The 56751-nt window shown below is 63.3% G+C and carries 56 protein-coding genes and 1 pseudogene (1 of these 57 only partly in view); 32 read left to right on the top strand and 25 right to left on the bottom strand.

The window, feature by feature from the left end:
• On the top strand, window positions 1-233 hold the 3' portion of the coding sequence (locus GVL04_RS15365) for a beta-galactosidase family protein (protein WP_159706122.1). Its footprint begins 1519 nt before the window's first position; only the last 233 of its 1752 coding nucleotides appear in the window; the start codon falls outside the window, past its left edge; it ends in the stop codon at window positions 231-233.
• Window positions 234-579: 346 nt separating this feature from the next.
• Here GVL04_RS15365 and GVL04_RS15360 read toward each other — a convergent pair whose 3' ends face one another.
• From GVL04_RS15360 to GVL04_RS15350, 3 genes are all read right to left on the bottom strand, one after another.
• Entirely contained in the window at window positions 580-945 is a 366-nt protein-coding gene (locus GVL04_RS15360) for a hypothetical protein (RefSeq protein WP_159706120.1), read from the bottom strand.
• Window positions 946-1046: 101 nt separating this feature from the next.
• On the bottom strand, window positions 1047-2765 hold the full coding sequence (locus GVL04_RS15355; protein ID WP_159706118.1) for an amidase: 1719 nt from the start codon (window positions 2763-2765) through the stop codon (window positions 1047-1049).
• On the bottom strand, window positions 2765-3823 hold the full coding sequence (locus GVL04_RS15350; protein WP_159706116.1) for an agmatine/peptidylarginine deiminase: 1059 nt from the start codon (window positions 3821-3823) through the stop codon (window positions 2765-2767). Before GVL04_RS15350 ends, GVL04_RS15355 begins: the two co-directional genes overlap by 1 nt.
• A gap of 82 nt (window positions 3824-3905) precedes the next feature.
• Between GVL04_RS15350 and GVL04_RS15345 the strand changes: the two genes are divergently transcribed.
• A complete protein-coding gene (locus GVL04_RS15345; protein ID WP_159706114.1) occupies window positions 3906-4541 on the top strand; it encodes a TetR/AcrR family transcriptional regulator in 636 nt (211 codons plus the stop codon).
• 17 nt (window positions 4542-4558) lie between these two features.
• Here GVL04_RS15345 and GVL04_RS15340 read toward each other — a convergent pair whose 3' ends face one another.
• On the bottom strand, window positions 4559-5545 hold the full coding sequence (locus GVL04_RS15340) for a LacI family DNA-binding transcriptional regulator (protein WP_159706112.1): 987 nt from the start codon (window positions 5543-5545) through the stop codon (window positions 4559-4561).
• A 165-nt stretch (window positions 5546-5710) separates the two neighbouring features.
• On the opposite strand from GVL04_RS15340, the gene GVL04_RS15335 reads away from it, so the two are divergent.
• The 5 genes from GVL04_RS15335 to GVL04_RS15315 all read left to right on the top strand — a co-directional run bounded on the left by GVL04_RS15335 (window position 5711) and on the right by GVL04_RS15315 (window position 10248).
• Window positions 5711-5926, top strand: coding sequence for a hypothetical protein (locus GVL04_RS15335; protein WP_159706110.1), 216 nt, complete (start codon window positions 5711-5713; stop codon window positions 5924-5926).
• The gene (locus GVL04_RS15330) at window positions 5923-7428 is read left to right on the top strand and encodes a sodium:solute symporter (RefSeq protein WP_159706108.1); all 1506 of its coding nucleotides are present in this window, start codon (window positions 5923-5925) and stop codon (window positions 7426-7428) included. Before GVL04_RS15335 ends, GVL04_RS15330 begins: the two co-directional genes overlap by 4 nt.
• Entirely contained in the window at window positions 7425-9029 is a 1605-nt protein-coding gene (locus GVL04_RS15325; RefSeq protein ID WP_159706106.1) for an amidohydrolase, read from the top strand. Before GVL04_RS15330 ends, GVL04_RS15325 begins: the two co-directional genes overlap by 4 nt.
• Window positions 9030-9085: 56 nt before the next feature.
• A complete protein-coding gene (locus tag GVL04_RS15320; protein WP_159706104.1) occupies window positions 9086-9736 on the top strand; it encodes a hypothetical protein in 651 nt (216 codons plus the stop codon).
• An 86-nt stretch (window positions 9737-9822) separates the two neighbouring features.
• Window positions 9823-10248: a hypothetical protein gene (locus tag GVL04_RS15315; protein ID WP_159706102.1), complete on the top strand. Its 426-nt coding sequence runs from the start codon at window positions 9823-9825 to the stop codon at window positions 10246-10248.
• A 53-nt stretch (window positions 10249-10301) separates the two neighbouring features.
• On the opposite strand, the gene GVL04_RS15310 is transcribed toward GVL04_RS15315, so the two are convergent.
• From GVL04_RS15310 to GVL04_RS15300, 3 genes are all read right to left on the bottom strand, one after another.
• Window positions 10302-10613 carry a DUF3040 domain-containing protein gene (locus GVL04_RS15310; RefSeq protein ID WP_235036312.1) on the bottom strand — a complete coding sequence of 104 codons (312 nt, stop codon included), beginning with the start codon at window positions 10611-10613 and terminating at the stop codon, window positions 10302-10304.
• 105 nt (window positions 10614-10718) lie between these two features.
• Window positions 10719-11486, bottom strand: a complete 768-nt coding sequence (locus GVL04_RS15305; protein ID WP_159706098.1) for a carboxymuconolactone decarboxylase family protein — start codon at window positions 11484-11486, stop codon at window positions 10719-10721.
• Between the two features lie 24 nt (window positions 11487-11510).
• Window positions 11511-12911, bottom strand: coding sequence for an MFS transporter (locus tag GVL04_RS15300; RefSeq protein ID WP_235036311.1), 1401 nt, complete (start codon window positions 12909-12911; stop codon window positions 11511-11513).
• A gap of 200 nt (window positions 12912-13111) precedes the next feature.
• On the opposite strand from GVL04_RS15300, the gene GVL04_RS15295 reads away from it, so the two are divergent.
• On the top strand, window positions 13112-13513 hold the full coding sequence (locus GVL04_RS15295; protein WP_200846867.1) for a hypothetical protein: 402 nt from the start codon (window positions 13112-13114) through the stop codon (window positions 13511-13513).
• Between the two features lie 9 nt (window positions 13514-13522).
• Here the strand turns inward: GVL04_RS15295 and GVL04_RS15290 are convergent, their stop codons facing one another.
• The 4 genes from GVL04_RS15290 to dnaK all read right to left on the bottom strand — a co-directional run bounded on the left by GVL04_RS15290 (window position 13523) and on the right by dnaK (window position 17616).
• Window positions 13523-13942: a heat shock protein transcriptional repressor HspR gene (locus GVL04_RS15290; RefSeq protein WP_159706096.1), complete on the bottom strand. Its 420-nt coding sequence runs from the start codon at window positions 13940-13942 to the stop codon at window positions 13523-13525.
• A gap of 10 nt (window positions 13943-13952) precedes the next feature.
• On the bottom strand, window positions 13953-14936 hold the full coding sequence (locus GVL04_RS15285; RefSeq protein WP_159706094.1) for a DnaJ C-terminal domain-containing protein: 984 nt from the start codon (window positions 14934-14936) through the stop codon (window positions 13953-13955).
• A 152-nt stretch (window positions 14937-15088) separates the two neighbouring features.
• On the bottom strand, window positions 15089-15748 hold the full coding sequence (locus tag GVL04_RS15280; RefSeq protein ID WP_026543425.1) for a nucleotide exchange factor GrpE: 660 nt from the start codon (window positions 15746-15748) through the stop codon (window positions 15089-15091).
• 2 nt (window positions 15749-15750) lie between these two features.
• Window positions 15751-17616: a molecular chaperone DnaK gene (gene dnaK / locus GVL04_RS15275; RefSeq protein WP_159706092.1), complete on the bottom strand. Its 1866-nt coding sequence runs from the start codon at window positions 17614-17616 to the stop codon at window positions 15751-15753.
• 231 nt (window positions 17617-17847) lie between these two features.
• Here dnaK and GVL04_RS15270 point away from each other — a divergent pair, with 231 nt between their 5' ends.
• Complete coding sequence (locus GVL04_RS15270) at window positions 17848-18213, top strand: hypothetical protein (RefSeq protein ID WP_235036310.1); 366 nt, start codon at window positions 17848-17850, stop codon at window positions 18211-18213.
• Here the strand turns inward: GVL04_RS15270 and GVL04_RS15265 are convergent.
• The 3 genes and pseudogenes from GVL04_RS15265 to GVL04_RS15255 all read right to left on the bottom strand — a co-directional run bounded on the left by GVL04_RS15265 (window position 18188) and on the right by GVL04_RS15255 (window position 20619).
• Complete coding sequence (locus GVL04_RS15265) at window positions 18188-19081, bottom strand: DUF817 domain-containing protein (protein WP_159706090.1); 894 nt, start codon at window positions 19079-19081, stop codon at window positions 18188-18190. The genes GVL04_RS15270 and GVL04_RS15265 overlap by 26 nt on opposite strands.
• Window positions 19074-19864 (bottom strand): annotated as a pseudogene (locus tag GVL04_RS15260) (oxygenase MpaB family protein). Before GVL04_RS15260 ends, GVL04_RS15265 begins: the two are co-directional and overlap by 8 nt.
• A gap of 17 nt (window positions 19865-19881) precedes the next feature.
• A complete protein-coding gene (locus tag GVL04_RS15255; protein ID WP_159706088.1) occupies window positions 19882-20619 on the bottom strand; it encodes a TetR/AcrR family transcriptional regulator in 738 nt (245 codons plus the stop codon).
• 145 nt (window positions 20620-20764) lie between these two features.
• Between GVL04_RS15255 and GVL04_RS15250 the strand changes: the two genes are divergently transcribed.
• Window positions 20765-21703, top strand: coding sequence for an NAD-dependent epimerase/dehydratase family protein (locus GVL04_RS15250; protein WP_159706086.1), 939 nt, complete (start codon window positions 20765-20767; stop codon window positions 21701-21703).
• Window positions 21704-21828: 125 nt separating this feature from the next.
• Window positions 21829-22680: a CPBP family intramembrane glutamic endopeptidase gene (locus GVL04_RS15245; RefSeq protein ID WP_159706084.1), complete on the top strand. Its 852-nt coding sequence runs from the start codon at window positions 21829-21831 to the stop codon at window positions 22678-22680.
• A 19-nt stretch (window positions 22681-22699) separates the two neighbouring features.
• Here GVL04_RS15245 and GVL04_RS15240 read toward each other — a convergent pair whose 3' ends face one another.
• Window positions 22700-23551, bottom strand: a complete 852-nt coding sequence (locus tag GVL04_RS15240) for a phytanoyl-CoA dioxygenase family protein (RefSeq protein ID WP_159706082.1) — start codon at window positions 23549-23551, stop codon at window positions 22700-22702.
• Window positions 23552-23662: 111 nt separating this feature from the next.
• Between GVL04_RS15240 and GVL04_RS15235 the strand changes: the two genes are divergently transcribed.
• On the top strand, window positions 23663-24499 hold the full coding sequence (locus tag GVL04_RS15235; RefSeq protein ID WP_159706080.1) for an AraC family transcriptional regulator: 837 nt from the start codon (window positions 23663-23665) through the stop codon (window positions 24497-24499).
• Window positions 24500-24667: 168 nt separating this feature from the next.
• The gene (locus tag GVL04_RS15230; RefSeq protein ID WP_235036309.1) at window positions 24668-26731 is read left to right on the top strand and encodes a hypothetical protein; all 2064 of its coding nucleotides are present in this window, start codon (window positions 24668-24670) and stop codon (window positions 26729-26731) included.
• Window positions 26732-26794: 63 nt separating this feature from the next.
• Here the strand turns inward: GVL04_RS15230 and GVL04_RS15225 are convergent, their stop codons facing one another.
• Window positions 26795-27931, bottom strand: a complete 1137-nt coding sequence (locus tag GVL04_RS15225; RefSeq protein ID WP_159706078.1) for an ROK family protein — start codon at window positions 27929-27931, stop codon at window positions 26795-26797.
• A gap of 134 nt (window positions 27932-28065) precedes the next feature.
• On the opposite strand from GVL04_RS15225, the gene GVL04_RS15220 reads away from it, so the two are divergent.
• The 8 genes from GVL04_RS15220 to GVL04_RS15185 all read left to right on the top strand — a co-directional run bounded on the left by GVL04_RS15220 (window position 28066) and on the right by GVL04_RS15185 (window position 36384).
• Entirely contained in the window at window positions 28066-29112 is a 1047-nt protein-coding gene (locus GVL04_RS15220) for a hydroxyacid dehydrogenase (RefSeq protein WP_159706076.1), read from the top strand.
• A 2-nt stretch (window positions 29113-29114) separates the two neighbouring features.
• On the top strand, window positions 29115-30461 hold the full coding sequence (locus GVL04_RS15215; RefSeq protein ID WP_159706074.1) for a sulfatase: 1347 nt from the start codon (window positions 29115-29117) through the stop codon (window positions 30459-30461).
• 5 nt (window positions 30462-30466) lie between these two features.
• A complete protein-coding gene (locus GVL04_RS15210; RefSeq protein WP_159706072.1) occupies window positions 30467-31753 on the top strand; it encodes an extracellular solute-binding protein in 1287 nt (428 codons plus the stop codon).
• Window positions 31754-31782: 29 nt separating this feature from the next.
• Window positions 31783-32739 carry a carbohydrate ABC transporter permease gene (locus GVL04_RS15205; protein ID WP_159706070.1) on the top strand — a complete coding sequence of 319 codons (957 nt, stop codon included), beginning with the start codon at window positions 31783-31785 and terminating at the stop codon, window positions 32737-32739.
• On the top strand, window positions 32736-33602 hold the full coding sequence (locus GVL04_RS15200; RefSeq protein WP_235036308.1) for a carbohydrate ABC transporter permease: 867 nt from the start codon (window positions 32736-32738) through the stop codon (window positions 33600-33602). The genes GVL04_RS15205 and GVL04_RS15200 overlap by 4 nt, the downstream gene beginning before the upstream one ends.
• Entirely contained in the window at window positions 33599-34510 is a 912-nt protein-coding gene (locus tag GVL04_RS15195) for a Gfo/Idh/MocA family protein (protein WP_159706068.1), read from the top strand. Before GVL04_RS15200 ends, GVL04_RS15195 begins: the two co-directional genes overlap by 4 nt.
• A 79-nt stretch (window positions 34511-34589) precedes the next feature.
• Window positions 34590-35558, top strand: a complete 969-nt coding sequence (locus GVL04_RS15190; protein WP_159706066.1) for an ROK family protein — start codon at window positions 34590-34592, stop codon at window positions 35556-35558.
• A 34-nt stretch (window positions 35559-35592) separates the two neighbouring features.
• A complete protein-coding gene (locus tag GVL04_RS15185) occupies window positions 35593-36384 on the top strand; it encodes a glucosamine-6-phosphate deaminase (protein WP_159706064.1) in 792 nt (263 codons plus the stop codon).
• 77 nt (window positions 36385-36461) lie between these two features.
• Here GVL04_RS15185 and GVL04_RS15180 read toward each other — a convergent pair whose 3' ends face one another.
• From GVL04_RS15180 to GVL04_RS15165, 4 genes are all read right to left on the bottom strand, one after another.
• Window positions 36462-37070, bottom strand: a complete 609-nt coding sequence (locus GVL04_RS15180; protein ID WP_159706062.1) for a dihydrofolate reductase family protein — start codon at window positions 37068-37070, stop codon at window positions 36462-36464.
• A 240-nt stretch (window positions 37071-37310) separates the two neighbouring features.
• Window positions 37311-38567, bottom strand: a complete 1257-nt coding sequence (locus GVL04_RS15175) for an AGE family epimerase/isomerase (RefSeq protein ID WP_159706060.1) — start codon at window positions 38565-38567, stop codon at window positions 37311-37313.
• Window positions 38568-38747: 180 nt separating this feature from the next.
• Window positions 38748-39530, bottom strand: a complete 783-nt coding sequence (locus tag GVL04_RS15170) for a DeoR/GlpR family DNA-binding transcription regulator (RefSeq protein ID WP_159706058.1) — start codon at window positions 39528-39530, stop codon at window positions 38748-38750.
• A gap of 74 nt (window positions 39531-39604) precedes the next feature.
• Entirely contained in the window at window positions 39605-40747 is a 1143-nt protein-coding gene (locus GVL04_RS15165) for a Gfo/Idh/MocA family protein (protein WP_159706056.1), read from the bottom strand.
• A gap of 136 nt (window positions 40748-40883) precedes the next feature.
• Between GVL04_RS15165 and GVL04_RS15160 the strand changes: the two genes are divergently transcribed.
• From GVL04_RS15160 to GVL04_RS15115, 10 genes are all read left to right on the top strand, one after another.
• The gene (locus tag GVL04_RS15160) at window positions 40884-41783 is read left to right on the top strand and encodes a carbohydrate kinase family protein (protein ID WP_159706054.1); all 900 of its coding nucleotides are present in this window, start codon (window positions 40884-40886) and stop codon (window positions 41781-41783) included.
• A 16-nt stretch (window positions 41784-41799) separates the two neighbouring features.
• Window positions 41800-42684, top strand: a complete 885-nt coding sequence (locus GVL04_RS15155) for an aldolase (protein ID WP_159706052.1) — start codon at window positions 41800-41802, stop codon at window positions 42682-42684.
• Window positions 42685-42754: 70 nt separating this feature from the next.
• Window positions 42755-44044: an ABC transporter substrate-binding protein gene (locus tag GVL04_RS15150; protein ID WP_159706050.1), complete on the top strand. Its 1290-nt coding sequence runs from the start codon at window positions 42755-42757 to the stop codon at window positions 44042-44044.
• Entirely contained in the window at window positions 44041-44997 is a 957-nt protein-coding gene (locus GVL04_RS15145; RefSeq protein ID WP_159706048.1) for a carbohydrate ABC transporter permease, read from the top strand. The genes GVL04_RS15150 and GVL04_RS15145 overlap by 4 nt, the downstream gene beginning before the upstream one ends.
• A gap of 4 nt (window positions 44998-45001) precedes the next feature.
• Window positions 45002-45817, top strand: a complete 816-nt coding sequence (locus tag GVL04_RS15140; RefSeq protein WP_159706046.1) for a carbohydrate ABC transporter permease — start codon at window positions 45002-45004, stop codon at window positions 45815-45817.
• Between the two features lie 58 nt (window positions 45818-45875).
• Window positions 45876-47315, top strand: coding sequence for an NAD-dependent succinate-semialdehyde dehydrogenase (locus GVL04_RS15135; RefSeq protein ID WP_159706044.1), 1440 nt, complete (start codon window positions 45876-45878; stop codon window positions 47313-47315).
• Complete coding sequence (locus GVL04_RS15130) at window positions 47316-48059, top strand: sulfite exporter TauE/SafE family protein (protein ID WP_159706042.1); 744 nt, start codon at window positions 47316-47318, stop codon at window positions 48057-48059.
• A gap of 48 nt (window positions 48060-48107) precedes the next feature.
• Window positions 48108-48296, top strand: a complete 189-nt coding sequence (locus GVL04_RS15125) for a hypothetical protein (protein WP_159706040.1) — start codon at window positions 48108-48110, stop codon at window positions 48294-48296.
• 91 nt (window positions 48297-48387) lie between these two features.
• A complete protein-coding gene (locus GVL04_RS15120) occupies window positions 48388-49782 on the top strand; it encodes a phosphomannomutase/phosphoglucomutase (protein ID WP_159706038.1) in 1395 nt (464 codons plus the stop codon).
• A gap of 117 nt (window positions 49783-49899) precedes the next feature.
• Window positions 49900-50406, top strand: a complete 507-nt coding sequence (locus tag GVL04_RS15115; protein ID WP_159706036.1) for an isoprenylcysteine carboxylmethyltransferase family protein — start codon at window positions 49900-49902, stop codon at window positions 50404-50406.
• Between the two features lie 76 nt (window positions 50407-50482).
• On the opposite strand, the gene GVL04_RS15110 is transcribed toward GVL04_RS15115, so the two are convergent.
• From GVL04_RS15110 to GVL04_RS15090, 5 genes are all read right to left on the bottom strand, one after another.
• Window positions 50483-51679: an amidohydrolase gene (locus GVL04_RS15110; protein ID WP_159706034.1), complete on the bottom strand. Its 1197-nt coding sequence runs from the start codon at window positions 51677-51679 to the stop codon at window positions 50483-50485.
• 23 nt (window positions 51680-51702) lie between these two features.
• Window positions 51703-52455 (bottom strand): amino acid ABC transporter ATP-binding protein, encoded by a 753-nt coding sequence (locus tag GVL04_RS15105; protein WP_159706032.1) that lies wholly within the window; start codon window positions 52453-52455, stop codon window positions 51703-51705.
• Between the two features lie 26 nt (window positions 52456-52481).
• Window positions 52482-53447 carry an amino acid ABC transporter permease gene (locus GVL04_RS15100; RefSeq protein ID WP_159706030.1) on the bottom strand — a complete coding sequence of 322 codons (966 nt, stop codon included), beginning with the start codon at window positions 53445-53447 and terminating at the stop codon, window positions 52482-52484.
• Window positions 53448-53449: 2 nt separating this feature from the next.
• On the bottom strand, window positions 53450-54385 hold the full coding sequence (locus GVL04_RS15095) for an ABC transporter substrate-binding protein (protein WP_159706028.1): 936 nt from the start codon (window positions 54383-54385) through the stop codon (window positions 53450-53452).
• An 86-nt stretch (window positions 54386-54471) separates the two neighbouring features.
• Window positions 54472-55665 carry an amidohydrolase gene (locus GVL04_RS15090; RefSeq protein WP_159706026.1) on the bottom strand — a complete coding sequence of 398 codons (1194 nt, stop codon included), beginning with the start codon at window positions 55663-55665 and terminating at the stop codon, window positions 54472-54474.
• Window positions 55666-56087: 422 nt separating this feature from the next.
• On the opposite strand from GVL04_RS15090, the gene GVL04_RS15085 reads away from it, so the two are divergent.
• Window positions 56088-56751: ornithine cyclodeaminase family protein (locus GVL04_RS15085; protein WP_159706024.1), on the top strand; the 664-nt coding region annotated here is incomplete at its 3' end.

The raw sequence follows: 56751 nt of genomic DNA, 5'->3' as shown, positions 1-56751 counted from the left end.
ACGGACCTGGGGATCGTTTCCTTCGCCTTGACGGCTGGATCAAGGGCAATGCCTTCATCAACGGCTTCAACCTGGGCCGTTACTGGAGCCGCGGACCGCAGCGCACGCTGTACGTTCCCGGTCCCCTGATCCGCGAAGGTGCCAACGAGCTCGCCATCCTGGAACTGCACGGAAGCGCGACGCGCGAGGTAAGTTTCGCCGTCGGGCCCGACCTGGGCCCCGACGAAAAGTAACCCTCTCTCACCTACCGCGCCCATTTCCCCAACGCTCTCTCACCTCCCACCCGGCTTTCGCCAACGCTCTCTCACCTCCCACCCGGCTTTCGCCAACGCTCTCTCACCTCCCACCCGGCTTTCGCCAACGCTCTCTCACTTGCTTGAAAGAAGCGAGAGAGCGTTGGCCAAAAGGGATATGACATGAGAGAGCGTCCGGTTTTAGGGGCCATTTGATGAGAGACGGTCCGCGCCAAAGGGCCATTAGGTGAGAGAGGGTCGATGGGGGGATGCGGGAAGGGACCGGTTCAGTTGAACCGGTCCCTCTCGTGTGTTCAGCGACTGTGCGTTCAGCGCGCGGGCGTCATTAGCCGCGGCAGAGCTCGCCGTACTTGGTGCCGGCTTCCTGGTAAGCGGCGCCGAGCTCAGCCAGTTTTGCCTCTCGTTCGCTCTTCTGCGCAGCGTCCTTCGGCTCTTCCTTGGCCTGCTCGTCCAGGAACTCGAGGATCGCGGTGACAACCGGCTTCATGTCATTGGAAGCCACTGACTCGATGGGCCGGATGGCGTTGGCAACACGAATGGTGGCGGTCTGGCTCGCGTTTTGGGGAATGCCGGCTGCGGCGACGCCAACGCGGTCGCAGGTCTCCGCAGTGGTCAGCTGCTGCTGGGCGGAACAGGCGGATGCCGAGGCGATGAGCCCGGCAGCGATCAGGACAGTGGTGAGTTTCTTCATGATTCCCTCAGTGGTCGACGTCCCTTTGATTGTAATCAGAGCCGGGGCCCAGCAACGCATTAGGTCCGGCTTGCCCGCCATCGAATTCGCCGTCGAATCCTTTACAGCGTCGGCGTCCGGGGCGGAGCCGTGCGGCGCGAACCCGTTGCTTCGAAGGCGGCAGCCAGCGTCAGCAGAGCCGTGTCATCGTAGGCTCGGCCCGCGAAGGTGAGGCCCACGGGCATGCCGATATCTGTCATCGTCCCCATCGGCACGGTAACCGTGGGAATGCCCAAGTGCCTCGGGACGAGGTTGCCGTTGGCCACCCACACGCCGTTGCGCCAGCCGAGGTCTGCAGAGGCCGGGTTGACGTCCATGTCGGCAGGTCCGACGTCGGCCACTGCCGGGAACAGGACGGCATCCAGGTTCAGCCCGTCCATCCAGTCCTCCAGATCAATGCGCCGGGTCTCCTCCAAGCCGCGCACCCCGCCTTCCAGTTCGGGGATCTCGGTGAAGCGGGAGACGCCGTACTCGCGGACCTGCCGGGGATAACCGGAGATGTGGTCGTCGAATCCGGTGTAGCGGTCCGCGAGGGCGCCTTTCGGGTGGGGGAAGATCGCTGCGCCGTCCACATCCGCAAGCCTGTTGAGGGCGGGATCGCCGTTGGCCTGCAGGAAGTCGTCCCACGCCCAGGCCGAGAGGTCCTCGATCTCACGTTTGAGGTATTCGGAGCTGACAAGGCCTCGGGTGGCGATGGTGGGCGCGCCGGGTCGGTCGCCTTCATAGTTGGAGACCACAGGGAAGTCCACCAGCACAACTTCAGCCCCGGCAGCTTCGAGGTCGCGCTTCGCGGCCTCCCACAGGGCTATCACGGATGCCCGCGTCTGAATGCGTTGCCCGGTGGGCCCGCCGATTCCCGGCTGCTTGCTGGGCCCGGCGTCCGGGTCTGCGTTGATATACATGAGCGGCACACCGAAGCGCTTGCCCCGCAAAGCCGGCAGTCCGCCGTCGACCTTTTCCGGTGACAGCGCAACATACGACTCGGGCCGGACCTCGGAAGACTTGGGGAGCTGAACCCAAGGCTGCGCCCGCCAGAAGTCACCGCGCGTCTCGGCGTCGTCGGCCACGATCACGTCCAGCAGTTCCAGCATGTCGGCCATAGTGCGGGTGTGCGGCACCACGACGTCCATGGTGGGAACCAGCGGCCAGTTTCCGCGCACCGAGATGACGCCGCGCGAGGGCGTGTAAGCGCACAAAGCATTGTTCGACGCCGGTGCGCGGCCACTTGACCAGGTCTCCTCACCAAGGCCGAAGGCCCCGAAACTGGCTGCAGTCGCCGTGCCGGAACCGTTGGAGGAACCGGAACCGAACGCGGCTGTCAGGAAGTCTGCGTTGTAAGGGCTTTCGGCGCGTCCGTACACGCCACGCTGCATGCCACCGTTGGCCATGGGCGGCATGTTGGTCAGGCCAATCAGCACCGCACCGGCATCCCTGAGCCGTTCGATGGTGAAAGCATCCCGCTGCGCCACCAGATTCTCAAAGGCGGGCGAACCTGCCGCGGCAGTGAGTCCCTTGGCCAGGTAGCTGTCCTTGGCCGTGTACGGGATGCCGTCCAACGACCCCCGTAGCGTGCCCTGTGCCCGGCGTTCGTCCGAAGCCCGGGCATCCGCCAATGCAGCGGGGTTCATGACCACCATGGCGTTGAGCCTGATGCCGTTGCGATCATAGGCCTCGATGCGGTCAAGGTACGCCTGGGTCAGTTCCTCGCTGGTCGCCTCCCCTGATTCCAAGGCCTCGCGCAGTTGCGCAATGGAGGCTTCAACGACGTCGAAGCGGGCCATTACGCTGCTCCTCCGGCGAGCGGTGATCCACTGAGACGCGGCTGCTGCTGGGTGATGCAGTGGATGCCGCCGCCGCGGGCCAGGATAGGCCGGGCGTCCACGGTGACCACGCGGCGGCCAGGGTAAGCCTCAGCCAAAATTTCTGCCGCAAGGGCGTCAGCACGTTCTTCGCCATAACCGCAGGCGATCACGCCGCCGTTGACCACCAAGTGGTTGACGTAGCTCCAGTCCACAAAGCCGTCGTCGTCGCGCAGCGTTTCCGGAGCCGGCAGCGGCACAATCTCGAACGGCTTGCCGGCAGCGTCTGCCTGCGTTTCCAGGAATGCCTGGAGCGTGCGGCTGACCTCGTAGTCCGGGTGTTCCGGGTTGGTCTGGGAGTGCAGCAGGATGCGGCCGGGAGTGGGGAGGGTTGCCACCATGTCGATGTGACCGCGCGTGCCCAGGTCCTCATAGTCGCGGGTCAGTCCCCGGGGTACCCAAATGACTTTGGTGGCTCCGATGGTGCGGGCCAGTTCAGCTTCGACAGCTGCCTTGTCGGCATAGGGATTCCGGCCCGGATCCAGCTGGACCGTTTCGGTGATCAGCACGGTTCCCTCGCCGTCCACGTGGATGGCGCCGCCCTCGTTGACCAACAGCGAGCTGACCAGTTCGGCGCCGGACTGGTCAGCGACGAAGCGGGCCATTCCGGCGCTCTTCTGCCATTCGGACCACGCCGGCGCACCCCAGCCGTTGAAGATCCAGTCCACGGCGCCAAGCACGCCGGGACGTTCGTCGTCCAGCACAAAGGTGGGTCCGACGTCGCGCATCCAGAACTCATCCAGCGGCGCCTCGACCTGCTCGATGCCGCTGCCCAGCATCCGCGCGGCGCGCTGGCGCTCGCTCGGGTCCACCACCATGGTGACAGATTCGAATTCTGCCACGGCATGGGCGACGGCGGTCCAGGCCGCGTAGGCCTCTTCGGCCGAGGCGGCGTCGTCGCCAAGGGTCAGGCCGGTGCGGGGAAACGCCATCCAGGTGCGTTCATGCGGTGCGGTTTCGGCCGGCATTCTCCAAGCCATGGGTGACTCCTTCGTCTTCTGACAATTCTCTTGTTGATCGCACGATCAACAATGGTGAAAAGGTAATCTAGACTGGTCATTGATGTCAAGCACTCCACAGAAGCGCGCGGTCCGGAAGTCACCGGCAGAACGCGCCGCAGAAATCACTGAAGCCGCCCGCGAGATCGCACTCGAGACGGGCCTCACAGCCCTGACGCTGCGCAATGTGGCCGCCCGGGTGGGGGTCGCTTCAGGCTTGGTGGCGCACTATCAGCCCAACATGGAAGCGCTCGTCTCCAGCACGTTCGCCACCATCGTTGCCGCGGAAACACAGGAAATCGCAGGCTTGCTTAGTCAGCTCCCCACCCCCTCCGAGCGGCTCAGCTTGCTGGTGGACACGCTCCTGGACAACAGCAGGCTCGACGTCACTGCCATCTGGGTTGAAGCTTGGACACTGGGACGCCGCAACGAAGCCCTGGCCGCGTCCGTCCGCGAGCAAATGGACGCCTGGCAGAAAGTCTTCCAAGGAGTCGTGGAAGATGGCAACGCGACAGGAGCGTTCAACGTTTCCGACGCCGCCGCCGTCGCCTGGCAGATCCTCGGCATGGTGGACGGCCTGAACGCGCAGGCCCTGGTCCGCTGGGACGGCGTCAACGACCGCGGCAGCCACCTTGCCCGGGCGGTGGAGGGAATGGTCGGGGCAGCCCCCGGATCGCTCGTTGCCAAACCCGCCCAGTAAGCGCCGCCGAGCCCCGCTCAGCGCACCAAATGCACGCTGGCGCCCTCAAACCAACGGTGCACAGGCAGGGCGTCAGGCTCCTGGATGATGGAGTCCAACAATTCCGTGGCAGCCTTCCCATAAGCACGCGGCGCCAGGTCAATTGAGCTGATCAGCGGATTGCCGGTCTCCAACGCGGCAGCACCGGCAAAGGAAACCACATCCAAGTCCTTGCCCAGCGCCAGGCCGCGGCTTTCCAGGACAATCTGGCTTTGTGCAGCCTGCCCCTGGGCGCCGCAGACCAATGCATCCGCTCCCCCGATATCCACGGCCTGGGTGATGGCAGCCACCAGGTCCCGCGGGCTGGCGTTGGCTCCGACCTCATGGACGCGGGGCTCCAGGCCATTCCGGATGCACCAGTCGGTGTAAGTCCGGCGGGTATCGACGGCCCAGGATGATCCAATGGCGTCGTCAATGGCGAGCAGCGCCGGACGCCGCCGGCCACGGGCCAGCAGGTGGTCCAGCACCTGGGTCTGCAATTCGGCATGGTGGGCCTCAAGGGTTCCTTGCACCCGCTCCTCACCAGGACCGCCATAACGGCCAACACTCACCGTCGGGATGCCACTGGCAAGGAGCGCCGCCACCAGGGGCTCCCCGGGGGCGGGGTCGATGGCTATCACCCCATCCACCTGGAAAGCCATACGTGGCGTGAGTTCGCGCGCAAAAAGGGTGACGTCGTAGTCAGCGGCAGCGGCGCCTTCCGTGACGCCAAAGGCGAAGTCCATGTAAAACGCGAGGCTGCGGGCCACCGGAGGAATGTGGAGCCCGATGGTGCCGATCCTGTTGACGCGCAGGCTGCGGGCAGCTCGATTGGTGACGTATCCGAGGCGGTCAGCGGTTTCCTGGATGAGCTCGCGCTTCTCATCGGAGATGCGGCCGGTGCCGCCCAATGCGCTGGACACGGTGGTCTTGGACAGGCCGAGCTCCCGCGCGATGTCCATGATGGTTGCCCGGGTTCTCGCCATGACCTCATCCTAGGCGGCGCCCGGGCGATGGCGCTTCCCGGATGTTCGGGGAGCCCTTGACATCAACCCTGTGACGTCCCACACTTTTATTTGCGGGAACGTTCCCGCAAATCGTCTCCTTCGCTTACATCCGGCCAACGACGCCCGGAGGAATGGATCCCCCCAATGTCCCAAGCTGTCCTGACTTCGGACCGCCGAAGCCACATACGCAGGACGATCTTCGTGGTCGATATCCTGCTCCTGCTTGCCCCACCCGTGCACTGGTTGTTCAGCGATGGCCAAGCCACCATCTGGTACTTCCTGGTAGCCAACGCCCTGGTGACCTTGTCCCTCTTCGGCCTGTGGATGACGCGGGATGCTGACGAGGAGGCAACGCCATGAATATGCTGATCGGTTACGGCGCCATCCTTCTGTTCACGGTGCTGGTGGTGGTTGTCATGAGCCGCGGCCGGCGCGTGGACAAATCCATGAGCGAATACGCCACCGGTGGCCGCTCCTTCAGTTCCTGGTACGGCACCATGGCGTTCCTCAACACCTGGCTTGCCGGCACGATGTTCATTTCCTTCGCCGGCTTGACTGCCAGCGCCGGTGCCATCGGCTTCTACTCCTTGTCCTATTCACTGCTCAGCGTGGTCCTGATGTTCTTCCTCGGCACACCCGTGAACAAGTGGGGCCGCATCCACGATCTGCGGACCCAGGCAGACCTGCTTGGCCTGCGGTACAACTCGCGCTCGGTACGGGTCATTGCAGCGCTCATCGGCGTCCTGGCATCCATACCGTGGGTCGTCCTGGGCATGCAGTCCCTTGGCCTCGTCTTCTCCACTCTCTCCTTCGGGCAGGTCTCCCCTTACGTCGCTGTGGTGATCGGTGTGCTCTTCATCGCCGCACGGCAGATCTGGACCGTCAAGCTTGGCACCCGCGGGCTCATCATCAGCGACATGGTTCAAGGGATCTTTGCCTACGGCGTCGGATTCCTGGTGATCCTCGGACTCATGGTCTGGCTCATCACCAACGGTCACGGGTTCAACGAGGTTTCGCCCAGCTTGCTCCAACTTCCCGGTCCCGGCAGCGCAGCGGGCCCGTTCTACCTGTTCTCCCTGATTTTTACGGGAATGATGGGCGCCTGGTGCTGGCCGGACCTCTTTGTCCGGATGTTCAGCGTCAAAACCCCGAAGACGGTCCAGAAGTCCGCCGTCCAGGCAGCACCGATCATGTTCCTCTTCTCCGCCGCGCTCACCACGGTGTGCCTGCTGGCCACCAGCATCCCGAGCGTTTCCGATGCCCCCGACACCGTGTGGTTCATCCTGGCCGGAATCGGCGGAGTGGGCATGGTTGCCATTGCCGGCGTGTGTGTTGTGGCCGCCACCATGGGCAACGTCGGAGCCAATCTGCAGGCCGTGGGCACGCAGCTGGCCAACGACGTGATCGGCGTTCACAAACATGAGCGCATCGAGTCCGCGAAGGGTGCGAAGATCGCCGTCGCTGCCATCACGCTCATCTCGGCCGGCGCCGCGCTACTGATGGCAAACCAGGTCTCCGGCCTGATCGTGGTGGCCTTCGTGTCCTACCAGGCCATCTGCCAGCTGGCGCCTACGCTCCTGCTCGGCATCTTCTGGCGTCGCGGAACGGCTGCCGCCGCCAACGCCGCCATGGTCTCGGGAATCCTGGTGGCAGCCGTTCTGGAACTCATGTACCCAAGCCCCCTGTCGATTCCGTGGCTGGGTGGGCTGACTTCCGGAGTGGCCGGTTTGATCGTCAACCTGGCCGTCTACTTGGTGGTCTCCGTCGTCAAGCCTGCCCCCGCTGCAGAACAGGCGCGCGTGGACGCGCTCTTCGCGGGACTGAAGAAGAAGGAAACCATCAGCGAAGGAGCACTGACGTGACGGTCGCAGACACCATCGTTCTAGCACGCCGAATCCACACCCTGGACCCGGACACGCCAACCGCCACCGCCCTTGCGATCAAAGACGGCCTGATTGCCGCCGTCGGGAGTCCTGCGGACGTTGAGCCCTTCCGTGGAACCGGCACCGTGATCTGCGACTACGGCGACGCCACAATAGTCCCCGGCCTGAACGACAGCCATACACATGTGGTTTTTGGCCTGGACCTGGCCCGCGGCTTGCAGTTGACGGACCTCGGGCCCCTCGCGGAGGTGCAAGGGATCATCGGAGACGCCGCCGCGGTTGCCGGCCCGGGTGAGTGGGTGATCGGTTGGGGCCTGGACCCTAATCTCTTCACAGGCATCGGCTTCAGCGGCCGCCTTTTCGACCAAGCCACCGGTTCCGTGCCGATGTTCCTGCGAATGCGCGACGGCCACTCGGCGATCGTCAATTCGGCGGCCTTGGCCACGGCAGGGATCACGGGACCGGTCGACTTTCCGGATGAGTCACTGATAGACGTCGACGACGACGACACCCCCACCGGCTACCTCGTCGAGTTCAGTGCCATGGACCTGGTGACGAAAGTCCTCCCGCAGGAGAGTTTCGAAATCCGCGCCGAAAGGCTGGGCGAACTGCTGAACGGGATGGCCGCCGTCGGAATCACCTCCACGCATGTCATGGACTACGCCGAAGGGTCGGGAGAACTTGCCTCCCATCTTGAGGCCACCGGCGAGCTCCCGATCCGGTTGCGCTTCTCCCCCATGGTCAATGCCGGCGCATCGCTGCACGAACTGCAGGAAGCTGCCGCGCTGCAGGGCACGGGCGGCAGGAGATGGCGAGTGGAGGGCGTGAAGTTCTTCATCGACGGCACCATCGACAACGGCTCGGCATGGCTGGAACAGCCTGATGCCTACGGCGAGAACCATGAATCCGTGTGGACCGACCCTGAGGACTTCCAGAAGGCACTGAGGTTCTTCGTGGAACGCGGCATTCCGACGGCCACGCATGCCATCGGGGACCAAGGGGTTAGGTACGTTCTCGAAGGGCTGGAGGCTGCCGGGGACGCGCGGTATTTGGCCGCTCACAGGATCGAGCACATCGAGACCATCCCCGACGATCTGGTGGCCCGGTTCGCCGAACTCAGCGTCGCGGCCAGCATGCAGCCGGTCCATGGGACGCACCATACCCGGGCCGACCGCACGGACAACTGGTCTGTACGCCTGGGTGGTGAGCGGTCCGCCCGCGGCTGGCGCTGCCGGGATCTGCGGGAGGCCGGAGTGACTGTGGCCCTCGGCTCCGACTGGCCCATCACGCCCTACGATCCTCGGGCCATGATGGCTGATTCCATCCTGCGCCGGCCGGTTGAACGGCCGGACGTTGAGCCGGTCCAACCGGAGCAGGCCCTCACGGCGCTGATGGCCTTGGAAGGTTACACCAGCCATGCCGCAGCCGCCGCCGGCCTGGCTGCGGAGATGGGCACCATCAGCGTCGGGAAGCTGGCCGACCTCACGGTTTTCGAGCAGGATCCGTTGCTGGTCACGCCGGAAGAGCTGGCCAGGACCTCCGTTGTGGCGACTTTCGTGGAGGGGGTACCTTCACGCTAGCTGTTGGCAGGGTGCCCGTCTTCGGGACCGCGGCACCCTGCCCTAGGCTGGAGACCATGGCGATCATTCACAAGGCAACCCTGTCCCCGTCCAAGCTCGAACTCATCGCTGACTACTTGCCGAAGCAGCCCTGGTTCATCCAGGACGGCACCCCGGAACTCATCGGCGCCTACCGTTTTGACGATCCCGCCGGAGAAGTGGGTATCGAGACCCATGTTGTCACCGCAGGCGAGCGCATCTACCAGGTTCCCCTCAGCTACCGCGGCTTCGAGCTGGCCGGCGCCGAGGAATGGCTCATCGGCACCATGGATCACTCGGTCCTGGGCAAGCGCTACGTCTACGACGCCTGCGCCGACCCCATCTACGTCAAAGCCCTCGCTACAGCCATCTTGACCGGCCAGAACGAGGCGGAACTGATCGTCGACGGCGAGCCGGAACCCCGGCCCAGCACGGTCACGGTGAAAGGCAGCGGAAAGCTCGACGGCGGTGTCCCCACCTTGAGCGCATCGGCGCCGGTATCGGGCAGCGGCGTGACGATCATCGACGCGGGCGATCTTCGATTGAAAGTGGCGCGGGTCCTGGATGTAGCCGCGGACGCTTCTGCCAGCACCGCGGCAGCACCTGAGCTCCACAGCGGGCTGACCCTCAACGGCCAGTGGGCCGGACTGGAGAACCCTGTGGAGTTGGCGGCAGTGGTCCGCGACTGACCCTCCGACGCCGGGGCGCCCTGTTGGTCGCAGGGGCTCCGGCGTAGGCTGGCAAACGGGGCCATCTACTCCGATAGGGGTGCACCATGTACAAACCGCAGAACATCATTCCCGCCGTGCAGGATCTTGCCCGGGAGTGGGTGACGCACGCGGCAGACGGCACATCGTCCCAGGCTGATGCGGTGGTGAAGTGGGCGTTGACCCGCATCGATCATGCCGATGTCCCGTCCGTGGTACACGGTGTCATGCTCACGCTGACCGGCAACAAAAAGGCTGCCAAGGATGCCCAACGGACTGCAGCCAACGCCGTCAAGAGGACGACGCAGGCCTTGAAGCGGACGAGCCCACAGCGTGCTCCACGCCTGTCAGGGTGGGTTGTCGGCCTCCTCGTTGGGGCTGTGGTTGGCGCGGGCGCAGTCCTGGCGTGGCGCATGATGATGCCCCCGGGCGAGCCGGAACCCGTGAAGCAGCCGGAAGCGCCGGTCCAGCCTCCCGTTCCTCCGGTTCCTTAAGAAACGTCCGTCTCACCGGCGTCGGGGGGTAGCGCCCAAGGTGCCGTACCTCATTACGGTGCCGGTTCGCCGTCGTGCCGTCCGATCCGCCGCCGGAGCGAAGACCCGGCAAGAAGCCAGTAGGCCCCGGCGCTGGCAAGCAGGAAACCCACCACCCCCAGCACGACGAGCTGGGTGATAATCCCGGCGATCACCATGACGAAGCCGGACAGAACAGCCAGGCTGCCAAGAATTGTGCGGGCTGCTGCTCCGCGTGGGCGGCCAGACTTCAGCTCAGAGGCGAGCCCGGGATCCGTCGACGCGAGTTCCCGCTCCAGCTCTTCCAAGCTCCTGCGTTCTTCTTCCGACAACGACACCGGAATCATCCTCACGATGCTCAGGTCATCAGCACGAGCGCTGCTTGCCGTGCCATGCCTTCATTATCTGCCCGTTTCACCCATCTAGCCACAGGTAGAACCGGCACTGGACGGCTAAACGGTTTCGGCGGCCGGAACCACTTCGTTGAGTACCCGGAGCGCGTTCAGCGTCCGCGGATACCCAATGTAGGGCAGCAATGCCGTGATCACCTCAAGCATCCGTGCGCGGTTATTGCCGACGTTGAGGTTGCCTTGGACGTGCCCCTTCACTTGAGGTTCGCAGCCGCCCAAGGAGACCAGCATGGACAGCGTGAGGAGCTCGCGGGTTGCGATGTCGAGGCCACCGCGGGTGAGGTAATCACCAAAGCAGTTTCCGGCCAAATAGTCCTGGAAGTGCCTTTCGTCTTCGGCCGCAGCGGCACGCATGGCGTCCACCCTCTCGACGCCGGCGATGATTTCCTGGACCGCCAGGCCCTTTTCTGCGCGGTCAGCCGGCGTAGTGCTGGACTGTCCTTCCAAGGGAAGTTCCACTCCATGATCGGTGAGGATCTGGTTGGTGGCAGTCAGGAAGTCAGAGACCTTGGCCATGCCAACATAGGGCACCGCCTGATAGACGATTTCCTTGACCTGAACCGGGGTCACCCCAATGGTGAGGGCCGCACCCAGCATGGTCTTGTACTCGCCCAGGCCCTGGCACGCGATGAGCGATGCGAGCTGGACCATGAGCCGGGTCTTGGTGTCCAAATTTCCATAGCGACGGGTCTCGTCAAGGGCGAAGTTGTTGACTATCTCCACGAGTTCGGGATCCGTGACCGCAAGGGTTGGGAGCTTTCCCGGGAAAAGTTGGTCGTGGTTCCGGCGTGCGGTCTCCGTGGGTGCCATGGGAGGTCTCCTTTGATGAGTGGTTTAGTTGTGGATCCGGCGAATGAAAAGGCTCGCGACCGCCGTCGCGAGAAGCAATAGGGCTGCGATCAGCAGGCTCGCCTGCAAACCGGGCACGAACCCTGCAGGGCCGGCCAGCAGCGCACCGAAGACAGCAACGCCAACGGCCCCGCCGAGCTGGCGGAAGGTGTTGAAGACCGCGCTTGCGGTGCCTGACCTATGCGCGGGGACGCTGTCCAGGACGTGCGCCGTGATGGGTGGCATGGCCAGTGCGCCACCGACACCGATGGGGATCAGCAGCAGCGCGACAGCTACCAGCGATCCGGCGGGCGCCGCCAACAGCATGCCCAGCAATCCCACCACCATCAACAACTGGCCAACGACAGCCGGAACGCGGGGGCCGAATTTAGCGGCCATTCTGCCGGCCACCACGTTGCTGACTGCAATGAGAACGGAGGCAGGCAGGAAAGCCAGGCCAGCCAGCAACGGGGACAGGCCGAGGTGCTGCTGCAGGAAGAGGCTGATCACAAACACCATCCCGTACCAACCAACCATGAAACTGAACCCCACCGACAGCGCGATTCGAAGCCCACCGGATTGGAACAGATCAAGAGGCATCATCGGGTTCTGTCCATGGGCCTGTGCCCTGAGGAACACGGCGATCGCCAGGACAGCACCAGCCAGTGCGAGCAGGACCTGCGGCGCCCCGAACCCCAGTACCCCTCCCTCAATGAGCCCGAAGATGAGAGCCCCTACGCCGATGAGGGCCGCGATCTGGCCCAGCCAATCGAACGTCGCCGGCCGCTCCGGGGAGGCCGGGACCTTCAGGAGCAATGCCACTGCCACTGCACCCACGGGTACGTTGATGAGGAAGACCAAGCGCCAGTCAACAGTGGTCAGCAATCCGCCGAGCGCCGGTCCGGCTGCGGCCGCCACGGCCCCGCCGAGCGCCCACAAACCAATGGCTTTGGAACGTTGGATCGCGTCCGGGAAGGCTTCGCGGATCAGGGCCATCGACGGCGGCAGCATCAGCGAGGCCGCGGCGCCCTGCACGAACCTGGCGAGGATCAGGACCCACAGAACAGGGGCTAACGCACAGGCGGCCGATGCCAGAACAAACAACACCAGCCCGAAGGTGAACGCGCGCTTGGCTCCGATGCGGTCCGACAGATTCCCGGCGAACAACAGCAAGGACGCGAACATGAGCGTGTAGCCGTCCACGATCCACTGCTGGCCTGCCGTGCCACCGCCGAGTTGGGCGCCGATGGTTGCCAACGCAACGTTGACGATCAGGGCGTCCAGCGTGATGACGAAGAAACCGAGCGTGGAGACGGCCAGGGCGACGCGGCCGGCTGCCCCGGGTGCGGGGGTCACCGGCTGGTCAGGCGAGACAGCGGGATTCGAGGAAGTGCTGGTGGAGGTCACCTATCCATGACAACCCGGTTGTGAGAGATGTGGGAGAGTCCCTTGTTACAGGTAGCGGGAGTACCTCCCTCGTCCATTCCGTAGCCACCTCAGCGTGCGCCCGGCTTACCAAGGGTTCTAAGGATGCTTACGATGGAGGGGCGGGTTACGGCCCGCAGATGCACGGACTACCGAACGCCGACTGGAAAGTTGAACTCCCCATGGCACGACGAAACTCCAAAAAGGCAGCAAACCTGATCGGAACCAGTTCCAAACGGCGCGGACCAGGACGCGCCATCTGGCTCATCGCAGCGGGTTTGGCGGCTGGCATAGCCGGCGGCGCGTTTGCCTTCCGGATGCTGGCGCCGCAGGCTTCCCCGACGCCGGAACCCGCACCGACCGAACAGCCCGACGAGATTCTTGTCCGGGAGGAACCAGTTGAGATTTCCACGAGGATGCGTCCCGGCGAGTGGACCGAAGAGTCGCTGCAAGAGCACATCGGGAATTACAAGCAGCAGATCCGGGACATGGGTGCAACGGACTCGCAGATCGTGGTCAACGTGGAGCGCACCGAGGGGGGAGCTGCCCGCGTGGTGGTGAGTTGGGACCGCAGCCGGGCTTAGCTCACGGAACTAATCCCCTCGAGGCCTCCACACGACAACAGCCTGCGACCGCGCACGGGGACGCTGGCCACGGGCCAGGCTGACGACGTCGCCAGCTGCACCTGCAGCAAAGATGCGCGCATCCACGGGCGTCCGGCGGCGGGTCAGTTCTTCTGTCAGCTCAGCCACGCGGTATTGGAGCGCGGCGACCTGGTTTTCGAGGTCGAGGATTCGCTTGATGCCCTCAAGGGAGACGCCTGACTGCGAGAGGCGCTGGACCTCCCGCAGCTTGTTGACGTCGTTCTGCGAGTAGCGGCGGGACTTGCCGGGCGCACGACTGGGCGAGACGATGCCCAACCGGTCGTACTGGCGCAACGTCTGCGGATGCATGTCGGCAAGCTCCGCAGCAACGGAGATGACAAAGATCGGCTGGTTGACGTCGATGCCCATGACCGCCTCCTTACAACCGGGCCTTCGTGGCCAGGTCGTGACGCGGGTTGGCGTCAGTGGTGGCAGCAGCGAAAGCCTTCACGGCTTCTTCCGCTTCCTTGTTCAGGTTCTGGGGAACCGCGACGTCGATAGTCACCAACAGGTCGCCGGTCGCCTTGGACGTCTTCACGCCGCGGCCCTTGACCCGGAGGGTACGACCCGATGGTGTTCCGGCCGGGACGCGCACCTTGACGGTGTCGCCGTCGAGCGTTGGAACCTCAATAGTGGCGCCAAGCGCCGCTTCCGCGAACGTGACCGGCACGTGGATACGGATGTTGTCGCCGTCGCGGTGGAAGAAATCATGCGGCTTCACGCTCACAGTGATGATGAGGTCGCCGTTGCCGGCCGGGCCAACGTTGCCCTTGCCGCGCTGACGTACTTTCTGCCCGTCCTTGATGCCGGCGGGGATCTTGACGTCGATGACGTTGCCATTGCTTTCACGCAGGCTCACAGTGGTGCCCTTGATGGAACCGGCAAACGATATGGACGTCGTAGCTGTCCGGTCAGAACCCTTCTGCGGAGCCCTTTGGAACCCGGTCTGGTTGCCGCCGCCAAAGCCGCCACCAAACAGGTCAGCGAACTCAGGCGGAATACCGCCGCCGCCTGCAGGCTGACGGGCACCCGGCCCGCCACCGAACAAGCCACCGAACAGGTCCTCGAACCCACCGTTGGCTCCAGCACCACCACGTCCAGCGCCAGCACCCGGAGCAAACCGGGCACCACCCATGGCACGGATGGCGTCATACTGCTGCCGGTCCTCGGCACTCGACAACACCGAGTAAGCCTCGGAAATGTCCTTGAACTTCTTCTCCGCAGCAGCATCCCCAGCATTGGTATCCGGGTGGTACTGCCGGGCCAGCTTGCGGTAAGCCTTCTTAATATCCGCGTCGGACGCGTCCTTGGCGATACCAAGGATCGCGTAAAAATCCTTTTCAACCCAGTCCTGGCTGGCCAAGAGCGTTTCCTTTCAAATCAATAAAGCGTACGGCCGCAGTCAGCTCACCTCAGGCGAGCTTACAGCGGGCGCGGAACCGGATATGGGGCGGCGGTGTGGAGGGCACCGCGAAGCGGGCACCGCCCCATATCCGGTGTAGCGACAAGGCGAGACTACGCCGGGACAGCCACGATGACCTGGGCCGCACGCAGGACCCGCTCCCCTGAGCGGTATCCGGAGCGCAGCACCTGGCTGACCGTGTCAACCTCGATGTCTTCGCCGGGCTGCTGGATGAGTGCCTCGTGGATGGTGGGGTCGAATTCGACGCCCGTATCCGCGATGCGTTCCAGTCCGTACGTCTTCAGCGCGTTCTCCAGCTTGGTGGCGATGGCGGCGAAGGGGCCGTCTTCGAGGTCACCGTGCTGGCGTGCGGCGTCGACGTCGTCCAACACCGGGAGCAGGGAGTTCAGGACGCCGATGACGGCCATCTCTCCTGCTACGGCGCGGTCGCGTTCGACGCGCTTGCGGTAGTTGACGTACTCAGCCTGGAGGCGGAGGAGGTCGTTGCGGAGCTCCGCTGCCTGGGCTTCAGCCGCGGCACCGGAGGCTACCGACTCTTCAGCCGGCACCTCTACCCCGTTGAGGATTTCCTCAGCTTGGGAGAGGGCGTCGCCGTCCGTGGGAGCGGCGTTGCCTTCGGTGGGAGCCGCAGCTTCGCTGTCAGGCTGACGGGCTGCGCCGGTCTCCGGGTCAACCTTGCGGTTGTCCCGGATAACTGGCTTGCGCGGTTCGTTGCCTTCAGAGTGCTCTGCTTCGTTGCCGTGGTGAGGCATGACTACTTCTTCGCTTCGTCTTCGTCGATGATTTCGGCGTCAACGATGTCTTCATCGTCTGCAGCCTTGTCACCGGCGGGAGCGCCTTCAGCACCGGCACCCGGAGCGTCAGCTGCGGAGGCCTGCGAGTAGATGGCTTCGCCGAGCTTCGTCTGGGAAGCCTGGAGCTTCTCGAACGCGGTCTTCACAGCGGCGTCGTCGGTGCCTTCCAGCGCGGACTTGAGGGCGTCGACGTCGGCCTTGACCTCGGTCTTGACTTCCTCGGGCAGCTTGTCGTCGTTGTCGGCGATCAGCTTCTCGACGGAGTAGGCGAGCTGCTCAGCGGAGTTACGCGTGTCCGTAGCTTCGCGGCGGGCCTTGTCCTCAGCGGCGTGCTCTTCGGCTTCACGGACCATGCGGTCAATGTCGTCCTTGGACAGTGCCGTGCCACCGGTGATGGTCATGGACTGTTCCGTACCGGTGCCCTTGTCCTTGGCGGATACGTGGACGATGCCGTTGGCGTCGATGTCGAAGGTGACCTCGACCTGCGGAACACCACGCGGTGCCGGTGCGATGCCGGTCAGTTCGAACGTGCCCAGCGGCTTGTTGTCGCGGGTGAATTCACGCTCGCCCTGGAAGACCTGGATGGCCACGGACGGCTGGTTGTCGTCAGCGGTGGTGAAGGTCTCGGAACGCTTGGTGGGGATAGCGGTGTTGCGCTCGATGAGGTGCGTCATGACGCCACCCTTGGTTTCGATGCCGAGGGACAGCGGGGTGACGTCGATGAGGAGGACGTCTTTGCGCTCGCCCTTCAGGACGCCGGCCTGCAGTGCAGCACCAACGGCCACAACTTCGTCCGGGTTGACGCCCTTGTTGGGCTCCTTGCCACCGGCGAGTTCCTTGACGAGTTCGGAGACAGCAGGCATACGGGTGGAGCCACCGACGAGGACGATGTGGTCGATGTCGGAAACCTTGATGCCGGCTTCTGCGATGACGTCCTGGAACGGCTTCTTGGTACGGTCCAGCAGGTCCTTGGTGAGGTCCTGGAACTTGGCACGGGTCAGCTGCTCATCCAGGTGGACCGGGCCGTCGGGGGTGACGGACAGGTACTGGAGGGAGATGTTGGTGCTGGTGGAGGAGGACAGTTCCTTCTTGGCCTGCTCTGCAGCTTCACGGAGACGCTGGAGGGCGATCTTGTCCTTGGAGAGGTCGATGCCCTTGATCTTGAGCTGGCTCAGGAGCCACTCGACGACGCGGTTGTCCCAGTCGTCGCCACCGAGGCGGTTGTCACCGGCGGTTGCGCGGACCTGGATGGTGGAGAAGTTGTCTTCGTCCTTGCCAACTTCGAGGAGGGAGACGTCGAAGGTTCCGCCACCGAGGTCGAAGACCAGGATGAGTTCGTCTTCTTTACCCTTGTCCAGACCGTAAGCCAGCGCAGCCGCGGTGGGCTCGTTGACAATGCGGAGGACGTTGAGGCCCGCGATTTCGCCGGCTTCCTTGGTGGACTGGCGCTCGGCGTCGTTGAAGTAGGCCGGAACGGTGATCACAGCGTCGGTGACCTTTTCACCCAGGTAGCTCTCGGCGTCGTTCTTGAGCTTCATGAGGATACGCGCGGAGATTTCCTGCGGCGTGTACTTCTTGTCATCGATGGCGACGTTCCAGTCGGTGCCCATGTGGCGCTTGACGGAAGCGATGGTGCGATCGATGTTGTTGACGGCCTGGCGCTTGGCGATTTCGCCGACCAGGACTTCGCCGGACTTGGAGAACGCAACGACCGACGGCGTGGTGCGGCCGCCTTCTGCGTTGGCGATGACGGTGGGCTCGCCACCTTCGAGAACAGAGACCACGGAGTTGGTGGTTCCGAGGTCGATACCTACTGCACGTGACATATCTTGTTTTCCTTTCAATGGCCGATGTTGGAGATCGCAATCGACAGCCATCCGCTGGGCGGTTACTTGCCGGGAGCCTGCTCAACAATCGGCTAGTTGAGCGTTCTGCACTCAACTGTACTCAGCCTCAGAATTAAGTCAATCCAAAGTTGAGTCGAGTACGCTCAACTTTGCTTCTGGCGGCCTGGAAACCCCCTGAATCACGGGCCTCAGGGACTGGTTTCGCCCACGGTGAACTGGCAAACTGGCGCGATGGAGTACGCGGGATACCTGCCGCCGGACGAGTTCTGGGCGATGGACGACCGGATGGATCAGGAGATCCGGACCGGTGCACTTCAGCGGCAGAACGCGGCGTTCAGCGCCCTCACCAGTAGGCGCATAACGATCACGGTGGACGGCGCCGCCATAGACTTCACCCTCTGGCGCGGAACAAACTCATGGCTCGCTGCCGGCATGACCGGCACCTTCGGCATCGTCATTGACGCTCAACGCAACCCGCCGCAACCGCAAGCCGTGAGCCTGACCCGGGTGACCGACGTCGAGCCCCTGCTTCACGCGCGCCGCGCGGCCCTCAAGGCGCTACGCGGCGAAGCCTAGGGACCTCGGCGGCGCCAGGGGCGTCAAGCGGCTCAGGTTTGTACACCCACGCCACCAGCACCACCGAGATGATCATCAGCAGGAACCACGCCAGCAGCTTGTCGATCGAGACGGCCTGCCAGCCATTCAACTGATTCGGATACAGCCAAGCACGCGACCACGTTCCGATGTTCTCTGCAAACCAAATGAACAGCGCCACCAGCAGAAACGAGACCAGGATGGGCATACGGAAGCGACGCCGGAACACCCGGAAGTGCATCACGCACCGTCCGTAGACAAGCACGACGGCGGCCAGCAGCACCCAGCGCGCGTCGAAGATGTAGTGGTGCGAGAAGAAGTTCACGTAGATCGCGCCGGCAACCAAGGCGGTGATCCAACGGCGCGGGTACCTGTCGAAGCGGAGGTCGAACAGCCGGAAAACGCGCACCATATAGGACCCCACGGCCGCGTACATGAACCCGCTGAACAACGGGACCGCCCCGATCCGAAGGAATCCCTCAGCCTCGTACGCCCAGGATCCGACGTCCGTCTTGAACAACTCCATCACCGTCCCCACGACGTGGAAGAGCAGGATGACCCGCAATTCCCGCAGCGTCTCCAGTTTGAAGCTGATCATCAGTATCTGGATGACGACGGCGGCAAGGGTCAGGAAATCGTTACGGGCGAGCGGCACGTTATCCGGATACCAGAGGCGGGCGGCGATGATCACCGCGAGCAACGCTGCACCGAACACACAAGCCCACGCCTGCTTCAGCCCGAAGACCACGAACTCCGTGAGCCCGGCCTGCAGGCGGCCTCCCCGGAACCGGTCCAGATAGCGGTGGGCCAGGGCATCGATGGACTCTTCCACGGAGGTGGAGTTACGCATGCGGCACCTTGGTTTCCACCGCAAGCCGGCCCAGGTAGTGATCGCGGGGCCAGTGCCGGATCCGCTGCGGCAGGCGTGGATAGACCCGCCCCATGGCCCGCATGGTCCGTTCGAAGCGGCGGGCATGGCCCGGGCTCCACTCAAACCAAAGCCGTCACGCAGGTGGTCGGGCAGCAGGCCGGCGGTGAGGAACCGCGCCAGCGGCATGGCCAGGCGCAAAAGCTGCGGTCCACCAGCCGGATACAGCAAGTCCCGGGCAACCCTCAGCGCCTTCTCGTCCGGCTGGAGTCCTTGCACGTGGGCGTCCCAATAGGCGGCGAAAGCGTCTCGGTCGGCCGGCCACCTGTCCGCCGGAAGCTGCAGGGCTGTCCCGATCCGCGCGTACTCACGGTAAATACGGTCGGCAGTCTCGTCGTCGAGCGTTCCATGTACTTGCTGATACACCGTGACGGCAGTGTCGTAGAGGGTCGCAACCACCCAGAGCTGGGATTCGGCGTCGAAGGCGCTGTAGCCCTTGGAGGCGCCGTCAGGTCCGCGGCGGACTGGCGCATGGGCACGGTTGACGGCGCGGCGGACGGCCTTGAGCTGCTCCTCGGAGCCGTAAACCACCGCATATACGTACGTCATGGTGGCGCGGAGTCGGTCCATGGGGCGCTCCGCGAAATTGCTGTGCTCTGCTACGCCGTGGCCCACCTTGGGGTCAGCGATCTGCAGGAGGATTGCTCGGCCCGCACCGGCGAGCAGGACGCCCTCCGCACCGATGTCTGCAAGCCCTCGAACCATCTGAATACTTTAGCGCCCTAGCCTTGGAGCCCCACGACGCCCTGAAGCACGCGGAGCTGATGCGCGAACAGTTCGTCGCGGGCGGCGAAGGTGTCGGCGCCATACTGCCCAAAAACCTCGAAGCTGATGGCCCCGAACACCGACGTCCACACCAGGACACCCCGGGCCAGGGACGGGTCGGGAGCCGCGAGATTCAACTCGGCGCGAATGGCCTCCAGGTCTGCGGCCAAGGCCGGAGGAATCACGACGGCGGGAGTCACCTCGGCGTTGAGCGCACCTGCACGGTAGGCGGCGTCGAAGATACCGACCAGGCGAACGATGACCCGGGTTCCCGGGACGGTAGTGCGCTCCCCCGGCGCTTGATACCCGGGGACGGGGCTGCCGAACAACAGGGCGTAGCTGGCCGGCTCGCGGACAGCCCACGCCCGGACGGCATTGCCGAGGGCCCTGAACTGCCCTGCGAAATCCTTTTCCGGGACCGCTTCGACGGCTGCATCCACGTGATCGCCGAGCTCGTTGTAGGCGTCGATGAGCAGGAGCGTGAGGAGTTCGTCGCGGTTCTCGACGTAGCGGTATACGGCCGAGGATACAACGCCGAGATCCCTCGCCACGGCGCGCAGGGACAGGGCCGCGGCGCCGTGGAGCGCAAGGTGCTCGCGACCCAGGCGGATGATGTCCGCGATTGTTTGGGCGCGTGCCCGCTCCCGCGGGGTTGTTGCCTTGGGTTTGGCTGCGCTGGATTCGGCGGACGTCATGCACACCAGCTTGCCACAATAGAGAGCGCCGTCAACAAACGAGAGCACCGCTCTTGACATTGCTGTAAGTGCCCGTCATTCTGGATTTAGAGAGCACTGCTCTTGTTTTGATTCTTCCGAGTGAACACTGAAAGAAGGGCACGCCATGTACGTCGTCACAGGAGCAGGACCCGTTGGCTACACCGTCGCGGAACAACTGGCCGAGCAAGGCCACCAGGTACGGGTTTTGACGCGGTCCGGCAGCGGCCCGGAGCACCCCCTGGTTGAACGAATCCGCACCGACGTCTCCGATTCGGCACAGCTGGATCAGGCGCTGGAGGGTGCAACCGCCGTTTTCCATTGCATCCACGGATCCGCGTACCGGGCCTCCGCATGGGCTGCCGAACTCCCCCAAGCCGAGCAAGTGGTGATGGATGCAGCGGCAGCCGTGGGCGCCGTCGTCGTCTTCCCCGAAAGCCTCTACTCGTACAGCCAGCCAGACAAGGTCATGGGCGAAACCGGCCCCCGGGCGGCGACCGGCGGAAAGCGTGGCATCCGGACCGCGCTGCTGACGGCGCGGCAGACGCATGAGGCCAATACGGTGAGCGTTGTTGCCGGCGACTTTTTCGGACCACGCGTGAAAATGGCACATGCCGGAGAGCGGATGGTGACGCCCATCCTGGCAGGCAAGGCAGTGCAGTTCATCGGAAGCAAACGCCAGCCGCACTCGTTCACCTATGTTCCGGACCTCGCGGCCGCCATGATTGCGGCAGCGCAGAAGCCCGAGCTTTGGAACACCGTGGTGCACGCCCCCACCGGTCCGGCCGTCACCCAGGGAGACATGGCTGCAGCACATGCAGAGGCCGCCGGAGTGGCCGCACCCAAGGTGAGCGCCGTGCCTGGATGGGTGCTGCGGGTGGCGGGCATTTTCTCCACGGACATGCGCGAGCTTGCCGAATTGCTGTACCAGTTCGAGCGCCCGTTCGTGATGGATTCCTCGGAGAGCCAGCGACTCCTGGGGCTGGAACCCACTCCCCTGCCGGAAGCGGCAACAGCAACAATGACATGGTGGCGGGAAGCTGCGCGGATGCCACAGGGTTTCTGAAACAGCAGCCACATCCATCCCGCGCGGCGAAACCGCCGCGGTCCGCCTTCCACACACTGGCATCACCTAGGCTTATCAGGATGGCCCCGGCCTAAAGGGGGGAACTAAGCAGGAAGGTGCTGGGCATGCATGAAAGTGACTCTGGATGGATCCGCTTTTGGAACCGCGGGACGTGGTGGAAAGCACTTCTGTTCGTTGCCGTCTACTGGGGCGTCTATGAACTGATCGGCCTGGGTATCGGCACCCTGTTCGGGGGCTTCATCAACCTGAAAAACCCGTTGGCTGATCCGCTCACCGCGTTCCTTATGCTGGCGCTACCCATCCTGATCGCCGGAATATTGCTGTTCCTCTTTGCACGCTCGCTCGGCTGGGTCAAGGAGATTTTCGGCCCCCAGCCCCTCCGGGGGCAGGCTTGGATGTGGGTTGCGATCCCCCTCCTCATCATCCCTATCTTCCTGCGGCTGGTAGCGACCAACTGGTCCGCGTACTCAGTGGGACTTGTTCTGGTCATGGCCTTCTTCGGCCTCTGCGTGGGATTCACCGAAGAACTCGCCACACGAGGAATCGTTGTTAACATGCTCCGTAACGGTGGCTACGGTGAACGGCTCGTCTTCGTTTTGTCTTGCGCGTATTTCGCCTTGCTGCACAGTGGAAACATTCTCACAATGGAGCCACTGGTTGTCGCCGTGACCGTGGTCTACACCTTCGGATTTGGTGCCATGATGTATCTCTCCATGCGGGTCACAGGCAGCATCACCTGGGCAATCCTGCTGCACGCCGCCACGGATCCAACCACGTTCCTGGCCACAGGTGGCATCGATGGTGCCACCGAATCAGCTGGAGCGGCGGGCCTGATTTCCCTCGCCGGGATCTTCAACTGGGTCTACATCCTTTTGGCGTTGCTGGCCATCTTCTTCGTGAAGGGACATGCCACGAGAAAGAAGCTCGGCTCCCCCACTTCCATCGACGTGGCTTGATCACAGGAGCTGCGGCGGGTTAGAGGCCGTCGTCGTAATTCCAGTGCTCCTGCCAGCGCCAATCAATTGGTTCGCTGAGACGCTGGTAGCGGATGTCCGTGGACAGGCGCATGGTGCCGTTACGGTCGGTGTTGTCCAGGGCCGCGTGCACAATATGCGCCGAATGGACCACCACATCGCCCACCTCATAGTCGGTCACGAGCCAGCGGGCAGCGCGTTCGTCCGCCAGCCCCGGAAGGTCGGCGGTGATGGACGCCGCGGGCATTTTCAGGGTTCCCTCACGCTCCTCGGCCATCACCCAGTGGTGGCTGCCCTCCAGGTAGGCCAGGCCTCCCCGCTCGCGTGGGCAATCACCTAGCGGAATCCACATGGAAAGCACGCGATCGCTGCCTTCGCGCAGATACACCAGATCGTAGTGGGCCTGTGTGGCTGTGCCGATCCCGCTTTCGCCGGGCTTGGTGTGGCGAATGATCTTCCGGCGGTGCAAATGGACATCGTCTTCCAGGAACCAGGAGAACCAGCCGGCAATGCCTTCCGCAGTGCACAGCGCCTGGTACTCCGGCCCGGGAACGATGTGGTCGAAGAGGCCCCGCCGCAACGCAGCACGGTCCACGTCGCCGGGCGCCGCAATGCCGTCCCGAGGATCCGTACCATCCGCGTACACATTGGCTTCCCGCAGGGAAGCAAAGTAGAACTCCCTGAAATCCAGCAGCTGCGCGGGATTGAGCTGCCCCTTCAGGTAGAGGTATCCATCGCGGCGGAGTCTTGCCCACAGCGCGTCACGATCCCGGCGCTCGGAACGGGGTACAGGCTCCAGCTCCGCGAGTCGGGATTCCGATTCATCCAGGACGTAGCCATTCGAGGTCAACATAGTCCCCACTTTGTCAGTGGGGGGCAGCCACGTGAATGGACTCCGACTCCGGAAAACTTGGACTTTTGTTCGGCTTGTTTCGGCGTGCGTGTGAAGGCAGCATTGAGCTTCATGGACGATTGGTCAACATACCGCCATCCCGCGTCTCCCCTCCGCGATCTTGGCTTGGCGTGCCTGGGCGCCGGTGAGCAAAGCGGTGTTTTGCCTTCCTTTTCGGGACGGACCCTCAGCAGCCACGCCATGGTGCTGGTATCCGCAGGCTCCGGGCATTTCTCTGTGGACGGAAGGCGGTTCAAGATCCAAGCTCCGGCGATCATCTGGCTCTTCCCCGGGGTAAGCCACGGGTACGGGCCTGGACCGGCGGGGTGGCAGGAACATTGGTTGTTGTTCACCGGACCTACAGCGAGGGCATTGGAGGAACTGGGGTGCTACGCCCGCGACCGCCCGCTGGTGCAGCTTGATGATTCGTCGGCAGCTGGCCTCGCGGAAGCACTTGGACTTTTCCCAGCCCTTCGGACAACACTCGCGATAGGCGGTCCCCGCGGTGATGCAGAGGCTTCCGTACTGTGCCAACGGGTGCTCGTCGGGGCCGGCACCCGCGGAGGCGCGAGCACCGACGAATCCCAAGGAGAGCTGCTCGGCGGACTCCAGGAGATGGCCCATCTCCCACTCAGCTTGCCGCAACTGGCCGCTTCCTTGAAGGTTTCCGTTCCCGAACTCCGGCATTCGGTCCAGGCCGCCACAGGCGTGGGTCCCAAAGAACTCATCATCCAACTCCGGATGTCACGTGCCCAGTCACTCCTGGCCGACACAGCCCTGCCCGTGCAAAGGATCGCTTCACTGACCGGCTATGACGATCCCGCCTACTTCAGCCGACTCTTCACCAGGAAAACCGGTTATTCGCCGAGCCAGTTCCGGCGCGAGCATCAAAGGGAGACTCCGCACTGACCGAACGGCCTCCCACACATCGAATGTCTGAAAATGTTCGAATCATGGATTTCCCTGCCCCTGGCTGAAACCCTGAATGAAGTGCACAGGACGTATCCGGAACGCCCCTGACGGCACCAACAACCCCACCATAAAGGCCCCACGGGATACTCAATGAGGAGATCTTCCATGTCCACATTCGCCATCAATCGTCGTCAATTGCTGCAGACCGGGGGCATCGGCGGACTTGCCGTAGCACTGTCAGCAATGTCCTGCGGCGCCGCCCAGGCTGCACCGAAGAAGCAAAGCGCAGGCGTCCCGCAGATCACCGACCTTGGACCCGCCGTCGTTCAGTTTTCCCTGATGAGTTCGCTGCTGGTGGGAGACACCGTCTACATCGGTTCCCGGAACCTCAACCCCGTGCGGATCATCGGGTTCCATCTCCCCACCGGCACCATCACTTCGCGGACAGACCTCGGTTCCGGGTACAGCATCCAGGCACTGGCCGCTGACTCCACCGGCCGCTACCTGTACGCAGGCGTATTGCGCGACGGAATTGACGGGAAGCCAAACCTCTACCGCTGGGACCTCAGCACACCCAACGTTCCTGCGGTCGGCGTCGGCGAAACGGGCGACCGCGATATCCGGGCCCTGGCCGTGGCCCCCGATGGAAAGGTCTATCTTGCCGGTGGCGGGTTGACCACCAATGCACCTTCCCTGTGGGAATACGACCCCGCCACGAATGCCATGACCAGTTGGGGCATCCCTGACGCCGGAGCCACCATTGCACAGGCCGTGGCTGCCACTGCCAGCCACGTGTACTTCGGCACGGGCAGCACGCTGGGTGGCGGCAACGGATCAAGTCCCGGCCGCCTGTTTGCTTTCGACCGGACCACCAAAACCTCCACCAACATCCTCCCGGCAGAAGTAGCCGCCGGCGTCTCTGTCACTTCGCTCAGCGTGCTGAACGGGCAGCTGGGAGTGGGGGTCAAGGGCCCAGGCAAGTCCGTGCTGATCAACCTTGCCAACCACGCCCAGTACACCATCATCGCCAAGACCGGCGTGATGTTCAGGCAACTGGGCAACGACGTCTTCTTCGTCAAGGAACCGGGCGTGTGGTCCTACAACTTGGTCACCAAGAAGATCACCCAGATCCTCACCGAAGATGTCGGCGCCATGTGGGGCCTTGATGTCTATGGCAACAAAGCACTCACCGTCTCCTCTTACGACGTCATTGAGATTGACCCCGTAGCGAAGACCGCCGTCAAACATGACCTCACGCAGGCCGGGGCGCCGGGCGGACCGCAGCTGTGCATGGGCCTCGCTGCCGGCGCGGGCGACGTCTACGTGGGTGGCACCGGAACAATCGCCCGTCACCAACTCGCCACGGAACAGGTGTCCTATCTCCGGGCAACGGGTGAGGCCAAGGACGCCGTGATTGTGGGCGGCATCCTCTACACAGGCCAGTACAACTCCAGGGGGATCTACGCCTACGATCCCGCCACCGGGCAACTTCCGTACCAGGTGGCCGCACTGCCGGCAGGGCAGAACCGCCCCTTGGACGTCTGCTGGGACGCTGTCAACGGCATGGTCATTGCAGGTGCGCAGAACGACACCGGCGGAGGCGGGTGCTTTGCCGCCTACAAGCCCTCCACCACCCAGGTCATCACCACGGTCAACCCGATCGATGCCCTCCAAATGGTCCGGGCCGTGGCCACCAAGGACGGCGTGGCCTACCTCGGAGGAGACAACATCTACCCCACCGGCCCCCGGAGCACCGTAGTTGCCTGGGACCCAGTGGCTAACCAGGAGCTGTGGCGCCTGGACCCTGGACAGACCCAAGGCATCGCAGCAATGGCAATCCATGGCAACTACCTCTTTGGCATGTCCAGGAAAGCGGCGGGCCTGTTCGTTGTGGACCTCACTACCCGCCAAGTGGTCCACACCGGAGACCTGAGCGCGGTGTGCACCGATTTCGGAGCCCTGGTGGCCACCGAGGAGAAGGTCTACGGCGTCTCTGACACCACGGTCTTCAGCATCGACCCCACCACGTTCGAGGTCACTGTGGTGGCCCCGGCAATCAATGGCGGCTGGTACAGCGGCCCGCACATCACAGCGGACGAAGACGGCCTGCTCTACACCTTGCAGGGCCCCAACCTCGTCCGGATTGATGACCTGTCCCCCGAGGGGAAGCTGAAGAAAGAGAAGAAGGACAAAGAAAAGAAAGACAAGAAGCCCAAGAAAGAAAAGTAGGCCCTTCAAGCCCATGTAAGTAGCAGCAGATGCCGTTCTGAGCCCTCAAAACGGCATCTGCTGCTACCCAGTTGGGCTGGCCGTAAACAGTCCCGCCAGCACCGAGCATGCAGCACCCCGGGCGAGGGCTACGGGATCTGCAATGGCTGCATCAAATGACGGAGACGGAGTATTCGCGTGGCTGTACTGATTCAAAAACGCGCGCTTGGTCTGCTCGGCGAAGGTCCCCAGATCGGCCTCCGGCGCAAAGCCCACCACTACTTGTTCGGGGCCCATGACCTTGGCCATGTTCGCCATTCCGATGCCCAGGTGCATGGCGGCGTCGGCAATCAGGCTGGAATCGACGTCGGGGTCTATCCCCCGGTCCTGGCCGCTCCGCTCCAGCTCACGCTGCATCCCCCACAAGCTGCCGCGGGTCTCAAAGCAATCGTCCGCGCCGCAGTGACAGGGCCTGGCCGGACCTGGTCCGGTGATCGCCCGCGAATGGGCGAAGCCCCCGGCCGCACCGTTGAAGCCGCGCTGGATGCGGCCTTCAATCACGACGGCGGCACCCAGGCTGGTTCCGACGCTGAAGATCAGCATCTCCCGGCCTTTGAAAACGTCATCGAACAGCAGCCCCCGCGCGTAGGCATTGACGTAACTGTCAACGATGACCGGTTGCCCGGAAACTTCTTCAAGGAGCACTTGGAACTTGATGTCAGCCCAGCCCATCGCCCCGCTGTGCCGCACCAGGCCACTGGCTTGATCAACCACGCCGGAAACGGCAACACCCGCCCCAATGAGCCTGGACTCCACCGAGCCGGCCGCCGCGCGCACGGCCCGAGCCACGGCCGCTGCCGCTTCGTCGGGCCCGGTCGACGCCAACGGCTCGCTGTGGGTGGCCACCACGTCACCGCGCAAATCGACGACGACGGCGTGGGCCTCCGTAGCGGACAGCCTCACCCCCGCCGCGAAAACACCTTCGCGTCCGAGCTCAAGCAGTCGTGCGGGCCTGCCACCCGTGCTGGGCGCAATCTCGGTTTCAACCAGCAATCCGGAATGGATGAGCTTTCCGGTAATCCCTGTGACGCTGGCTGCGCTCAACCCGGTTTGGACCGTGATTTTGGCGCGGGACACCGGCGCCTGTGTCCGGACGATGTCCAGCACCAAGGCCTCATTGATCTCGCGGATCAGGGCCTTGCTGCCTGCGCGTGGCTTCATTGCTGGTGGCTCCTGTTGTCGCGTCGCATGGGATCTCCCCCATTCTGGCATCCGCAGTCCGGATGCCTTCACACTCTCCATTGTACTTACTTTAGTCATTGACAAAAGATATTGAAACTGGCAATCTCGGTCCCATGAACAACAACAAAGGCGTTGCATCGACATCCTCGCCACCCACAGCAACCCGGCTGCAGATCCTGCTGAGCATCCCGGAGGCGGAACGGGCGGCCTTCATCTCCCCCGAAACCCGTGCTGCCCTGGACGGACTCGGTGAGGTCACCGAAGCCGCCCCCGCCGAACTCCAGTCATTGGGTGCCTTCTCCGCCGCTGCCGCAGACAAGGATGTGTTCATCACCGCCTGGGGATTCCCCCGTCTCGATGCCGGACACTTGGCAGCGGCACCGAACCTCAAGTGCGTCGTCCACGCCGCGTCATCGCTGCACGCCCTGGTCAGTGAAGACTTCTGGGCCGCCGGCATCCCCATCTCCCAGGCGGGCGCAGCCATGGCACCGGCGGTCGCGGAACTCTCGCTCACCTTCACGCTTAACCTGCTGCGCCGCGTTCACCAGCTCGATCACGGCCTCCGCTCCGGCGCCAACTGGGACGACGCCCGCAACGTCCCACGGGCCCGCGAAATCTCCGGTGCCCGCATTGGAGTAGTTGGGGCGTCACGGACGGGCCGCCGCTACATCGAGGCCTGCCGGGCACTCGGCGCGAAAGTGTGCGTCTACGATCCATACCTTCTCAAGGGGGATCCCCTCGCAGCCAGCTCCGCCACCCTGCATGATCTGTTGGCGAACAGCGACGTCGTCGCTGTCCACGCTCCGGCCACCCCGGAAACCGCGGGGCTCATCGGTGCTGCCGAACTCGCCTTGCTCCCGGACGGGGCCGCGTTCGTGAACACGGCCCGCTCCACCATCGTGGACATGGAAGCCCTCTACAAAGAGGTGCACTCGGGCCGGATTGATGCTGCGTTGGACGTCTTCGACGAAGAACCCCTGCCGGTGGATGATCCCTGGCGTTCCCTGCCAAACGCCCTCCTTACTCCCCACCTCGGCGGAGCCACCGTCGACTCGCGGCGCAGGGCCGGCGGGATCGTGCTTGATGAACTCCGCCGCTTCATCGGCGGCCAGCCCATGGAACACGCCCTCACCCGCACCGACCTCGAACGGATGGGCTGACCGTGCAGAACATTCTCCTGATCCACTGCCACGACCTCGGCCGCTTCCTGGGCACCTACGGAGTGGCAACCGTCTCCACCCCCAACCTGGATGCCTTGGCCGATGAATCAGCACTCTTCGAGCAGGCTTTCGCAACTGCTCCCCACTGCAGCCCGGCCCGGGCCTCACTCTTCACGGGCACCTATCCCCAGACCAACGGTGTCCTCGGGCTGACGCACGAGCCCTTCAGCTGGGATCTCAAAGAACCGACAGACCACATCGCCCACAGACTGAAGTCCGTCGGCTATCAAACCGAGCTGGTGGGCGTGCACCACGAATCGCGTGTTTTGGCGGACGACGTTGTGGCCGGCAGGCTCGGTTTCGACCACGCCCGTACGGGAGGTGCCCGCGACGTCGTCGTGGATCGCGCCACTGACGCCTTGCGTCGCATGTCCGGCAGCGACCGGCCCTTCTACCTGCAGGTCGGCTTCACGGAGCCGCACCGGGTGCCCTCCGAAAGGGACCGTCCGGGGGTGATGGGTTTCCTTGCCGACGGCGTGGAACCGGACGTCTCCCTGGGCCACACCGTTCCAGCCCACTTGGTGGACGACATCGGTGCCCGAGAGGAGATCGCCGAACTGCAGGGCGCCGTGAAACATATGGACGAAGGCGTCGGGAGCATCCTGGCGGAACTCGATTCGCTGGGCCTCCGCGAGCAGACGCTGGTGCTGTTCACCACTGACCACGGGCTCGCGCTGCCCCGCGCCAAATGCACCCTGTACGACGCCGGACTGGGCGTTGCGCTGATGCTCCGCCATCCGGGCAACCCGGCGTGGTCCGGGCGACGCGTGGGGGACATCGTCAGTCACGTGGATGTCCTGCCCACCTTGCTGGACCTGGCAGGACTACCGATTCCGGACGGCCTCGCCGGGACCACCCTGCGGCCGGCCGTGGAAGCAGGAGATGCTCCGCGAAGCCACTGTTTCAGCCAATTGAGCCACCACACGTATTACGACCCCAAGCGATCAGTGCGGACATCCACGCACAAGCTGATCGTCAACTTCTCCAACGCACCCCGCGCCATGGATCCCACACAATCCTGGATTCACCGCAGCCTGCCTGCAGACCTTGGCGGGCCAACGATCGGAACCAGTCCTGCGCTGGAACTCTACGACCTCACGATGGATCCAGAGGAACTGGACAACATCGCCGGCCATCCGGAGCAATCGGAGATCCTCAGGGATCTCTCCGCAACCCTCTTCGACTGGATGCGCGAATGCGGCGATCCCCTCCTCACCGCACCCGTAGCTGCCAGCCGCCACGAGCTCGCGCTCAGCGCAATCCAAGAAGCCACCCTCACCCGAAAGTAGCCACCATGTTCATTCGAAAGATGCACCGCACCGCTTTGGCAACTGCCGCCGTCGTCACCGCCGCTTTGACGCTCACCGCCTGCGGTTCCCCCGGTTCTACAACGTCCGACGGCGGCCCGGCCACCGGCAAGGTAACGCTCTGGATGTATCCGGTCATCAAGGACGAGACCGCCAGCAAGAAGTTCTGGCAGGACACCGAGGCCAGCTTCGAGAAGGCGAACCCTGGAATTGACCTGTCCATCGAACTCCAGACGTTCGACAAGCGGGACGCCCAGATCTCGGCGGCGCTGGCCGCAGGCTCGGGACCCGACGTCGTACTCATTACGCCCGACCAGGCAGCCACCTACCGCAACGTGCGCGGGCTGCTGCCCGTGGACAAGGCCGTTGATCAGGACAAGGACAGCTTCTATCCCGGCACCCTGGAAGCGGCCACGTTCGACGACGAAGTGTTCGGCGTTCCCCTGTTCCAGAACATCAACACCACGGCCTACAACACCAAAATCTTCGCGGATGCCGGGATTCCACTGCCCAAGACCTGGGACGACCTCCGCAGTGCTGCGCCGGTCTTGGCGGAGAAAGGCATCGCGGTGATGGACTACGCCGGCAGCCCTGAACAGACCTTGAATCTGTCGTTCTATCCCCTGCTGTGGCAGGCAGGCGGAACGGTTTTCACCGATGACGCCAAGGACATCGCGTTCGACTCCGAAGCTGGTGTCTCGGCGCTGCAGCTGCTGATGGACCTCAAGAAGCTCGGCGGACTTCCCGCGGATGCCGCCACAGACGGCCCCAAGGTTGAAGGTGCGCCGATCGCCACCGGCAAGGCAGCAATGCGGGCCACCACCTCGCTGCCGGAGCTGAAGCAGATGCGTGCCGCCCTGGGTGCCGACAACGTTGCCTTGGGCGCTCCGTTGCAGGGCAAGGTCCAGGCAACCTACGGCAACCCCGGATTGCTCGCACTGACCTCCATCAACAAGAAGGAAAACCGCGAAGCTGCCTACAAGGTGATGAGCTACCTGAGCTCCGCTGAGTCCCAGAAGGCCCTCAACGCCGCTGCCGGCAACTTACCTACACGCAAAGACGCCGCAGCCCTTGGCACGGACGCCGACTCCATCGCCATGGCAGAGGCCTTGAAGTCAGCCAACCCCGGCGAACCGTCCCCCGCTGCACGCCAGGTCATGGGCGCCCTCGCGCCGAACATCCAGGCGGCCCTCCGCGGCGACGTCAGCGCCAAGGAAGCCCTTGACCGTGCTGCCACAGAAGCCCGCGGCATCCTGCAGCGCTCGGCATCCTGAGTCCAGCCCAACCACCGATTGGTCACCCCATGTCTGTAAACACCCGCACCAGAACCACGCTGGCCGGCCGACATCCCGAGCTGACGGCGCCACCGCTCAAGCCTTTCGGGGCCAGTAAAGCCCGTAGCCGCGAGGCGCTGGCCGGCATCCTTTTCGTCCTGCCCACGCTGGTCATTTTCGGTCTGTTCAAATTCCTCCCCATCTTCGGGGCCGGTGCCATGAGCATGACCGAGTACAGCCTCAACGGCGACTTCGAATTCCTGGGCGCAGAGAACTACACACGCTTGGCTGCTGACCCCAACTTCTGGCAAAGCCTCAAGGTGACATTCCTGTACGTGGCGATCTTTGTCCCGTTCATCATCGCCGTGTCGCTGGCCGGCGCTGTCCTCCTGGACAAGCTGGTCCGCTTTACCGGGACTTTCCGGGCGTTGCTGTTCATTCCGTACCTCAGCTCGTTCGTCATGGCCGGCATCATCTGGACCTGGATCTTCTCCACGGATGGTCCGCTGAATGCGGCATTGGGCAGCCTGGGCATGGGCCCCGTACCCTTCACCTCCGGACCCCAACTGCTGGTCTTGCTGTCCCTTGCCGTGGTGTCAGTGTGGAAAGGCTTTGGCTACTCCATGCTGATCTTCCTGGCCGGGCTCAAGGCACAACCGGCCGAAGTCCACGAGGCTGCCCGCATCGACGGGGCCGGCGCCTGGAAATCGTTCTGGTACGTCACGTTGCCGCTGCTGAAGCCCGTGGTGTTCTTTGTCCTGGTCATCGAGACGATCGTCGGATTCCAGGTCTTCGACACCATCTACGTCATGACTGGAGGCGGACCCGCCCGGGCCAGCCACAGCCTCATCTACTTCCTGTTCGATGAAGGATTCAAGTTCTTCGACTTCGGCTATGCCTCGGCCATTGGCGTGGTGCTGTTCGTCATCGTGCTCATCCTCTCGCTCATCCAGCAGCGCTTCTTCGAAGGTAAGGACTCCAAGTGACTGCCACCGTTTCCAGCCCAACTGTGGGCCTGCTCCCCACTCCCCGGCGCAGCACCGAGAAACGCCGCCAGCGCACCCTGACCTGGGTGTTGGCAGTGATCTCACTGTTCACGGTGGCGCCCCTGATTGCCGTCGCCGTGCTGGCCCTCTCCCCCGCGGATGCACCCACGCTGCCCTACGCGTTGCCGTCGTCGCTGACGTTGGACAACATCATCCGCATCTTCAACGTGGGCGAATTCCCGCTCTGGCTGTGGAACTCATTCCTGTACTCAGCGGTTTCCGTGGTGGTTGTCCTGCTCACGGCATCCATGGCAGCCTACGCATTGGCCCGCAAACGCTTCCCGGGACGGAACGCGCTGCTGTGGGCCATCATCGCCACCATGATGGTGCCCGTCCAGGCCACCCTCATTCCTACGTTCATCCTCATCTCCAAGATGGGCGGGGTGAACACATTGTGGGGCCTGATCCTGCCCACACTGGCCAATGCCCAGGCGATCTTCCTCATCCGGCAGTTCGTGCGGGACATGCCGGAGGAACTGTTCGACGCCGCCCGCATCGACGGCGCCGGCGAATGGCGGACGTTCTGGCAGATCGTGCTTCCGCTGATCCGTCCCGTCCTGGCAACCCTGGCGATCTTCGTCTTCCTGTGGCATTGGAACGACCTCCTCTGGCCGTTGGTAGTGGGCCAGTCGGACGCCGCACGGACACTCACCGTGGGCTTGGCGACACTGAACACCGAGACCGCCTCCACGTCCAATGTCATGGCAGCAACGCTGGTCAGTTTCATCCCCTGCCTGGTGATTTTCGCCCTCCTGCAGAAGCACATCGTCGCCAGCATCACGCACAGCGGGGTGAAGGGATGACGCCCATCCGTTTCGGCCTCATTGGCGTCGACTCCCCGCACGCGCCGTCGTTTACCCGGCTCTTCGGGAATGGTGTCGACGGCGTGGTCCCCGGCGGCACGGTGACGCACGCGTGGAAGGGGGAAGCGGCGTCGGACTTTCCTTTGAGCCGCGACCGGATCGATGACTTCGCCGAAGAAGTGAGCGGGCTGGGCGTCGTCATGTGCGATTCACCCGAGGCCGTGGCCGAGGCCTGCGACGCGCTGCTCATCGTGTCTTCCGATGCACGGACGCACCCGCGCTACTTCCAGCGCGTGGTGCGGTTCGGCAAGCCAATCTATGTGGACACGCGCTTCGCCCCCACCTTGGCTGAGGCCCGGACCATGCTCGCCCAGGCGCAAGCCTCCGGCGCTTTGGTCCTGGCCGGGTCCCCCAAGCGGTTCACGCCGGAATTCCAAGCGGCCCTGGCTGGAGGGCCGCGTCAGTCCGTTTCCTTGGACGGGCCCCTGCCTACCCAGCCTGGCCACCCGGGCCTGGCCTGGTATGGCGTGCACCTGGTTGACCTCGCAGTGGCCGCGCTCGGTGCCGGCCCGGGGGCAGTAACGGTCGACGCCGGGAAGCCAGGTTCCGACGGCGACACCACAACGGTGACGGTGCGGTGGGGTGACGGACGGGTGGTCGCCATGAAGGGCGAAGCGGACTGGAGTCCGTTCACTACTGGGCGTATCGAATCCGAAGGCGGCTGTTCGGAGTTCTCGATCGAAGCCGGCCCTCCCATGCTGGTTGGCCTCTTGGAGGGGATCGTGAAATCCATCCGCAGCGGGACACCGAACGTACCCCTGCGGGAGATCCTCAGCATCGTCGCCATCGTGGAAGCCGCCAACCGAAGCCTCGAAGCCGGACTCCCCGTCCCCCTCTCACCCAACTAAGTAGCAGCAGATGCCCTTTTGAGCACCCAAAACGGCATCTGCTGCGACCTACTTGGGTGCCAACCCCGAAAGATCACTGATGACACTGAGCTCCACTCCCGTTTTGCCTGCCCCGCGCACATCCGGCCCCTCCGCCACCCGAACCGTGAGGATCGGCGTCGATATCGGCGGCACCAAGATTGAGGCTGTCGCCGTGGACCAGGATTGCAACGTCCTGCACACGGTCCGCCGCCCCACAGGTTTCGGAAACGATGCCCTGCTCAGCTCCCTCTTCGGCGTCCTCGAAGAGCTGCGCGACGCGGAAAACCTGGCGGAGTGCGCTTTGTCCGGACTGGGCATCGGAATCCCCGGAACAGTGAATACGGAGTCCGGATACGTCGCCAATGCCGTCAATGTTGGTGTTGCCGGTTTGGACCTCGGCAGCCTGGTGGAGGCTGAGCAGGGACTGCCGGTCGCGGTGGAGAACGATGTCAATGCCGCCGCCATCGGAGCCCACTATTTGCTGTCCGACGGCGACGCCTCCGGCTCCAGCGCCTACCTGAATCTCGGCACCGGGTTGGCCGCGGGATATGTCGGCAACGGCGTTGTGGTCCGGGGCGCATCCGGGGCCGCGGGCGAAATCGGGCACCTCCCCCTTGGAATGCAGGGCGAGAAATGCCCCTGCGGCCAAAAGGGCTGCCTGGAGCTCATCGCTTCGGGGTCGGGCATTGCCCGCCAGTGGAAAGGCCCCGGCCAGTGGCCGGCCGTCTCACTTTTTGAAGCAGCGCTCGACGGCGACCCTCTCGCCCAGGCTGTTCAGCAGCGGTTGTTCGAAGGTGCTGCCACAGCCATCCGAATCCTCGGACTGACCTACGACCCCGCTTCCATCTACATTGGCGGCGGCCTGAACGCCCTTGGACAGCCGCTTCTCAACGGTATCCAGCGGGAGCTTGCCCGGTTCAGTGCTCCGTCACCTTTCCTTTCCGGTCTTGCCCTTGGCGATCGCGTCCAGTTGGTCCCGCCGGGGCTCCCCATCGGCTCTGTCGGTGCGGCGATCGCCGCCGATTAGCAACGTCCCTTAGCAGTTACCCAAAGGAAGACCCATGGCAGAAATCATCATCGTCCGCGACCACACCGAGGCCGGAAGCGTCGCGGCGTCGATCTTCGCGGAGCAGATCATGGCCAACCCCGCCACCGTGCTGGGGCTGGCCACAGGTTCAACCCCGCTCACCACGTACGCGGCATTGGCCAAGACGGTCAGGGAAGAGGGCATCGATGTTTCCGGTGTTCGTGGCTTCGCCTTGGACGAGTACCTCGGAGTCCCACCAGGGCACCCGGAAAGCTACCGCTCGGTGATCACCCGCGAAGTCGTGGAGCCCCTGGGATTGAATCCGGATCACGTGTTCACCCCGCGAGGCACAGGCAGCGGCATCACCCAGGCCGGAGCGGAGTACGAGGCAATGATCGCAGACGCCGGCGGGGTGGACATCCAGATCCTGGGCATCGGTTCCAACGGCCATGTGGGGTTCAACGAGCCCGGCTCCTCCCTGGCATCGTCCACCCGGATCAAGGCACTTGCCGCCCAAACGCGCAAGGACAACGCCAGGTTCTTCAGCTCTCCGGAAGAGGTCCCGACCCACTGCATCACCCAGGGCCTGGGAACCATACTCCGGGCACGGCGCCTGGTCCTCCTGGCCTTCGGAGCGAATAAGGCCCAAGCCGTTGCCGCTGCATTGGAAGGGCCGGTTTCCTCGGCTGTGCCGGGCTCGGTCATTCAGCAGCACGCACGGGCCACTGTGATCATCGACGAGGACGCAGCCGCCGGCTTGGCACACGCCGAGTACTACCGGCACGCGTGGCAGTCGGCGCAGGATTTGGATGCATTACGTTTCTAGCGGGGGCAATCCGCTTCCAGATGCGCAAGAGGGGCACTGCATGGACCAGGCCGTCCATTCCTGTTTTGTACTGGTACCTAGGCCTGCCCGATGTCGATGCCGGTGACCGGAGCGCCCGCGCGCTCATAGACGAGCGCAACGGCGCCTTTCGAGAAGCCCTGTGGCGGCTGCGCCAAACGGAAGGCTGCGGGGACGCCAGCACCGTCGGGAAACAAGCGCTTGCCTGAGCCGAATGTGAGCGGGTAGAGGTACAGGTTGAGCCGGTCCACGAGGTCGGCTTCGAGCAGTGACCGGGCCAGGTCGCCGCTGCCGATGACGTGGATGTCGTTGAACCGGCCCTTGATCCCCGCTACCTCGTCGATGTGCGCCAACGCCGTGGTCCCCTGCCACCCGGGGTCGGTCAGGGTCCGCGACACGACGAACTTTGGCAGGGCGTTGAATGTCTCGCCGATATGGTCGCTTTGGTTGGGCCAATACCCGGCAAAGATGTCGTAGGTCTTCCGGCCGAGCAGGAGCGCATCCATCCGATCGATGCCTGCGACGATCGCGTCGCCGCTTTCCTGATCGGAATATGCCGCCTGCCAGCCACCGAACTCGAAGCCGCCCGAGCGGTCCTCGTCCGGGCCGCCGGGCGCCTGGTACACGCCGTCGAGGGTGATGAATAGGTCAACGGAGAGAATTCCCATGGTGTGCTCCTTCGGGATCGATGGCAGCCAGACTAACGACGAACGCGCAGCAGGTCGAGAGACATGGTAATTCCGGCCCCCGAAGGAAAGAGGAAAGCCGGGGCACCAGGCAAGTGCCTGACACCCCGGCGTTGCCGCGCAGGTCGTCCCCTAACAGGGGTAAGTCAAAATGATCCCCCGGTACGCCTTCCCCTTATTGATGTCAGTGCTCGGAGTTGACGCAGCAGTCCAGGTGGTTCCTCAGTTTCCTTGGCCTGCACGGAGATGGGCGTCCAGCAACCCTGCCGCAACTGCCGGAGCGAGGCCGGGTGCCAGCGGAAGTCGTGGAACCACAAGGCAGTGCCAAAGGTGATAAATGTCGGCCTTTCCGGACCAGACGGTGGAGGCGACGTTGCCGTGCTCGTCCAGCTCCTGCTTCCAGGAACCGTGCTCGTAGTCGATGAACCAGTCGCGGGCGTGGTCCCAGATCCGCTCATACCAGTCCGCGTATTTCTGGTCCCCCGTGGCCATGTACAGCGCGGCCGCACCCCCGATCGCTTCGACCGGTACCCAGCGAATGCGGGAGGTGACAATTGGCTTCCCGTCCCAATCCACCGAATACACGAATCCAGGATGGCCATCCGGCTCCCACGCGTCGCGGATTGCGGCGTCGAACAGGCCTTTTGCGTCTTCCATGAGCCACACAGGAACGTCCAGACCCCGGGCCTCAAGGCCGGCACGGAGGTGCAAGAGCAGCCGGGCCCACTCGACCCAGTGGCCGGGCGTTCCACCATAAGCACGGAACTGGCTGGCCCGGTCATCGGTGTTGTACTCCGGAAGCGGCGTCCACTCCGGGTCGAAGTGCTCGAAGACCCGGTAGTTGTTGTTGCGCGCAAACTGATGGATCAGTACCTCAGCGATGTGGAGTGCGCGCTCGAGCCAGCGATTCTCGCCCGTCACATCGGCGACGATGAGGTACGCCTCCACCGAGTGCATGCTGGCGTTCCCGCCCCGGTAGGCTTCGGTTTCTGAAAAGTCCCGATTCCATGAATCGAAGCACATGTTGGCTTCGTGGTCCCAGAACTTCGAGTCAGCTATGTGCAATGCCTCGTCCAGCAATTTTTGGGCACCGGGCCGGCGGGCGGCGACGGCACTCGCCGCGGCCAAAAGCACGAACGAATGCTGGTAACCGGACTTAGTGTCGTTCACGGGCCCGTTTTCGTCGACCTCCGCGTACCAGCCGCCGAACTCGTTATCGCGGAAGGCACCGTTGAGCGCCGCAATGCCATGGTCCACCATGGACGCGGCACCCGGGCGGCCCATCAATGCCGCAACAGCAAAACTATGGACCATTCGGGCGGTGATCCAGAGATGGGTCGGCTTGTCGGCGAGCACCTTGCCGTAGTTGTCGAGCCAGCCGAAGCCTGTGGGGACCTTGGAACCGGCAGCGAAATTAATGAGCCGGTCTGTCTCTACTTCGAGCCAACGTGCGTGAGCGGCGCTGTTCAGCCACGTCATATGGATCTCCTCAAAAGTTTGCGGCCACCGAAGGGAAGCCTGTTCTCATCTTATTGCCTGATGATCGAATTCCACCAGATAAAGTTTGTTTTCAGACATTCTCGTCTGAGAGTCCGGCCTTGAAGGCGGACTGCGTACCAGCTCCGCGGGTAGCACTCAGGGCGGCCCGCGGCTCGGCTGTTACTCCGCTACTATCAGCCGGACGCTGGATGCCGCCAACGCCTCGGCAACTTCCCGGGGTGGCGGCGCGTCGGTGACAAGAATGTCTACCGCCTCAAACGAAGCCAGCCGGGCGAGCGCATACCGAAGCATTTTCTGGTGGGTGGCAACCACCACAACTTGCTCTGCAGATCCCATCAGGGCCAGCTTCGTTGCCCGTTCAACATCCCGCTCAATGTAGAAGCCTTCATCGTGGATCCCGCTTACCCCGATAAAGGCTGTCTTCGCGCGAAGCCCTTGGACGGCGTTGACCGTCATGGGTCCGTTGAACGCCTGGCTGTCCAACAACAGTTCACCGCCCAGGCAAATGGTGCGCGCGGATGTCAGCTGCAGGCAACGCTGGATGGCGGGAGCGGAGTGGGTGATGATCGTGCCCATGAAGGCAGCCGGCAGCTCCTGTGCGATTTGGTAGGTGGTGGTGCCAGCGTCCAGGATGATCGCATCGCGTTCGGCGATGAGGTCCACACATGCTTTTGCGACCCTCTGCTTCGCGTCAGCGTCTTCCCGGACGCGCGCAGCGAAGTCAGCATTTTGGCCGTGACCTTCGACGGCGCTGACCCCACCGTGGACCACCTTGACCAGTCCCAGCTTGGACAATGCACGCGTGTCACGGCGGACTGTCATGTCCGAGACGTCGAAAGTGCCGGCAAGGTCTGCGGTGGAAAGGAACCCCCGCCTGCCAAGCTCGTCCAGAATGGTCTGCTGCCGCGGTGTCAGCGGCGCCTCTTCTCGTGCGATGCTCATGGCTTCCCCTCTTTTGACGCCCCCCGGACCGATCATCGGTGTGGGAAAGTGTTGTAATTCCAACACAATCTTACTTACTTCTGCGCGCCAACATGGGTAGCGACGAGTTCAATGGGGCGGCCTTCCACGATGGAGCGCTCCGCCGCGAGGCCCATTCGCACGGATTGAAGGCCATCAGCGACAGTCACATCCACGGGTCCTTCGCCCAGAATTGCCTTCCGGTAGCCGAGGTGTTCGTAGTACGTCGAACCGTGGTGGGCCCCGGCAGCCAAGACCGCTTCGTCCACAGGAACTTCATGCTTTTCGGGGCCAAGCGGCGAACGCGGGCTGAATTCGACAGTGGCTTCAGTTTCGTCGCCCTCAATCCAGTGGTTGGCTGCAACGGGGATCAGGGTTTCGATCTTGGCCGTGTCACCCACGACGGAGATTCTTTCCTGGAACTTGGATCCTTCGGCGAACATGGACAGCTCCAGCATGGCGCGGCGCCCGCCCTTGAAATCCACGATCACGTAGGCATTGTCGACCATGTCCGATACCCGGCCGTCGTACACCTCGTCCATGTGATTGACGTCGTGCCCCCCGCTGGCGAAGACGCGCGTGGGTTCGTCCTGCAGGATCAGGCGCATGAGATCGAAGAAGTGACAGCACTTTTCCACCAAGGTCCCGCCGGTGCGCTCGGCGAACCTGTTCCAGGCGTCCACCTTGTGCAGGAACGGGAAGCGGTGCTCAACGATCGAAAGCATGTGGATGTTGCCCAGCTTGCCGCTGTGTGCGGCCTGAATGACTTCCTGAACCGGCGGCATGTAGCGGTACTCCATTGCTACCCATACCGGGGCCGTGTAACCGGCCGCAAGTGACTCAAGCTCATCTGCCTGCTCCGCGCTGGTGCACACAGGCTTTTCCACCAGAACGGGCAGGTTGGTTCCGCTGGCAAAGATGTCCTTGAGGATTCCGAGGTGTGTGTCATTGGGGCTGGCGATCACCAAAGCGTCCACAAGGCCTGATGCCAGCAATTCTTGGTGCGTGGAGTAAGTCTGCACTCCATAGCCAATTTCACGCGAGGTCTCTTCAAGGGAGGAAGGCGTGGGGTCGGAGACCGCTGTGATGCGGCTTCCCGGGATTAATGCGAGGTTCCGAACATGTTCGCGGGCCATGTGGCCGGCACCGATCAGGCCGTAGCGAATGGTTTGGGCCACTTCTCCAGAAGGCAATGACATGAACTGCTCCGTTTCTCTGCGTTGAGTGAAGGGGATCGACGTTGCATCCCGAACATCACTATACCGAATGTGTTGTTTTTCACACATAGCGTGTGTATATTTTTTCACTACCAGCCCAACTACAACGAGGTGGAACGTGCCCCAACCGTCATCCGGAACCCTGCTTTTCGTCGGGTGTGCCACTCTGGACTCCATCGCCCTCGTGCAGGATTACCCTGCCGCCGACAGCCGCACGGTCGCCGCCGATTTCGTTACCGCAGGTGGCGGACCGGCCGCCACCGCAGCTGTGGCAGCAGCCCGGGCCGGTGCCAAGGCCGCTTTCGCAGGCGTCCTCGGCACGGACGAAGAAGGCGACCGGATCATCACAGGACTCGAAGCCGAGGGCGTGGATACCTCTGCTGTCATCCGTGACCCTGAGGTCGCCACAGGCGCGAGCGTGATTATCGTCAGCAAGGCCAGCGAAAGCCGGGCTATCGTCACCCGGCCCGTGCCGCCGGTCCGTTTTCCGGCCGGCAGCCGCTTTTATGAACTGCTCCGCACTGCAGCCTGGGTCCATGTGGATCACTTGGGCTGGAATGCAGTGGCAAATCTGCCGGGTCTGCGGATCAGCGTGGATGCCGGAAACCCAATTCCCTCCTTCAGCCCTAAAGGTGTCGAGCTCTACGTGCCCACCATCGAACGCCTGCGGGCCGAGTACGGCGACGACCTTGCCCCTGAAATCCTCCTGCAGAGGGCTATGGATGGGGGTGCCTCGGCCGTGGTCGCCACGGCGGGGTCGGATGGAGCCTGGGTCCTTGAACGGGATGGCGTCCCCTTCCACGTCCCGTCGACCCCCGCCGACATCGTCTCCACGCTGGGCGCCGGCGACGTCTATCACGGCGCCATCCTGGCAGCCGTGGCAGCAGGGCTTCCTCTTGTGGAGGCTGCGTCGTTCGCAGGCCGCACCGCCTCGGCATCCTGTGCAGGTTTGGATGGCCGTTCCATGATTCCACGCCAGACCGTCACCTCAGTCCTTACCGCTAATCCCACTCTCTAGCTGAAAGAAGCAGCCAATGAGCACCATCGACCTTTCTTCACTCCAGCGCCCGTCGGGTGCGTTCGCCATGCTCGCCGTTGACCAGCGCGAAGCCATGCGAAACATGTTCGCCGAGCACACCGATCAACCCGTAACTGACGATGACCTCCGGGACTTCAAGCTCGCGGCCGCCCGTATTCTCACTCCTTATGCCTCCGGCGTTCTCATCGACCGCCAGTTCGCGCTGGATCAGGCCATTGAGGCCAACGTGGTTGACCCAAGCTGCGGGCTTATCGCCTCCGCCGACCATTTCGAGTCTGCCCACGGCGAGCTTGTGGGCGAAGTGACCATCGACAAACTCGTTGAACCGAAGAAATATGCCGCCTTGGGTGCGAAGGCCCTCAAGCTGCTGGTTCTCTACCGACCGGACGAGCCCGCTGAAGGGCGGGTAGCGATGGTCCGCGAATTCGTGGAAAGCTGCAAGTCCGCCGGGCTGATCAGCATCATCGAACCTGTTTCCCGCAAGCCGCTGGCCGGAGGAGACTTCGACTGGAACGCCGGCATTCTGGCTGCGGCCAAGGAACTCGGAAGCTTGGGGGCCGACCTCTATAAAGCGGAGGTCCCGTTCAAGGGCCAGGCTTCTGAAGCCGAGGTCCGTGCAGCTTGCGCCGAACTCACCAAGGCCATCGACGGTCCCTGGGTAGTCCTTTCCTCGGGCGTACCGGAGGACATTTTCCCCGACGCCGTCCGATGGGCTTGCCTGGAAGGTGCCAGCGGGTTCTTGTCCGGACGCGCCGTGTGGGCATCCTGCATCGGCTCGTCCGACGTCGTCGAGTCCTTGTCCACGGACGCAGTCCGTCGTCTGCAGCTGCTCTGCGCTGTGGTCGACGAGGTGGTCTCCGCCCAGCGAACCACCGCCTGATCCTTCAGGGCATCATGTGTGCCCAATTCCCCAACAACCAGGCACAGCAACACTCAACGAGGAGATTATTGTGAGTCAGATTTCACGCAGGCAGGCCATGGCCGTTCTCGGAGCTCTGGGTCTCGGCGCGACCGCTGCAGCATGCGCAGGCCCGGGCGGTTCCACGGCCCCAGGTGGCGCCACGGGTCCTTCCGCTCCTGCCACCGGTGCCGTCACCGGGAGGGTGTCCTTCGCCCACTGGCGTGGCGAGGACAAGGCAGTGTTCGACGAACTCATCAAGCGCTTCGCCGCAATGAACGACGGCGTGGAGGTGGCCCAGGACATCTCCACGTCCAACGACTACAACGCCCAGGGTTTGCAAAAGGTGCGGGGCGCGGCCATCGGTGATGCGTTTGCCACCTTCCGCGGTGCCCAGTTCAACAATTTCAGTGAAGCCGGAATCTACACCGAGCTGAAGAACAGCAAAGCTGTTGGCAATTACCAGAAGGGCCTCCTGACGGCTGGACAGTCGGGCGACAGCCAACTGGGCCTGCCCTATCAAGTGGTCTTCCCCATGCCGATGGCCAACACGGACCTCTTCGACAAAGCCGGCGCCGAACTGGCTCCAAAAGACTGGGACGCATTCCTGGGCATGTGCGAAAAGCTGGCCGCATCCGGCGTCATCCCCATCTCCTGGCCCGGCGGCGACGTTGGAAATGGTGGCCAGCTGTTCAACTGCATGATTGCCAACAACGCCCCGGTGGATGACATGTGTGCCCAAATCGAACAGGGCAAGCTCAAGTGCACGGACGACTGGTTCATCCGGATGTTGAACCAGTACAAGGATCTGGTCCCCTACCTTCAGCCCAATGCCACAGGTACTGCGGTGGAGCCTGCACAGAACCTCTTTTCCCAAGGCAAGGCCGCGATGCTGGCCACGGGCTCCTATCACATCGCAGCTGTCCGCAACCTGGGCGCGACGTTCCCCATTGAGCTGGTTTTCCCCAACACATCCACAGACGGCAACGCCAAGTATGAGGGCGCCTACAATGCCACGTTCATCCTGGGCGTCAATTCCGCCAGCAAGAATCAGGCGGCCGCCGCAGCATGGATTGACTTCCTGTCCGAACCTGCGAACGCTGGCTACTACGCCAACCAGACGGCCCAACATGTGTCCGTCAAGGACGTCGAATACACCAACGCGGACCTCAAGCGTTTGAGCCCGTGGCTGGACAAGAAGACGGCTTTGGCTGCCCGGTTCCAGTTCCAGAACCTGGACGTCCGCAACGCCGTCGAAGCCAGCGCAACGGCTGTCATTTCAGGCACCAGCCCTGAACAAGCAGCCGAAGCAGCCCAGAAGATTGTCGACGAACGGCTATGAGTACCCATACCGGAACGGCCGCCAAGCGAAAGGCGCCGGACAGCACCACGGAAGCCGAATCGAAGAAGCGCCGGTCCCCTACCCGTGTGAATCCTGCCCTCTACCTCTTCCCGCTGCCAGCGGTGGCGATCATCGCCGTGTTCCTGGTGATGCCCACATTGCAGGCGTTCCAGTACGCCATCACGGACTGGAACGGATTCTCGGCAGCCTTCAACTACGTGGGTGTGGACAATTTCGTCCGGGCATTTACCAAGGATTCATTGTTCACCAACGCCCTGACCAATAACCTGAAGTTCGTTTTGTTGGTGGTTATTGCACAAACGCTGTTCTCGTTGCTTCTGGCCCTGCTGCTGACAAGGAATTCCCGGGGGAACGTGGTGCTTCGCGCTTTGTTCTTCTTCCCCACCATCCTGTCCTCGGTGTCCGTGGCCTTCATCTGGAAGTTCATCTACGATCCCAACTTCGGTCTCGCCAACTCCGCCCTGGGCGCCATCGGCTTGGACGGGCTTCAGGGTTCATATCTGGGCAACAATTCCCAGGCGCTCTACTGGGTTGCAGTCACCCAAGTGTGGTTCCATGCGGGCCAGATGATGGTGGTCTACATCGCAGGTCTTCAGGCCATTCCGCGCGAACTGTATGAAGCGGCCGAGATGGACGGAGCCAACAAGTGGCAGCAGTTCAAGTCCATCACTTGGCCGTTCGTAGCCCCGGCAACGTCCATCGTGGTCGCCTACACCACGGTCCAATCGTTCAAGGCCTTCGACCTGATCCTGGGTATCGCCGGCAACCCGCCCAAAGGGTCGCTGGACATTCTCTCCACACGCATTTACAGCACTTTTGCCAACTCGGAGTTCGGATATGCCGCCGCTCAGTCAATCATCTTCATGGGGATGATCGCCTTGGTTACCTGGCTGCAGCGCCGGTTGCTCCGTCTGACCCCGAAGGGGGAATGACAGCATGCTTGCATCAATCAGCCGCCGCGGAATCCTTGCCATCTACGCGGTCATCATCATTGTCCCCATCACGGTCGTGCTGTTCGGCAGCTTCAAGTCCACGCAGGAACTTTTCGAGGGTCCGTTCAGCCTGCCGCAGTCCCTTGCCCCCGATAATTTCGCGGAAGTCATCGGAGGCCAGGACCTCGGCTCATCGTTCCTGAACAGCGTCATTGTCACCGGCATCTCTGTTCCCATAACCCTCTTCATTGCCAGCCTCGCTGGTTATGCCGTGGCCCGGCTCAGGGGCTTCGCATCCTGGGCCATCTTCGGATTCCTGGTTCTGGGAATGGCCATCCCCGCCCAAGCCAACATGGTTCCGCTGTATGTCCTGTTCGGCCGCATGGGCCTGCTGGACAACCTCACCGGCCTCATCGTGGCCAACATTGTCTCCACACTGCCCATCGCTGTGTTCATCCTCGGTGGTTTCATGCGCACACTGCCCAAAGAACTCTATGAAGCATGTTCCATTGATGGCACCGGCCCCTGGCGGACCTACGTATCAATCGCACTGCCTCTCTCGGCGCCCTCGATAGCCGCTGCTGCCATCTTCTTGTTCGTCATCCACTGGAATGAATTGCTTTACCCCCTCTTGTTCATCCAGTCCCCTGGCAACCGCACCCTGCCGCTGGCCTTGCTGAGCTTCCAGGGAGAATTCCAAACCAATTACCCGTTGCTGTTCGCCGGAGTCATCCTTGCCTCCTTGCCTGTAGTGGTGGCCTACGTCTTCCTGCAGCGCTACTTCGTAGCGGGCATTACCGCCGGTGCCAGCAAGGGATGAGGCACCATTCCGCCCGCCGGACAGCGCCCCTCTCCCAGCCAACGAAAGGCAACACAAAGTGAACCTGAAATCAGCACAACACCTGATTAACGGAACCTGGCACTCGGCAGGAACATCCAAGGACGTGACAGACCCCGGGAATGGGAGCACCGTAGGCGAAGTGGCCTGGGGAACTGCCGAGGACGCGACCAAAGCTGCTGACGCTGCTGCCGAAGCATTCGGTGACTGGTCCCGCTCAACAGTCCGCTCCCGCGCAGACCTCCTCCACAATGCCGCCGCGCTGTTATCCGAACGCCGCGACGAACTGGCGCTCACCTTGGCATTGGAAGCCGGCAAACGACTCCCCGAGGCGCAAGGCGAAGTGGACTTCTCAGTGGAATACTTCCGCTGGTTCGCCGAGGAAGCACGCCGCACAACCGGCACCGTCAGCCCACCCGAACTCCGTGGCCGCCGGCACCTCAGCTCTCGCAAGCCCATTGGAGTCGCACTTAGCCTCACCCCATGGAATTTTCCCGTTTCCATCCAAGCCCGCAAACTCGCCGCCATGCTCGCTGCCGGCTGCACCGTGGTGGGCCGCGTCTCCGAAAAGGCGCCGCTTGCCGCGACCGGCCTGTTCGAGATCCTGCACGACGCCGGGTTCCCGGCCGGCGTCGTCAATCTGGTGCATGGCCCCTCACGCGAAATCACCGGCGCCCTGCTCAAGCACCCCGCAGTCCGCGCCGTCAGCTTCACGGGATCCACCGGGGTGGGCCGTCAGATCATGGCCTCGGCATCCGAACGTGTAGTGAGGCCGTTGCTGGAACTCGGCGGCAACGCGCCGTTCATCGTCTTCGAGGACGCAGACCTCGATGCCGCCGTTGAGGGCGCCGTACTTGGAAGGCTCCGCAACACAGGTCAGTCCTGCGTCGCCGCAAACAGATTCCTGGTCCAAGACAGCATCGCGGACGAATTTGCACGGAAACTTGCTGCAAAATTCGACGCCATGACCATTGGGCATGGAGTTCCCGACGGTGACACACCCGTCCCGGATCTTGGTCCCGTCATCGACGCCGAACGCGTAGCCGCTGTGCAGGCCTTGGTAGACGATGCCCTTAACCGCGGCGCCCGCCGGGTCACGGAACGCACCCAAGTTCCTGGAGAAGGTTCCTTCATGGCCCCCACGCTCCTGACCGGTGTTCCCGACGACGCACCCTTGGTGAGCGAGGAAGTCTTCGGCCCCGCAGCAGGAGTAGTGACCTTCTCCTCGGAAGAGGAAGCCATCCGCAAAGCAAATGCCACCGAAATGGGTCTGGCCGCATACATCTGGAGCAGCAGCCCGAAGCGTGGTTGGGACCTCCCTGAACGGCTGGAAGCAGGCATTGTTGGAGTCAACGATCCCCTCCCGTCCGTGGCCTTTACGCCCATGGGAGGCGCCAAGCAGTCCGGCTTGGGCAGGGAAGGATCAAGCCTGGGCCTTGAGGAGTTCGAGGAGGTCCAGTACGTGGCTTGGAGGCCATAAATGCTGACCACCGGGCTTGTGCTGGGAGCCGTCGTCATGGGTGCCGGGATGCAGCGCATTACCGGCATGGGATTCGCATTGGTGGCGGCCCCCTTCCTGGTCCTGCTCCTGGGCCCGGTTGAAGGGGTGGTGCTGGTCAACGTCTGCGGGGCCGTGACAGCCGGAGCGATCATTTTCCGCGTCATGCGGGACATCGACTGGAAGAGATACATGGCGCTGGCCGCGTCAGCTCTCCTGGGCATTGTCCCCGCGGCTATCCTCATCCGCTATCTGCCGCCGCCGGTGCTCGAGATCTCGATCGGAGTTACCCTTGCCGTGGGCCTGACCGTCCTGCTGGTCATGAAGTCAGCCGTCCTGCCCCAGCGTCGTCGCTACCTCTTCACCGCAGGCGGACTCAGCGGCTTCATGAACACTGCGGCAGGAGTGGGCGGACCGGCCGTAAGTATGTACTCCATCGCCACCCGGTGGCAGCACAAGTCGTTCGCCGCCACAATGCAGCCCTACTTTTTCACCATCGGCTCGTTTTCCCTGATCTCCAAGGCGGTCACTGCACCAGCTTCGTTTCCGGTCCTGCCGATGACAATGTGGCTCGCGGTCGCTGCCGCCTGCCTGGTCGGGCTCGTTCTGGGTGACCTCGCATCCAAGCGGGTTTCCACCAGGGCCGCCCAGATTCTCCTGATCATCCTGGCCTATCTCGGAGCAGCCGCCACCATTATTCGCGGTGTGCTGGACGCAATGGGCTGACACCGCTCCACTCAAAATCAAAATCCCACAACCATCGAAAGGACTGTCATGTCCATCACTTCATCAAAAGAAGGCACCCTGCGCGTTTCCACGACCACGGGTGAACCAGTTGCTCTCACCATTGAGGCTTCCGATCCAGTGGCCGTTCGGCTTGAAATTGACAACAAGTGCGGCTGTGCCGACAACCCGGTTCGAGGCGTCGGCTCCTACACAGATACGGACTTTGGCATTCGCTAAAGTGCAGGCCGCCTCAAACGACCTGATAGTGTTGCTTTTCCAACACAAACCGTTCGCTTCTTGTCATCGAGGCGTGCGCGCAAGGAGAATTATGGATCTTTCCACGTCTTTCAAGGCCTACGACGTCCGTGGCATAGTTGGCGTTTCGCTGACCGATCACGTCGCAGAAGCCATCGGAGCAGCTTTCGTGGATGTATTGGGACTTGCGGGCAAAACGGTGTTCTGCGGCGGTGACATGCGCCCGTCATCCCGCGGATTCGTCTCGGCATTTTCACAAGGCGCAGCTACCCGGGGCGCCAACGTATATGACCTCGGGCTCATTGCCACCGATGAGCTCTACTTTGCCTGCGGCGCCCTGAACGCGGCGGGCGCCATCTTCACAGCGAGCCATAACCCAGCCCAGTACAACGGGATCAAGATGGCCAAGGCCGGAGCAGTCCCCATCTCGTCGGACTCAGGGCTCTTAGACATCCGGGACCTCGCTCAGCGCTATCTGGACCACGGGTTTCCTGAGGCCGAAGCAGTTGGGACCGTGGCCTCGCTCGACGTTCTTGCGGACTACGCACTCAAGCTGCGTTCGCTCGTGGACCTGAGCGGCGTGCGGCCGCTCAAAGTCGTCGTCGACGCCGGAAACGGCATGGCCGGGCTGACCGTCCCCGCAGTGTTGGGCAGCCAGATATTGGAAGCCTTACCGCTGACCATTGTTCCGCTTTATTTTGAGCTGGACGGCACGTTCCCCAACCATCCAGCCAACCCCTTGGAGCCGGAGAATCTCAGGGATCTGCAAGCTGCCGTACTGGCCCACGGCGCCGACCTTGGATTGGCATTCGACGGCGACGCGGACCGCTGTTTCGTGGTCGACGAGACCGGACAACCAGTCACGCCGTCGGCGATTACCTCCATGATCGCTGTACGCGAGATTTCAAGGGTCCAAGCAGCGGGCCAGGCCGACCCGGTGGTCATCCACAACTTGATAACGTCCCGGTCAGTGCCCGAATTTGTTCAGGCTGCAGGCGGCCGACCGGTTCGTACCCGCGTGGGCCACTCCTTCATCAAGGCCCAAATGGCCGAAGAGGACGCCGTATTCGGTGGAGAACACTCGGCCCACTACTACTTCCGTGACTTCTACAACGCGGACACCGGGATGCTGGCAGCGATGCACGTCCTGGCCGCCCTGGGCGAACAGCCTGCGCCCCTCTCCACACTTGCACGGCAATACGAGCCGTACTCTGCCAGCGGCGAAATCAACTCAACCGTGGGGGACGTTGCCCAAGCCATCGCGGACGTGCGGGGAACTTACGATCAATCAACAGGTGTCCGCATTGATGACCTGGATGGCCTGAGCGTGATCGCAGAGTCGGGAGAGTGGTGGTTTAACCTCCGGGCGTCGAATACCGAAGAATTGCTTCGGCTCAATGTCGAAGCCAAGGATGCAAAAACCATGGGCCGCATGCGGGATGCTGTCCTGGACATGATCCGGAAGTAATCAGTCCCTACGGGCGAAACCGGCAGGCAGCTGGCCGCCAACTTGAAGCGTTCGACGGCGGGTGCGGACTTGGCGGGAGGGTCGCATGAATGGCGGAATGGGGCTAATCTGGCGCGCATGGCCCAGGCAAGCTCGCCCGTACGTGCGTGGATCGGGACAATTCTCTTCCTGTTCCTGGCGCCTGGCATCGTCGCGGGATTTGTACCGTGGCTCATCTCCGGCTGGCGGCGGCACGACTGGGACGGGGCGTGGTTGGTGGTGGTGATCGCGTGGATCGCGATCGCCGCGGGTGTGGCGTTCCTCCTTCACTCCTTCGCGCTGTTCGCCCTGCACCAGGGAACGCCTGCCCCGGTGGCTCCCACGGAGACGCTAGTCGTGACGGGGGCTTACCGCTATGTGCGCAATCCGATGTACCTCGCGGTGTTGACCATCATCCTCGGACAGGCGTTGTTGTTCGGGAGCTGGGGGCTGGTGATCTACGCACTGATTGCCCTCGCCACCGTGGTCGCGTTCGTGAAGGGCTACGAGGAACCCACGCTCACTGAGACCTACGGCGAGCAATATCTGGCTTACCGGCGCAACGTCCCGGGGTGGTGGCCTCGGATCACACCGTGGCGGGGATAGAGCCGGGTCGCCGGACCACCCCCACGGTGCCCGCAGCGACCAGGATCGTAAGGATCAGGTGCTGCGGGCGTGGGCGTCAGACCAGCACTTCGCCGTCGCGGGCGACGGCGCGGCCTGCGGAGACCACGAGCCGCCGCTGAGGGCATCGCACGAGCGCGTCCGGGACGTTCTCGGCGTCGAGGAGCACGATGTCGGCGCGTGCACCGGCGACGAGGTCGTGCTGCTCCCGACCGACGAAAGGCGCGCCGTGTTTGGTCGCGTACTCGACCGCGTTGGTGAGCTTATCGTCGTGGCGGAACCCATGCAGGCGCGCGAACGCGAATGCCACGCGCAGCAGGTCTCCGTCGCCAAACGGCGACCACAGGTCGCGGATGCCGTCGGTGCCGAGGCCCAGCGGAACGCCGCGCTCCCTCAGTTGCTGCCAGGGCAGCGGCGCGGTGCCGCTCATCGCGACGGTGGTCCACGAGATGCCCGCCTCGGCAAGCCCCTCGATGATCTCCTCCTGCACGCCCTTCTGCAGTGAGCCCATAGCGAAACCGTGGGAAATGTTCACCCTGCCCTGGAGGCCGGCGTCGATGGTGCGGCGGATCACCTGACGGTACTCGTAGGCGCCGAGCGAGCCGAAGTCATGCAGATGCAGATCAAGGCCGACGCCGCGCTCCACGGCGATCTGGAACAACCCGTCGAGCTGACCCTCGACGTCGCCGTCGATGGTGCCCGGATCGAGGCCGCCAATGGCATCCGCCCCGGCCTGAGCAGCCTCGTCGAGCAGCCGCAACACTCCCGGCCTGCGCAAGACGCCGTCTTGCGGGAACGCCACCGTCTGAACCTGGATCGCCCCATCGAGTTCAGCGACCGCGGCTTGCACGGTCTCGAGGCCCTTCAGCCCGATGCCGAGGTCGACGTCGATGTGCGTACGGGTCGCTGTGGTGCCGTGACGGAGGAACTCGCGCAGCACGGCTGCGGCCGAATTCACGTTCGGGATGTCGTAATTCCCGCGCTCTGCGCGCTCGTTCGCGATCCAGCCCTCGACGGTCGGGTGCTCGGAATAGGTGTACGGCACCCACGGCTTGCCCCACCAGCTTTTGTCGACGTGGGCGTGCGTGTTGATGAACCCGGGCACGGCCAGCAAACCGCCACCGTCAAGGTCACCGGCGTCGGATGTGCCCGAGGCAGGTGCCACCTCAGTGATGACGCCACCGCTGATCGTGATATCCGCAGCCTCGGCACCCCACGGGCGCACGTTCCTCAGGGTAAATTTCTTGTCAGTCATTCTCTTCCTCTATCTATTCGGACTCAGTGCACGCGGCTCAGGAAGGACGCTGTGCGTTCGTGCTGCGGGTTGTCGAGCACATCGCGTGCCGGACCATCCTCGAGAACACGGCCTTGGTCCATGAACACCACTCGGTCAGCCACCTCGCGGGCGAAGCCGATCTCATGCGTGACAACGATCATCGTCATGCCCTCCTCCGCGACCTGCCGCATAGTTTGCAGAACCTCGCCGACCAGCTCGGGGTCCAGTGCGCTCGTCGGTTCGTCGAACATCATGAGTCGAGGCTCCATGGCGAGCGCCCTGGCAATCGCCACCCGCTGCTGCTGTCCGCCCGAGAGCTGGCTCGGATACGAGTCGTCCTTGTCGGCCAGGCCAACCTTGGCCAGCAGCTGCCGCGCGTTCGCGACTGCCTCCTTACGCGGGCGGCCCAGAATCCGGGCCGGGCCATAGGTGACGTTATCGAGGGCTGTCATGTGACCGAACAGATTGAAGTGCTGGAACACCATGCCGATGTGCTGGCGGGCCTTGGCCACGCGGCGTTCGCTCTGTTCATAGAGCTGCCCGTCGTGCAGTTGGTAGCCGACGCGCTCCCCGTTCACCTCGATGACGCCACCGTCGACGGGGTCAAGGTGGTTGATGCACCGCAGTAACGTACTCTTGCCAGAGCCCGACGGCCCAAGGATGCAGACGATCTCCCCGGTTCGCACCTCGATGTCCACGCCTCGGAGCACATGGTTGTGCCCGAGCCACTTGTGCACGCCGTCGATACGCAGCATGGTGTCGGTCGACGTTACTGCGGGAGCTACTTGCGCCACAGCGCACCTCCGATGATGGTCCGAATATTTGTGGTCTTCGCCGTGCCCGTGCTCTTGGGCGAACGCCGTGACCCGGGCTGCGAGGCGTTGAAACGGCGCTCAAGGAAATGCTGTCCGGTGCCGGCGATTGTCACCAGGATCAAGTACCAGAGCACCCCAACGATGAGCAGGGGCAGGATCTTGAAGTTCTGCCCATAAATGAGCTGCACACGGGTCAGCAAGTCGCTGCCGCCGATCACGGACACGAGGGAGGTTGCCTTCAGCATGCCGATGAACTGGTTGCCGGTGGGCGGGATGATGACCCTGATCGATTGGGGCAGCACGATGCGGGCCAGGGCCTGGTTGCGGGTGAGGCCGATGCTCACGCCCGCGTCGGTCTGGCCAGTCGGCACCGAGATGATGCCGCCGCGGATAATCTCGGCCATGTAGCCCGACTCGGCGAGCGAGAGGGCGATGAGGCCCGCGGTGAAGCCTGAGATGAGGGTGTTCGTATCCTGTCCGAGGATCACGGGGAAGAGCACTGCAAGGTTGAACCAGAGCAGAACCTGCACAAGCATCGGGACTCCGCGGAAGAACCAAACGTAAGCGCGTCCGATAACGCTTACCACCTTGTTGTTGCTCTGGATCATCAACGCGATGCCGAAGGCGAGCACGATGGAGATGAGCATGGCGAAGATCGCCAGCTGGATCGTTACGCCGACGCCCTGGAGCACCACTGGGTTGAACATGTACTCCCAGGTGACGTTCCACTCCATGTTGGGGTTCTGGGCCTGGGACTGGATGAAGAGGACCAGCAGCGCGATGGCCACGAACCCCGTGACGATCTGGCCGTACTGGGGTCGCCGCTTGGCACGGATCGGCGCCTCCTGTACGGGCGGCTCGTCGCCGGCCCTGCGTACAAAGTGCGTTGGCTTCGTCGAGGTCGGGAGTGGTGACTGAGTGATCTCGGGCATGATCACTTCTTCGCCAGGTTGATGCCCGGTGCATCGAGGTCGATGACCTCGACATGCCAGCGCTTGAGGACTTCGTCGTAGGTGCCGTCCTCGTGGATCGCCTTGAGGGCGGTGAGGAAAGCGTCGCGGAGCTCCGTCTGCGCTTTATTGAAGGTCATACCGAGGTAGACCTTCTCCTCGAAGTCGACGGGGAGTGACTCGAGCTTGTCGCCGGTCTCGCGCTGGATGACCGAGACCGCCATGTCGGGCCAGAAGATGGCGTCGATCCGGCCAGAGGTGAGCGCCAGGTTCTTATCACTCGAGTTCGGGAAGGAGATGAGCTCGGTGGCAGGCTTGCCCTTCGCGGTACACGCCGCGGCCATTAGTTCTACGAGGCGGTAGGCATCGGATCCCTTTACGTCGCCAATCTTGGCGCCGCAGCCGCCGTCGACGGCGCTCGTGATGCCTTTGGGGTTGCCCTTCTGCACCATGAAGACTGTGCCAGCCCACTGGTAGTCGATGAAGTCGACCTGCTCCTGCCTCTTCTTGCGGTCGGTCATCCCGGCGATCGCCGCGTCGAACTTTCCGCTCTGCATACCGATCAGAATCTGATCGAATGGCACTTTCTCCCACTTGACCGGGATACCGAGCTGCTTCGCCATCAACTCCATAAGATCGACGTTGTAACCTTGGATGCCGGTGGAGCCGGCCGGGGTGAAGTTAGCCGGCTCGAAGTCGGGCTGTGTGGCGACGGTAAGCACCCCCTTGTCCCTGAACTTCTGCGGGAGCAGGTCGAAGAGGGGCGCTTTCTCGTCCAGGGCGGCGGGCTTCCCCGATTCCCCGACGGCCGTGGCCGTGGAGCCGGAGACGCCGCATCCGGTGATAGCGAGCACTGCGAGGCTGCCTGCCACGACGATGGCTGCAGCGCGGCGTACGAAGGTGGTGCGGTAGAACGACATTGTTCTTGCCTTTCGGGCGGGGTTCCGCGGGATGCGGAACTGGTTGGGGGGAAGTAGCGAGCAGGGTCCCGCTCGCTGGGCCTGGGTTACCCCTTGCGCAGGGGGTTCCCGTGGCGTGCGACGACTTTGCCGCGTTTCAGCACGAGCCGCCGAGGCGTCCGGGCTGAGACTGCCTCACCGATGCTGGCGGCATCGATGAGGAAGAGATCTGCGGGTGCGCCGGGTTCGATCCGGGCGGGTTCGCGCCCGAGGGCGACCGCCCCGCCGCTAACCGCCACGTCAAATGCCACGGCGATCTGTTCGTCGGTGCGATAACCGTTTCGATAAGCGAGGTGGAAGGTGCGGTCGAGCATGTCGCCGTTTCCGTACGGTCCCCAGTGATCTCGCACGCCGTCATTGCCTGCGCCGATGTTGACGCCCCGCCCTCGCAGCTCGGCAATCGGCAGCACGGGCGTGTTGTAGACCGTTGCCGTCAGCAGGGAGATCCGCGCTTCCGCGAGGCCCTGCGAGATCCGCTCGGACTGGGCTTGGTCGACATCGATGATGGCCACGCCGTGCGAGATTGCGACCCGGCCCTCGAGCCCATGCCGCAGCACTCGCTCAATGATGAGTTCCATCGTGTGGGCACCGAGAGTGCCACGCTCGTGCAGGTGGATGTCGATCCTGGTGCCGTAGGTTTTGGCGAGCCCAAAGATCAGATCAAGGTGACGCACCGAGTCACGCTCCAGCGCGGCGGGGTCGATGCCTCCGAGGCATCCGACCAGCCCTTGTTGAAGGGCCGACTCGAGCAGCTCGGCCGTGCCGGGACGGGTCAGCAGTCCGCCCTGCGGGAAAGCGACCTGTTCGACGTCGATCACGTCGGCCAACTCTTCGGCGACGGCGGCAACGAGCTTGAGCCCGCGAAGCCCGATTTCGGGATCGACATCGGTGTGGGTGCGGGCAAGTGTCGTCCCCGCGGCGGCCATCTGCCCGAGCAGGGCGTACACACTGTCGCGGCTCGGCAGGCCGAACTCCGCGCGGCCCCGCTCGCCGTTGGCGATGCGGTCCCCGAGCGCGGGCCCCGCGGAATGCGGAACCCAGCTGCGGCCCCAGAGTGTCTTATCGACGTGGCAATGAGCGTCGACCATTCCGGGCAAGGCGAGCGCACCAGCACCCTCCTCGCGCACCGCCGCGGCGGGGTCAATCACGCCAGCCGGCTGGATCTGTGCGATGAGGCCGTCCTGGACGAGCAAGTCCACCGGCCGCGATTTATGCGCCAGCCGTACGCGCTCGATAAGCATGTCCTGCATCCCAAAACTCCCACTTTCATGACGATCGTCACATGAACTCGATAGGCACACAGTAGGTTGATTTGGTATCCCATGGCAAGAGTCGGGACGCAAAATTCCGAATATTTTCTACGAAAAGAGTGGATTTCTCTCTCGGTTGACGTATCGAGAAGACTGTTTGGCATACCAAATAGAATCTCTGACTCGCGAGGGCTTCCGCCGATCCACCCGGACAAAGGCAGCGTGACAGCACCTAAGAGCTAGAATCTCTGGTATACCAAGTTGAACCGTCCAGATGGGTTGGCGTCGTTGGATGACTACGAAATACCCCTATCTCGCGATTTGTCCAGCGAGTCATTGACGGCGATTTCCAGCTTGGTATACCTTGAGCGCAATCGACCTCGATTCACAGAGATCAACTCACGAAGGTGCCCATGACACTCATTCTCACCGCTTCAGCCCTTGAAGATCTGGCCAGCATGGCCGAAACAATATCCGCCGTAGAACGTGGATTCGTCGATATCGCACGAGGCACCGCCCAACAGCCAGCTCCGCTGTCCCTTCACCTGCCGTCTTCGGACGCACGGTATTTGCTCATGTCCGGATTGGCCGATACCCAGCGACTCGCGGCAGTAAAGCTGCTGTCCGATATTCCCGCCAACCGCGAGGCTGGACTCCCTACGCAGCGTTCAAGCATCCTGCTGGCGGACCAGATCACTGGGGAAACCCTCGCCCTTCTTGACGGCAGAGTTCCCACGCGGGTCCGGACGGCTGCGGCAAGCGCTGTGGCGAGCAAGCACCTTGCCCGACCCGACAGTTCAACGCTCGGCCTGATCGGCGCGGGCGCGCTGGCGATCGCCCATGTCGAAGCCATTCTGCACGTGCTACCCATCAAGAAGGTGGTCGTCTGGTCCCGCACCAACGCCACCATCCAAGCCTTCCAGGCGAGGACCACGCATCGGGCCATCGAGATCGTGGCGGCATCCAGTGTCCAGGAAACGGTGGAGGCCGCTGATGTCCTCTGCACGCTTACACCGTCCGTAGAGCCACTGGTCCACGGCGAGTGGTTCCGTCCGGGGCTTCACATCAATGCAGTGG

This window comes from Arthrobacter sp. 18067 (genome assembly GCF_902706295.1).
Lineage (GTDB): Bacteria > Actinomycetota > Actinomycetes > Actinomycetales > Micrococcaceae > Arthrobacter.
This window is presented reverse-complemented; position numbering and strand designations above follow the sequence as displayed.

Bases quoted from the DNA above. Each gene is read 5' to 3' on its own strand.
- GVL04_RS15360 (WP_159706120.1), bottom strand. From the start codon at position 945: ATGAAGAAACTCACCACTGTCCTGATCGCTGCCGGGCTCATCGCCTCG.
- GVL04_RS15355 (WP_159706118.1), bottom strand. From the start codon at position 2,765: ATGGCCCGCTTCGACGTCGTTGAAGCCTCCATTGCGCAACTGCGCGAG.
- GVL04_RS15350 (WP_159706116.1), bottom strand. From the start codon at position 3,823: ATGGCTTGGAGAATGCCGGCCGAAACCGCACCGCATGAACGCACCTGG.
- GVL04_RS15345 (WP_159706114.1), top strand. From the start codon at position 3,906: ATGTCAAGCACTCCACAGAAGCGCGCGGTCCGGAAGTCACCGGCAGAA.
- GVL04_RS15340 (WP_159706112.1), bottom strand. From the start codon at position 5,545: ATGGCGAGAACCCGGGCAACCATCATGGACATCGCGCGGGAGCTCGGC.
- GVL04_RS15335 (WP_159706110.1), top strand. From the start codon at position 5,711: ATGTCCCAAGCTGTCCTGACTTCGGACCGCCGAAGCCACATACGCAGG.
- GVL04_RS15330 (WP_159706108.1), top strand. From the start codon at position 5,923: ATGAATATGCTGATCGGTTACGGCGCCATCCTTCTGTTCACGGTGCTG.
- GVL04_RS15320 (WP_159706104.1), top strand. From the start codon at position 9,086: ATGGCGATCATTCACAAGGCAACCCTGTCCCCGTCCAAGCTCGAACTC.
- GVL04_RS15315 (WP_159706102.1), top strand. From the start codon at position 9,823: ATGTACAAACCGCAGAACATCATTCCCGCCGTGCAGGATCTTGCCCGG.
- GVL04_RS15310 (WP_235036312.1), bottom strand. From the start codon at position 10,613: ATGATTCCGGTGTCGTTGTCGGAAGAAGAACGCAGGAGCTTGGAAGAG.
- GVL04_RS15305 (WP_159706098.1), bottom strand. From the start codon at position 11,486: ATGGCACCCACGGAGACCGCACGCCGGAACCACGACCAACTTTTCCCG.
- GVL04_RS15295 (WP_200846867.1), top strand. From the start codon at position 13,112: ATGGCACGACGAAACTCCAAAAAGGCAGCAAACCTGATCGGAACCAGT.
- GVL04_RS15290 (WP_159706096.1), bottom strand. From the start codon at position 13,942: ATGGGCATCGACGTCAACCAGCCGATCTTTGTCATCTCCGTTGCTGCG.
- GVL04_RS15280 (WP_026543425.1), bottom strand. From the start codon at position 15,748: ATGCCTCACCACGGCAACGAAGCAGAGCACTCTGAAGGCAACGAACCG.
- dnaK (WP_159706092.1), bottom strand. From the start codon at position 17,616: ATGTCACGTGCAGTAGGTATCGACCTCGGAACCACCAACTCCGTGGTC.
- GVL04_RS15265 (WP_159706090.1), bottom strand. From the start codon at position 19,081: ATGCGTAACTCCACCTCCGTGGAAGAGTCCATCGATGCCCTGGCCCAC.
- GVL04_RS15255 (WP_159706088.1), bottom strand. From the start codon at position 20,619: ATGACGTCCGCCGAATCCAGCGCAGCCAAACCCAAGGCAACAACCCCG.
- GVL04_RS15250 (WP_159706086.1), top strand. From the start codon at position 20,765: ATGTACGTCGTCACAGGAGCAGGACCCGTTGGCTACACCGTCGCGGAA.
- GVL04_RS15245 (WP_159706084.1), top strand. From the start codon at position 21,829: ATGCATGAAAGTGACTCTGGATGGATCCGCTTTTGGAACCGCGGGACG.
- GVL04_RS15240 (WP_159706082.1), bottom strand. From the start codon at position 23,551: ATGTTGACCTCGAATGGCTACGTCCTGGATGAATCGGAATCCCGACTC.
- GVL04_RS15235 (WP_159706080.1), top strand. From the start codon at position 23,663: ATGGACGATTGGTCAACATACCGCCATCCCGCGTCTCCCCTCCGCGAT.
- GVL04_RS15230 (WP_235036309.1), top strand. From the start codon at position 24,668: ATGTCCACATTCGCCATCAATCGTCGTCAATTGCTGCAGACCGGGGGC.
- GVL04_RS15225 (WP_159706078.1), bottom strand. From the start codon at position 27,931: ATGAAGCCACGCGCAGGCAGCAAGGCCCTGATCCGCGAGATCAATGAG.
- GVL04_RS15220 (WP_159706076.1), top strand. From the start codon at position 28,066: ATGAACAACAACAAAGGCGTTGCATCGACATCCTCGCCACCCACAGCA.
- GVL04_RS15210 (WP_159706072.1), top strand. From the start codon at position 30,467: ATGTTCATTCGAAAGATGCACCGCACCGCTTTGGCAACTGCCGCCGTC.
- GVL04_RS15205 (WP_159706070.1), top strand. From the start codon at position 31,783: ATGTCTGTAAACACCCGCACCAGAACCACGCTGGCCGGCCGACATCCC.
- GVL04_RS15195 (WP_159706068.1), top strand. From the start codon at position 33,599: ATGACGCCCATCCGTTTCGGCCTCATTGGCGTCGACTCCCCGCACGCG.
- GVL04_RS15190 (WP_159706066.1), top strand. From the start codon at position 34,590: ATGACACTGAGCTCCACTCCCGTTTTGCCTGCCCCGCGCACATCCGGC.
- GVL04_RS15185 (WP_159706064.1), top strand. From the start codon at position 35,593: ATGGCAGAAATCATCATCGTCCGCGACCACACCGAGGCCGGAAGCGTC.
- GVL04_RS15180 (WP_159706062.1), bottom strand. From the start codon at position 37,070: ATGGGAATTCTCTCCGTTGACCTATTCATCACCCTCGACGGCGTGTAC.
- GVL04_RS15175 (WP_159706060.1), bottom strand. From the start codon at position 38,567: ATGACGTGGCTGAACAGCGCCGCTCACGCACGTTGGCTCGAAGTAGAG.
- GVL04_RS15170 (WP_159706058.1), bottom strand. From the start codon at position 39,530: ATGAGCATCGCACGAGAAGAGGCGCCGCTGACACCGCGGCAGCAGACC.
- GVL04_RS15165 (WP_159706056.1), bottom strand. From the start codon at position 40,747: ATGTCATTGCCTTCTGGAGAAGTGGCCCAAACCATTCGCTACGGCCTG.
- GVL04_RS15155 (WP_159706052.1), top strand. From the start codon at position 41,800: ATGAGCACCATCGACCTTTCTTCACTCCAGCGCCCGTCGGGTGCGTTC.
- GVL04_RS15145 (WP_159706048.1), top strand. From the start codon at position 44,041: ATGAGTACCCATACCGGAACGGCCGCCAAGCGAAAGGCGCCGGACAGC.
- GVL04_RS15140 (WP_159706046.1), top strand. From the start codon at position 45,002: ATGCTTGCATCAATCAGCCGCCGCGGAATCCTTGCCATCTACGCGGTC.
- GVL04_RS15130 (WP_159706042.1), top strand. From the start codon at position 47,316: ATGCTGACCACCGGGCTTGTGCTGGGAGCCGTCGTCATGGGTGCCGGG.
- GVL04_RS15125 (WP_159706040.1), top strand. From the start codon at position 48,108: ATGTCCATCACTTCATCAAAAGAAGGCACCCTGCGCGTTTCCACGACC.
- GVL04_RS15120 (WP_159706038.1), top strand. From the start codon at position 48,388: ATGGATCTTTCCACGTCTTTCAAGGCCTACGACGTCCGTGGCATAGTT.
- GVL04_RS15115 (WP_159706036.1), top strand. From the start codon at position 49,900: ATGGCCCAGGCAAGCTCGCCCGTACGTGCGTGGATCGGGACAATTCTC.
- GVL04_RS15110 (WP_159706034.1), bottom strand. From the start codon at position 51,679: ATGACTGACAAGAAATTTACCCTGAGGAACGTGCGCCCGTGGGGTGCC.
- GVL04_RS15105 (WP_159706032.1), bottom strand. From the start codon at position 52,455: ATGCTGCGTATCGACGGCGTGCACAAGTGGCTCGGGCACAACCATGTG.
- GVL04_RS15100 (WP_159706030.1), bottom strand. From the start codon at position 53,447: ATGCCCGAGATCACTCAGTCACCACTCCCGACCTCGACGAAGCCAACG.
- GVL04_RS15095 (WP_159706028.1), bottom strand. From the start codon at position 54,385: ATGTCGTTCTACCGCACCACCTTCGTACGCCGCGCTGCAGCCATCGTC.
- GVL04_RS15090 (WP_159706026.1), bottom strand. From the start codon at position 55,665: ATGCTTATCGAGCGCGTACGGCTGGCGCATAAATCGCGGCCGGTGGAC.